Source organism: Streptomyces sp. NPDC055025 (assembly GCF_053608565.1).
In genome coordinates this window covers 1-57,671 of sequence record NZ_JBSGVS010000022.1, presented here as the reverse complement: position 1 = coordinate 57,671, position 57,671 = coordinate 1, and the positions used below count along the sequence as shown (strand labels likewise).

The 57,671-nt window shown below is 70.8% G+C and carries 42 protein-coding genes and 1 pseudogene (1 of these 43 running past the window's edge); 23 read left to right on the top strand and 20 right to left on the bottom strand.

Translation table 11 applies throughout. From position 1 onward, the window contains the following. Both lepB and ACWGDX_RS15870 read left to right on the top strand, forming a co-directional pair. On the top strand, window positions 1–492 hold the 3' portion of the coding sequence (gene lepB, locus ACWGDX_RS15875) for a signal peptidase I (protein ID WP_453625952.1). It extends 192 nt beyond the left edge of the window; only the last 492 of its 684 coding nucleotides appear in the window; its start codon lies beyond the left edge, outside the window; it ends in the stop codon at window positions 490–492. A gap of 160 nt (window positions 493–652) precedes the next feature. Then, window positions 653–3,655 (top strand): bifunctional [glutamine synthetase] adenylyltransferase/[glutamine synthetase]-adenylyl-L-tyrosine phosphorylase, encoded by a 3,003-nt coding sequence (locus tag ACWGDX_RS15870; protein WP_453625950.1) that lies wholly within the window; start codon window positions 653–655, stop codon window positions 3,653–3,655. 21 nt (window positions 3,656–3,676) lie between these two features. Here the strand turns inward: ACWGDX_RS15870 and ACWGDX_RS15865 are convergent, their stop codons facing one another. Next, window positions 3,677–4,681, bottom strand: a complete 1,005-nt coding sequence (locus ACWGDX_RS15865; protein WP_453625948.1) for a phosphatase PAP2 family protein — start codon at window positions 4,679–4,681, stop codon at window positions 3,677–3,679. A 132-nt stretch (window positions 4,682–4,813) separates the two neighbouring features. Further along, the gene (locus tag ACWGDX_RS15860; RefSeq protein WP_453625946.1) at window positions 4,814–5,869 is read right to left on the bottom strand and encodes a LacI family DNA-binding transcriptional regulator; all 1,056 of its coding nucleotides are present in this window, start codon (window positions 5,867–5,869) and stop codon (window positions 4,814–4,816) included. A gap of 327 nt (window positions 5,870–6,196) precedes the next feature. On the opposite strand from ACWGDX_RS15860, the gene ACWGDX_RS15855 reads away from it, so the two are divergent. The 8 genes from ACWGDX_RS15855 (at window position 6,197) to ACWGDX_RS15820 (ending at window position 21,998) form a co-directional block, all read left to right on the top strand. Beyond that, window positions 6,197–7,474, top strand: coding sequence for an extracellular solute-binding protein (locus ACWGDX_RS15855; protein ID WP_453625944.1), 1,278 nt, complete (start codon window positions 6,197–6,199; stop codon window positions 7,472–7,474). Between the two features lie 141 nt (window positions 7,475–7,615). Further along, on the top strand, window positions 7,616–8,632 hold the full coding sequence (locus ACWGDX_RS15850; RefSeq protein WP_453625942.1) for a carbohydrate ABC transporter permease: 1,017 nt from the start codon (window positions 7,616–7,618) through the stop codon (window positions 8,630–8,632). Beyond that, a complete protein-coding gene (locus ACWGDX_RS15845; RefSeq protein ID WP_453625940.1) occupies window positions 8,629–9,528 on the top strand; it encodes a sugar ABC transporter permease in 900 nt (299 codons plus the stop codon). The genes ACWGDX_RS15850 and ACWGDX_RS15845 overlap by 4 nt, the downstream gene beginning before the upstream one ends. A gap of 96 nt (window positions 9,529–9,624) precedes the next feature. Further along, window positions 9,625–11,307, top strand: coding sequence for a glycoside hydrolase family 13 protein (locus ACWGDX_RS15840; protein WP_453625938.1), 1,683 nt, complete (start codon window positions 9,625–9,627; stop codon window positions 11,305–11,307). A 215-nt stretch (window positions 11,308–11,522) separates the two neighbouring features. Continuing rightward, window positions 11,523–13,226 (top strand): carbohydrate-binding module family 20 domain-containing protein, encoded by a 1,704-nt coding sequence (locus ACWGDX_RS15835; RefSeq protein WP_453625936.1) that lies wholly within the window; start codon window positions 11,523–11,525, stop codon window positions 13,224–13,226. A gap of 161 nt (window positions 13,227–13,387) precedes the next feature. Then, window positions 13,388–18,835: a pullulanase-type alpha-1,6-glucosidase gene (gene pulA / locus ACWGDX_RS15830; RefSeq protein WP_453625934.1), complete on the top strand. Its 5,448-nt coding sequence runs from the start codon at window positions 13,388–13,390 to the stop codon at window positions 18,833–18,835. A gap of 130 nt (window positions 18,836–18,965) precedes the next feature. Then, window positions 18,966–21,263: an ATP-binding protein gene (locus ACWGDX_RS15825; protein ID WP_453626044.1), complete on the top strand. Its 2,298-nt coding sequence runs from the start codon at window positions 18,966–18,968 to the stop codon at window positions 21,261–21,263. A gap of 63 nt (window positions 21,264–21,326) precedes the next feature. Beyond that, window positions 21,327–21,998, top strand: coding sequence for a DUF4230 domain-containing protein (locus tag ACWGDX_RS15820; RefSeq protein ID WP_405986304.1), 672 nt, complete (start codon window positions 21,327–21,329; stop codon window positions 21,996–21,998). On the opposite strand, the gene ACWGDX_RS15815 is transcribed toward ACWGDX_RS15820, so the two are convergent. Then, the gene (locus ACWGDX_RS15815; RefSeq protein WP_453625932.1) at window positions 21,989–22,786 is read right to left on the bottom strand and encodes a TetR/AcrR family transcriptional regulator; all 798 of its coding nucleotides are present in this window, start codon (window positions 22,784–22,786) and stop codon (window positions 21,989–21,991) included. The genes ACWGDX_RS15820 and ACWGDX_RS15815 overlap by 10 nt on opposite strands. Window positions 22,787–22,838: 52 nt before the next feature. Between ACWGDX_RS15815 and ACWGDX_RS15810 the strand changes: the two genes are divergently transcribed. Further along, on the top strand, window positions 22,839–23,150 hold the full coding sequence (locus tag ACWGDX_RS15810) for a hypothetical protein (RefSeq protein ID WP_453625930.1): 312 nt from the start codon (window positions 22,839–22,841) through the stop codon (window positions 23,148–23,150). Between the two features lie 372 nt (window positions 23,151–23,522). Then, on the top strand, window positions 23,523–24,728 hold the full coding sequence (fabV, locus tag ACWGDX_RS15805; RefSeq protein ID WP_453625928.1) for an enoyl-[acyl-carrier-protein] reductase FabV: 1,206 nt from the start codon (window positions 23,523–23,525) through the stop codon (window positions 24,726–24,728). 83 nt (window positions 24,729–24,811) lie between these two features. Here the strand turns inward: fabV and ACWGDX_RS15800 are convergent, their stop codons facing one another. Further along, window positions 24,812–26,812, bottom strand: coding sequence for a hypothetical protein (locus tag ACWGDX_RS15800; RefSeq protein ID WP_453625926.1), 2,001 nt, complete (start codon window positions 26,810–26,812; stop codon window positions 24,812–24,814). Window positions 26,813–26,987: 175 nt separating this feature from the next. Here ACWGDX_RS15800 and ACWGDX_RS15795 point away from each other — a divergent pair, with 175 nt between their 5' ends. Next, entirely contained in the window at window positions 26,988–27,515 is a 528-nt protein-coding gene (locus ACWGDX_RS15795; RefSeq protein ID WP_453625924.1) for a hypothetical protein, read from the top strand. Window positions 27,516–27,572: 57 nt separating this feature from the next. Here the strand turns inward: ACWGDX_RS15795 and ACWGDX_RS15790 are convergent, their stop codons facing one another. The 3 genes from ACWGDX_RS15790 to ACWGDX_RS15780 all read right to left on the bottom strand — a co-directional run bounded on the left by ACWGDX_RS15790 (window position 27,573) and on the right by ACWGDX_RS15780 (window position 31,191). Then, window positions 27,573–29,123, bottom strand: coding sequence for a DUF1996 domain-containing protein (locus ACWGDX_RS15790; protein WP_453625922.1), 1,551 nt, complete (start codon window positions 29,121–29,123; stop codon window positions 27,573–27,575). A gap of 170 nt (window positions 29,124–29,293) precedes the next feature. After that, the gene (locus ACWGDX_RS15785; RefSeq protein WP_453625920.1) at window positions 29,294–29,944 is read right to left on the bottom strand and encodes a LuxR C-terminal-related transcriptional regulator; all 651 of its coding nucleotides are present in this window, start codon (window positions 29,942–29,944) and stop codon (window positions 29,294–29,296) included. After that, window positions 29,929–31,191 carry a sensor histidine kinase gene (locus ACWGDX_RS15780; RefSeq protein ID WP_453625918.1) on the bottom strand — a complete coding sequence of 421 codons (1,263 nt, stop codon included), beginning with the start codon at window positions 31,189–31,191 and terminating at the stop codon, window positions 29,929–29,931. The genes ACWGDX_RS15785 and ACWGDX_RS15780 overlap by 16 nt, the downstream gene beginning before the upstream one ends. A 266-nt stretch (window positions 31,192–31,457) precedes the next feature. On the opposite strand from ACWGDX_RS15780, the gene ACWGDX_RS15775 reads away from it, so the two are divergent. Then, entirely contained in the window at window positions 31,458–33,725 is a 2,268-nt protein-coding gene (locus ACWGDX_RS15775) for an MMPL family transporter (RefSeq protein WP_453625916.1), read from the top strand. 178 nt (window positions 33,726–33,903) lie between these two features. After that, on the top strand, window positions 33,904–34,326 hold the full coding sequence (locus tag ACWGDX_RS15770) for a DUF4259 domain-containing protein (protein ID WP_453625914.1): 423 nt from the start codon (window positions 33,904–33,906) through the stop codon (window positions 34,324–34,326). 88 nt (window positions 34,327–34,414) lie between these two features. On the opposite strand, the gene ACWGDX_RS15765 is transcribed toward ACWGDX_RS15770, so the two are convergent. Then, entirely contained in the window at window positions 34,415–35,404 is a 990-nt protein-coding gene (locus tag ACWGDX_RS15765) for an NAD-dependent epimerase/dehydratase family protein (protein WP_453625912.1), read from the bottom strand. A gap of 115 nt (window positions 35,405–35,519) precedes the next feature. Here ACWGDX_RS15765 and ACWGDX_RS15760 point away from each other — a divergent pair, with 115 nt between their 5' ends. Continuing rightward, window positions 35,520–36,317 carry a hypothetical protein gene (locus ACWGDX_RS15760; protein WP_453625910.1) on the top strand — a complete coding sequence of 266 codons (798 nt, stop codon included), beginning with the start codon at window positions 35,520–35,522 and terminating at the stop codon, window positions 36,315–36,317. Between the two features lie 57 nt (window positions 36,318–36,374). Then, window positions 36,375–37,886 (top strand): PepSY-associated TM helix domain-containing protein, encoded by a 1,512-nt coding sequence (locus ACWGDX_RS15755; RefSeq protein WP_453625908.1) that lies wholly within the window; start codon window positions 36,375–36,377, stop codon window positions 37,884–37,886. A 77-nt stretch (window positions 37,887–37,963) separates the two neighbouring features. On the opposite strand, the gene ACWGDX_RS15750 is transcribed toward ACWGDX_RS15755, so the two are convergent. The 4 genes from ACWGDX_RS15750 to ACWGDX_RS15735 all read right to left on the bottom strand — a co-directional run bounded on the left by ACWGDX_RS15750 (window position 37,964) and on the right by ACWGDX_RS15735 (window position 43,165). Continuing rightward, window positions 37,964–38,617 (bottom strand): winged helix-turn-helix domain-containing protein, encoded by a 654-nt coding sequence (locus ACWGDX_RS15750; RefSeq protein WP_453625906.1) that lies wholly within the window; start codon window positions 38,615–38,617, stop codon window positions 37,964–37,966. A gap of 519 nt (window positions 38,618–39,136) precedes the next feature. Further along, window positions 39,137–40,156: a glutamine synthetase gene (glnII, locus tag ACWGDX_RS15745; protein ID WP_453625904.1), complete on the bottom strand. Its 1,020-nt coding sequence runs from the start codon at window positions 40,154–40,156 to the stop codon at window positions 39,137–39,139. A gap of 142 nt (window positions 40,157–40,298) precedes the next feature. After that, window positions 40,299–41,537 (bottom strand): ARPP-2 domain-containing protein, encoded by a 1,239-nt coding sequence (locus ACWGDX_RS15740; RefSeq protein ID WP_453625902.1) that lies wholly within the window; start codon window positions 41,535–41,537, stop codon window positions 40,299–40,301. Then, window positions 41,534–43,165: a hypothetical protein gene (locus ACWGDX_RS15735; protein WP_453625900.1), complete on the bottom strand. Its 1,632-nt coding sequence runs from the start codon at window positions 43,163–43,165 to the stop codon at window positions 41,534–41,536. Before ACWGDX_RS15735 ends, ACWGDX_RS15740 begins: the two co-directional genes overlap by 4 nt. A gap of 313 nt (window positions 43,166–43,478) precedes the next feature. Between ACWGDX_RS15735 and ACWGDX_RS15730 the strand changes: the two genes are divergently transcribed. Then, window positions 43,479–44,387, top strand: a complete 909-nt coding sequence (locus tag ACWGDX_RS15730) for a Gfo/Idh/MocA family protein (RefSeq protein ID WP_453625898.1) — start codon at window positions 43,479–43,481, stop codon at window positions 44,385–44,387. Window positions 44,388–44,522: 135 nt separating this feature from the next. Here the strand turns inward: ACWGDX_RS15730 and ACWGDX_RS15725 are convergent, their stop codons facing one another. Further along, window positions 44,523–45,257: a hypothetical protein gene (locus ACWGDX_RS15725; RefSeq protein ID WP_453625896.1), complete on the bottom strand. Its 735-nt coding sequence runs from the start codon at window positions 45,255–45,257 to the stop codon at window positions 44,523–44,525. A gap of 187 nt (window positions 45,258–45,444) precedes the next feature. Then, the gene (locus ACWGDX_RS15720; RefSeq protein ID WP_453625894.1) at window positions 45,445–46,929 is read right to left on the bottom strand and encodes a hypothetical protein; all 1,485 of its coding nucleotides are present in this window, start codon (window positions 46,927–46,929) and stop codon (window positions 45,445–45,447) included. A gap of 239 nt (window positions 46,930–47,168) precedes the next feature. On the opposite strand from ACWGDX_RS15720, the gene ACWGDX_RS15715 reads away from it, so the two are divergent. After that, window positions 47,169–47,444 (top strand): hypothetical protein, encoded by a 276-nt coding sequence (locus ACWGDX_RS15715; protein ID WP_363081079.1) that lies wholly within the window; start codon window positions 47,169–47,171, stop codon window positions 47,442–47,444. 187 nt (window positions 47,445–47,631) lie between these two features. Here ACWGDX_RS15715 and ACWGDX_RS15710 read toward each other — a convergent pair whose 3' ends face one another. The 3 genes and pseudogenes from ACWGDX_RS15710 to ACWGDX_RS15700 all read right to left on the bottom strand — a co-directional run. Further along, the gene (locus tag ACWGDX_RS15710) at window positions 47,632–49,335 is read right to left on the bottom strand and encodes an SMI1/KNR4 family protein (protein ID WP_453625892.1); all 1,704 of its coding nucleotides are present in this window, start codon (window positions 49,333–49,335) and stop codon (window positions 47,632–47,634) included. Between the two features lie 198 nt (window positions 49,336–49,533). Beyond that, window positions 49,534–50,418, bottom strand: coding sequence for a prohibitin family protein (locus ACWGDX_RS15705; RefSeq protein ID WP_453625890.1), 885 nt, complete (start codon window positions 50,416–50,418; stop codon window positions 49,534–49,536). 342 nt (window positions 50,419–50,760) lie between these two features. Further along, window positions 50,761–51,114: pseudogene (locus ACWGDX_RS15700) on the bottom strand (MerR family transcriptional regulator); the annotation flags it as partial. A gap of 121 nt (window positions 51,115–51,235) precedes the next feature. Here ACWGDX_RS15700 and ACWGDX_RS15695 point away from each other — a divergent pair. Beyond that, the gene (locus ACWGDX_RS15695; RefSeq protein ID WP_453625888.1) at window positions 51,236–52,159 is read left to right on the top strand and encodes a polysaccharide deacetylase family protein; all 924 of its coding nucleotides are present in this window, start codon (window positions 51,236–51,238) and stop codon (window positions 52,157–52,159) included. A gap of 289 nt (window positions 52,160–52,448) precedes the next feature. Next, window positions 52,449–53,243: a hypothetical protein gene (locus ACWGDX_RS15690; protein ID WP_453625886.1), complete on the top strand. Its 795-nt coding sequence runs from the start codon at window positions 52,449–52,451 to the stop codon at window positions 53,241–53,243. Here the strand turns inward: ACWGDX_RS15690 and ACWGDX_RS15685 are convergent. After that, window positions 53,203–54,288, bottom strand: coding sequence for an effector-associated domain EAD1-containing protein (locus ACWGDX_RS15685; RefSeq protein WP_453626042.1), 1,086 nt, complete (start codon window positions 54,286–54,288; stop codon window positions 53,203–53,205). The two genes, ACWGDX_RS15690 and ACWGDX_RS15685, sit on opposite strands and share 41 nt — an antisense overlap. A 107-nt stretch (window positions 54,289–54,395) precedes the next feature. On the opposite strand from ACWGDX_RS15685, the gene ACWGDX_RS15680 reads away from it, so the two are divergent. Further along, complete coding sequence (locus ACWGDX_RS15680) at window positions 54,396–54,848, top strand: toll/interleukin-1 receptor domain-containing protein (protein ID WP_453625884.1); 453 nt, start codon at window positions 54,396–54,398, stop codon at window positions 54,846–54,848. Here ACWGDX_RS15680 and ACWGDX_RS15675 read toward each other — a convergent pair. Further along, a complete protein-coding gene (locus ACWGDX_RS15675; protein WP_453625882.1) occupies window positions 54,730–56,457 on the bottom strand; it encodes a macro domain-containing protein in 1,728 nt (575 codons plus the stop codon). The two genes, ACWGDX_RS15680 and ACWGDX_RS15675, sit on opposite strands and share 119 nt — an antisense overlap. 160 nt (window positions 56,458–56,617) lie before the next feature. Then, the gene (locus tag ACWGDX_RS15670; RefSeq protein WP_453625880.1) at window positions 56,618–57,436 is read right to left on the bottom strand and encodes a class I SAM-dependent methyltransferase; all 819 of its coding nucleotides are present in this window, start codon (window positions 57,434–57,436) and stop codon (window positions 56,618–56,620) included. A 50-nt stretch (window positions 57,437–57,486) separates the two neighbouring features. Between ACWGDX_RS15670 and ACWGDX_RS15665 the strand changes: the two genes are divergently transcribed. After that, window positions 57,487–57,671, top strand: a 185-nt coding sequence (locus ACWGDX_RS15665; RefSeq protein WP_453625878.1) for a hypothetical protein, incomplete at its 3' end; no start/stop codon positions are given.

Sequence of the window (57,671 nt, the reverse complement as noted above, 5' to 3'; positions counted from 1 at the left end):
GACGGCGGGGACGTGCGGCGCGGGGACGTGGTGGCCTTCCGGATGCCGGACGCCGAGGGTGGCGAGACGGTGGGCGGAAGCGGAAGTTGGGCGGGCAGCGGGCTTCAGCGCGTGGTCGGTGTGGGCGGGGACCGTGTGGCCTTCGACGGGACGAAGCTGACGGTCAATGGAAGAGCGGTGCGGGAGTCCTATGTGAAGGGCGGCGATCCCGGCCGGGGAGGCGAGCGGTACGACGTGAAGGTGCCCCGGGGACGGGTCTTTCTGCTCGGGGACAACCGCGCGAACTCACTGGACTCCCGGTACTTCACATCCGAGCACTCCGGCACGGTGTCCCTGGGCGCGGTGAGCGCCCGTGTGCTCGACAGCGCCGCCGCCCCGGTGGCGCTCGGTGTGGGGGGCCTGACCGGGGTGGCGCTCGGCCTGGGCGGTGCCGGCTGTCTGGTGGCGGGGTACATGCTGCGCGGGCGCCGGACGGAGTCCGCCTGGCGGTGAGCCCACCTGGAGCCCGCCAGGAGCGGACCGGGAGCCTGCCGGGAGCGGACCGGGACCCCGCCGCGACCTGTCGGCAGCTACGCCGCCGTCCGGGACAACCCTTAGGCTCGAATCCTCGGGTTGGTCGCACAGAGTCGGTCGGGCGGACAGGAGACGGCGTATGACAGTGCCGGGTCGCAGAAGCAGTACGTTCATCCGCCTACTGCGGCACGGCTTCACCGATCCCTCCGCCGCCGAGCGGTTGCTCGACGAGCCCGAGATGGCGGTCGTACGGTCCGATCCGCTGCTGCTCGACGCGTTCGGCGCGACCGCCGATCCCGATCTCGCGCTGCGCGGGTTCGTCCGGCTGGCCGAGGCGCAGAAGCCGGACGAGCGGGCGATGCTGCTGGACACGCTCGTGACGGCCAAGCCGCTGCGGGACCGGCTGCTCGGGGTGCTCGGCGCGTCCGAGGCGCTCGGCGACCATCTCGCCAGACATCCCGGGGACTGGCATGCTCTGGTCACCTACGAACTGGCCGATCTGCACCCCGGCGTCGAGGAGTTCGAGCACGGTCTCGCCGGTGCCGACGACCCGGTGTCGCTGCGGATCGCCTACCGCCGCTGTCTGCTGGCCATCGCCGCCAGGGACGTCTGCGGTACGACCGATGTCGCCGAGACCGCCGCCGAACTGGCCGATCTGGCCACCGCGACCCTGCGCGCGGCCCTCGCGATCGCCAGGGCCGCCGCGCCCGAGGACGCCGCCGCGTGCCGGCTCGCGGTCATCGCGATGGGCAAGTGCGGCGGCCATGAGCTGAACTATGTCTCCGATGTGGACGTGATCTTCGTCGGGGCCCTGCCGGAAGGGGCCGACGGCCCCGCCGACGAGGGCGCCGCGGTCCGGGCCGCGACCCGGCTGGCCTCCCATCTCATGCGGATCTGCTCCGAGTCGACCATCGAGGGGACCATCTGGCCCGTCGACGCCAACCTGCGGCCCGAGGGCCGCAACGGACCGCTCGTACGGACGCTGAGCAGCCATCTCGCGTACTACCAGCGCTGGGCCAAGACCTGGGAGTTCCAGGCGCTGCTCAAGGCCCGGGTGGTGGCCGGCGACCCGCTGCTCGGCGCGGAGTACATCGACGGTGTCTCACCACTGGTCTGGCAGGCCGCCGAGCGCGAGCACTTCGTGTCCGACGTGCAGAAGATGCGCCGCCGGGTCATCGACAACCTGCCCGCGGGACAGGCCGAGCGTGAGCTGAAGCTCGGCCCCGGCGGGCTGCGGGACGTGGAGTTCGCCGTACAGCTCCTCCAGTTGGTCCACGGCCGCAGCGACGCCTCCCTGCGCAGCAGCTCCACCCTCGAAGCCCTCGGCGCGCTGGCGGCGGGCGGCTATGTGGGCCGTACGGACGCGCGACAGTTCGACGAGGCGTACCGCTTCCTGCGTGCCATGGAGCACCACATCCAGCTCTACCGGCTGCGCCGTACGCATCTCGTACCGGAGTCCGAGGCCGATCTGCGCCGCCTCGGGCGCTCGCTCGGGATGCGCGGCGATCCGGTCGCCGAGCTGAACAAGGCGTGGAAACGCCATGCCTCGGTGGTGCGGCGGCTGCACGAGAAGCTCTTCTACCGGCCGCTGCTCGACGCGGTCGCACAGCTCACCCCCGGCGAGACCCGGCTCAGTCCGAAGGCGGCGCGCCAGCGGCTCGAAGCGCTTGGATACGCCGATCCGGTGGCCGCGCTGCGCCATCTGGAGGCGCTCTCGTCCGGGGTGAGCCGCAAGGCGGCGATCCAGCGGACGCTGCTGCCGGTGCTGCTCGGCTGGTTCGCGGACTCGGCCGATCCCGACGCAGGGCTGCTCGGCTTCCGCAGGGTGTCCGACGCGCTCGGCAAGACACCGTGGTATCTGCGGCTGCTGCGGGACGAGGGGGCCGCGGCGGAGAATCTGGCGCGGGTGCTGTCGGCCGGCCGGCTCGCCCCCGACCTGCTGCTGCGCGCGCCCGAGGCCGTCGCGATCCTCGGCGACCCGGAGGGTCTGGCACCGCGCGGCCGCGACCATCTCGAACAGGAGATCCTGGCGGCGGTCGGGCGCGCGGACACCGCCGAGGGAGCCGTCGCCGCCGCGCGCGGGGTGCGCAGACGGGAGCTGTTCCGTACGGCCGCGGCGGATCTGATCGGCTCGTACGGCACGGAGGAGAGCCCGGCCGAGGAGGACCCGGGGGCGCTGGTCGACCGCGTCGGGAACGCGGTCACCGACCTCAACGCGGCGACGCTCGCGGGCGCCCTGCGTGCCGCCGTACGCGCGGAGTGGGGCGAGACCCTGCCGACCAGATTCGCGGTCATCGGCATGGGCAGATTCGGCGGCCATGAGCTGAGCTACGGCTCCGACGCCGATGTGCTCTTCGTGCACGAGCCGCGCGAGGGAGTCGACGAGCACGAGGCGGGCCGCGCCGCGAACGCGGTGGTCGCCGAGATGCGCAAGCTGCTCCAGATCCCCACCGCCGACCCGCCGTTGCTGATCGACGCGGATCTGCGCCCGGAGGGCAAGAGCGGCCCGATGGTCCGTACGCTCGCCTCCTACGCGGCGTACTACCGGCGCTGGTCGCTGGTCTGGGAGAGCCAGGCGCTGCTGCGGGCGGAGCCGATGGCGGGCGACGCCGGTCTGGCCGGCCGCTTCATCGAGCTGATCGACACCCTGCGGTATCCGGCGGAGGGGCTCGGCGAGGACGCGGTACGGGAGATCCGCCGCCTCAAGGCGCGCATGGAGCGGGAACGGCTGCCCCGGGGCGCGGATCCGACGCTCCACACCAAGCTGGGCCGGGGCGGTCTCTCGGACGTCGAGTGGACGGTCCAGTTGCTCCAGCTACGGCACGGCTGGGCGGAACCGGGGCTGCGTACGACCCGTACCCGCGAGGCACTCGCGGCGGCGCGGGCGGCCGGGCTGCTCTCGACGGAGGACGCGCAGACCCTGGACGACGCCTGGGTGCTGGCCTCCCGGGTGCGCAACGGCGTGATGCTGGTGCGGGGCAGGCCCGGTGACACCTTCCCGTCGGACGGCCGTGAACTGGCGGCGATGGGCCGCTACCTGGGGTACGGGCCGGGCCATGTGGGGGACATGCTGGACGACTACCGCCGGACCACCCGGAGGGCGCGCGCGGTGGTCGAGCGGCTCCTGTACGACGCGGTGTGAGCCGCGACGACCGGGCGTGAGCTACGACGACGTGGTGTGAGCGCGGCGCGAGGACGCGGCCGGGGAAGCGGCCGGGCCGTCCGCGTCCACGTCGCGCGGGAGCCGGGCGGGAAGCGAGCCGTACCAGACGTACGAGACCGCGAAGCCGAACGCCAGGCAGATCATGCCGCCCACCGCGTCCAGCCAGAAGTGGTTCGCGGTGGCGACGATGACCACCAGCGTCAGCGTGGGGTAGAGCAGACCGAGGATCTTCGTCCAGGGCGCCTTGGCCAGTGCGAAGATCGTCAGACCGCACCAGAGCGACCAGCCGATGTGCATCGAGGGCATGGCCGCGTACTGGTTCGACATGTTCTTGAGATTGCCCGAGGCCATCGAGCCCCAGGTCTCGTGGTGCACGACCGTGTCGATGAAGCGGTTCCCCGCCATCAGCCGCGGCGGTGCCAGTGGGTACAGGTAGTAGCCGAGGAGGGCCACGGCCGTGGTCGCGAAGAGCACCAGCCGGCCGGCCGCGTAACGGCCTGGATGGCGGCGGAAGAGCCAGACCAGTACACCGATCGTGACGATGAAGTGGAGAGTCGCGTAGTAGTAGTTCATTCCCACGATCAGCCACGTCACAGAATTCACCGCGTGGTTGACCGAGCGCTCCACGGCGATGCCAAGATGCTGTTCCGCGTGCCAGATCCAGTTCGCGTTCTCCAGAGCCTTCGCCCGCCGCTCCGGTACCGCGTTGCGGATCAGTGAGTACGTCCAGTAACTCACCGCGATCAGGAGGATTTCGAACCGGAGACGAGGACGGCGGGGTGATCTCGCGCGCCGCAGCCACATGTGGTCGCGCCGCGGTGGCGTGTGCTCGTCCAACGGCTTCGACGGCGTGCGGCCGGTCGCCGGCTCCGTGGTGTCCACCGGTGCCGTGGCCGTGTCGCGTCTCGCGCCGGTCGCCACGTGCTTCGCGTCCGCCTCCTCGTGAGTGATGGGTGACGGGGTGACCCCTCGGCCTTCCTCTGTCTTCACTGTTGGTTCACCCATAGCGAGAGAGTCTGCCAGATTCTCGTCCTCCGACCGATCATCCCCCGGTCGGGTTCCCCGCGCATGTGCTACTACCGGAGGACGACTCCTCCCGCGGGCATCTCCTCATCGCGAACGTGTTTGCCGACCGGATCACGGACGGGTCCGTGACCCCGGTATCCCCTGGGGCCCGGGGACCGGTCCGGAAGCGGTTGAACCGCGAACCACCAGCTCGGGCATGAAGACGAACTCGCTGTGCGGCGCGGGGGTGCCGCCGATCTCCTCCAGGAGCGTACGGACCGCGGCCTGGCCCATGGACGGCACCGGCTTGCGGATCGTCGTCAGCGGCGGATCGGTGAAGGCTATGAGGGGCGAATCGTCGAAACCGACCACCGAGAGATCGCGCGGCACCTCCAGACCGAGCCGTCGCGCCGCCCGGATCGCGCCCAGCGCCATCATGTCGCTCGCGCACACCACCGCCGTACAGCCGCGGTCGATCAGCGCGGAAGCCGCGGCCTGACCGCCCTCCAGGGTGAACAGCGACTGCTGGATCAGCTCGTCCGCCTCGTCGGAGGACAGCTCCAGCAACTCCTGGACCGTGGCACGGAACCCCTCGATCTTGCGGAGTACGGGCACGAAGCGGCGGGGGCCGACGGCCAGCCCGATCCGCTGATGGCCCAGCGAGACGAGATGGGTCACCGCCAGCCGCATCGCCGCCCGGTCGTCGGGGGAGATGAACGGTGCCTGGACCTTCGGCGAGAAACCGTCGACGAGGACGAAGGGCACACCCTGCGCGCGCAACTTCTCGTAGCGCCGCATGTCCGCGGAGGTGTCGGCGTGCAGTCCGGAGACGAAGATGATGCCGGAGACGTCCCGTTCGACGAGCATCTCCGTCAGCTCGTCCTCGGTGGAGCCGCCCGGGGTCTGGGTCGCGAGCACCGGTGTGTAGCCCTGCCGGGTCAGCGCCTGGCCGATGACCTGCGCCAGGGCCGGGAAGATCGGGTTCTCCAGCTCGGGGGTGATCAGGCCGACGAGTCCCGCGCTGCGGCGGCGCAGCCGCACCGGACGTTCGTAGCCGAGGACGTCGAGCGCGGCGAGTACGGATTCACGGGTGGCCGCGGCAACCCCGGGTTTGCCGTTCAGTACGCGGCTGACCGTCGCTTCGCTGACCCCCGCCTGAGTTGCGATATCGGCAAGCCGTGCGGTCATGTGAGTGGACTGTACCGGGCGTCTGTCGGATTGCCCACCGCACACGGAAACCGGCCATCCGGGCCCGCTCTTGCAAGGTCTTGCGAAACCTTCCTGCGGTACGGGTGTCACCTCGGGCCTACGCCGTGGACCTGCGCGATCCGTTCCTGGCAGGCTTCCGGGGCCCGCGTCAAGGGGGCCGACGGCAATCGGCGGGACACGCCATGGTGGTGCTCGACGCTCCTTGCGGAAATCTTCCGCAAGGTCTTTCGGCCTTCTTGCATCGCTGTTACCTTCACGTCCGACCCGGCGCCGCGACGGAGCGGTACGGCAGTTGAAGGAGTTCGGATGCGACGTGGCATAACGGCCACCGCCCTGGCCGCGACCCTGGCCCTCGGGGCGACCGCCTGCGGGAGCGACGACGAGTCGTCGGCGAGCGGCAGGAGCGCGGGCGGCGAGCTTTCGGGAACGGTCACCTGGTGGGACACGTCCACCGTCGGCAGCGAGGACAAGGTCTTCCAGCGGCTTGCCGAGGACTTCGAGAAGAAGCACCCGAAGGTCGACGTCAAATATGTGAACGTGCCCTTCGGCGACGCCCAGAACAAGTTCAAGAACGCGGCGCAGTCCGGCTCCGGTGCCCCTGATGTGATCCGCTCCGAGGTCGCGTGGACCCCCGAGTTCGCCGATCTCGGCTATCTCGCGCCGCTGGACGGCACCCCGGCGCTCAAGGACGACACGGACTTCCTGCCGCAGGCCGCCGCGTCCACCGAGTACAACGGCAAGACGTACGCCGTACCGCAGGTCATCGACTCCATGGGCATCTTCTACAACAAGAAGATCTTCAAGGACGCGGGCGTCGAAGTCCCCACGACCATCGCCGAGTTGAAGACCGTGTCCAAGACCGTCAAGGACAGGACCGGGAAGACCGGGCTGTATCTGCGCGGTGACGACGCCTACTGGTTCCTGTCGTTCCTGTACGGCGAGGGCGGCGATCTGGTCGACGCCGAGTCGAAGACGGTCACCGTCGACAACGCGGCCGGTGCCAAGGCCATGACCGTCGTCAAGGACCTCGTCGACTCCGGGGCGGCCAAGACCGACGCCACCGACGGCTGGGAGAACATGCAGTCGTCCTTCAAGGACGGCGAGGTCGCGATGATGATCAACGGTCCCTGGGCCGTCACCGACACCTATGGCGGCGCGGAGTTCAAGGACAAGGCCAACCTGGGCATCGCGCCCGTACCGGCGGGCTCCGCCGCGCAGGGCTCCCCGCAGGGCGGCCACAACCTCGCGGTCTACGCGGGCTCCAAGAACCTCGACGCCTCCTACGCCTTCACCGAGTACATGACCTCCGCGGAGAGCCAGGCCAAGGTCGCCGAGGAGCTGAGTCTGCTTCCCACCCGTACCTCCGCGTACGCGCTGCCGGGCGTCGCGGACAACGAGATCGTCGGGTTCTTCAAGCCCGTCGTGGACAAGGCCGTCGAGCGCCCCTGGATCCCGGAGACCGGCAGCCTGTTCGCGCCGCTGGTGACCGAGTACACCAAGGTCCTCACCGGACAGACCACACCGGAGAAGGGCGTCGGCGCCACCGGCGACGCCTACCGCGAGCTGCTCAAGGGCTGGAAGTAGACCGGCCGGCCGGTCCCGGCGGGCCGTGACCGGGCCACGCCGGTTCCGACGGGCCGCGACCTGACGGGACCTGGCGGCCGGTCCGCGCCGCTCACGGCCGAAGGAAAGACGCAGACCGAAGGAAAAGGAAAGGCGGGCCGGATGGCTCTCCACACCAGCCGGCCGGTGCCGAAGGCCGCGGGCGGCACACCACCCGGCGGACTCCGGCGGCGGCCCGGAAGGGCCCCGGCCCCGGGAAGGCTCGGACGGGGCCTCGCGACGCACTGGTACGCCTGGACGATGGTCGCCCCGGTGGTGGCCGTGATCGGCGTGATCATCGGCTATCCGCTGGTCCGCGGCGTCTATCTGTCGCTGACCGACGCCAACGAGCGCAATGTCGAGCGCAGCATCGGCGTCAACCATCTGCCGGCCACCTACGAGTTCGTCGGACTCGACAACTACGCCGACGCGCTGACGGGCGATCAGTTCCTGTCCACCCTCGGCTGGACGCTGGTGTGGACGGTCTCCTGCGTCGCCCTCACCTTCGGTCTCGGGCTGGCCCTCGCGAACATCCTCAACCGCCGGATCGCGGGCCGCTCCTTCTACCGGATGCTGCTGATCCTGCCCTGGGCCGTCCCCGGCTTCGTCTCCGTCTTCGCCTGGCGCTTCCTCTACAACGAGGACCGGGGCTTCCTCAACAAGCTGCTGGCGGGCGGCGGTATCGACGCGGTGCCCTGGCTCAACGACCCGACCTGGGCCAAGTTCTCGGTCATCGCCGTGAACATCTGGCTCGGGGTGCCCTTCATGATGGTCGCGCTGCTCGGCGGACTCCAGTCCATCCCCGGGGAGATGTACGAGGCGGCCGAGATGGACGGGGCGAACGCCTGGCAGCGCTTTTGCCACATCACCATGCCGGGGCTGCGCTCGGTCAGTACGACCGTGATCCTGCTCTCCACCATCTGGACGTTCAACATGTTCCCGGTGATCTTCCTGCTGACCCGCGGCGGCCCCGGCGAGGCGACGCAGATCCTGGTCACGCAGGCGTACAAGTTCTCCTTCGAGATCAGCCCGCGCGACTTCGCGCAGTCCTCCACCTGGGGCGTGCTGATCCTCGTCCTCCTGATGGCCTTCGCCGCGGTCTACCGGCGAGTCCTCCGTACCCAGGGAGATACGTGGTGACCACCGCGGCCGCCCCCCGGACCGCTCCGGCCGACACACCGGCCGGCCCGGCCCGTGCCAACCCCCCGCGCCGGGGCAGGCGTTCACCGCTCGCCTCCGTCGCCCTGCACGTCACCCTGACCGTAGCGTCCGTGATCGCGGTCTTCCCGGTGCTGTGGGTCCTGCTGACCTCGCTCAAGCCCGCGAGCTACGCGACCACCACGGACTTCTTCAAAGAGACGACCTTCGAGAACTACACCGGTCTGCTGCGCGACACCCCGTTCCTCACCTGGTTCGGCAACTCGCTGCTCGTCGCCGGATTCACCACCGTGCTCGGTGTCTTCACCGCCGCGACCACCGGCTACGCCGTCAGCCGCTTCCGCTTCCCCGGCAAGCGCGGGCTGATGTGGACGCTGCTGATCACCCAGATGTTCCCGGTCGCCGTGCTCATCGTGCCGATCTACAACATCATGTCGGGACTGGGGCTCCTCAACCGCTCGGCAGGTCTGGTGATCACCTATCTCACCATCGCCGTGCCGTTCTGCGCCTGGATGATGAAGGGCTTCTTCGACACCATCCCCCGGGAGATCGACGAATCCGGCCAGGTCGACGGACTGACCCCGTTCGGAACGTTCTTCCGGCTGGTCCTGCCGCTCGCCAAGCCCGGACTCGCGGTGACCGCGTTCTACTCCTTCATCACCGCCTGGGGCGAAGTGGCCTACGCCTCGGCCTTCATGGTCGGCGACGAGAATCTCACGCTCGCCGGCGGCCTCCAGAAGTTCGTCAACCAGTACGGCGCCCAGTGGGGCCCGATGACCGCCGCCTCCGTGCTCATCGCCATCCCCGCCGCGCTCGTCTTCCTCTTCGCCCAGCGCCATCTCGTCACCGGCATGTCCGCCGGTGCCGTCAAGGGCTGACCCCCCTTGGCCGTACCACCGTGTTCGTACGACGACGGCGCGTGGCCGACCAGGCCCGGTGTGCCGCTCCCTTCCCCCAGACACCCCAGGGATGACATGACCCAGCACCTCGCTGCCCCTTCGACCGGCACGTCCGACGACGCCCCGGCCCACCGCCACGGCTGGTGGCAGGACGCGGTGATCTACCAGGTCTACCCACGCAGCTTCGCCGACGGCAACGGCGACGGCATGGGCGATCTCGACGGGGTACGCCGTCGGCTGCCCTATCTCAGGGAGCTGGGCGTCGACGCCGTCTGGCTCAGCCCCTTCTACGCGTCCCCCCAGGCCGACGCGGGCTACGACGTCGCCGACTACCGGTCCATCGACCCGATGTTCGGCACCCTGCTGGACGCGGACGCGCTGATCCGTGACGCCCACGAACTCCAGCTGCGGGTCGTCGTCGACCTCGTACCCAACCACTCCTCGCACGAGCACGACTGGTTCAGGCGGGCGCTGCGGGAGGGGCCGGGCTCCCCGCTGCGCGAGCGCTACCACTTCCGTCCCGGCAAGGGCGCCGACGGCGAACTCCCGCCCAACGACTGGGAGTCCATCTTCGGCGGCCCCGCCTGGACCAGGACGACCGACCCGGACGGCACGCCCGGCGACTGGTATCTGCATCTCTTCGCCCCGGAGCAGCCCGACTTCAACTGGGACCATCCGGCGGTCGCCGACGAGTTCCGCTCCATCCTGCGGTTCTGGCTGGACATGGGCGTCGACGGCTTCCGTGTCGATGTCGCCCACGGACTGGTGAAGGCGGCGGGACTGCCGGACATCGGCGGCTCGGGACAGCTCAGACTGCTCGGCAACGACATCATGCCGTTCTTCGACCAGGACGGGGTGCACGAGATCTACCGGCAGTGGCGCAGGATCCTCGACGAGTACCCCGGGGACCGGATCGCCGTCGCGGAGGCCTGGACGCCCACGGTCGAACGCACCGCGAACTACGTACGCCCCGACGAACTGCACCAGGCGTTCAACTTCCAGTATCTGAGCACCTCGTGGGACGGACCCGCGCTGCGCGAGGTCATCGATGTGTCGCTGGCGGCGATGCGGCCGGTCGGCGCGCCCGCCACCTGGGTGCTCTCCAACCACGATGTGACCCGGCACGCCACCAGGTTCGCCGGCCCGCCCGGCGGCGGTACGCAGACCCGGGAGGCGGGCGACCGTACGCTCGGACTGCGGCGGGCGCGCGCGGCGACGCTGCTGATGCTGGCGCTGCCCGGCTCCGCCTACATCTACCAGGGCGAGGAGCTCGGGCTGCCCGATGTCACCGATCTGCCCGACGAGGCACGACAGGATCCCTCGTACTTCCGCGCGGACGGACAGGACGGCTTCCGCGACGGGTGCCGGGTGCCCATCCCCTGGGCCAGGGACGGGAGTTCGTACGGCTTCGGCACCGGCGGGAGCTGGCTGCCGCAGCCGGAGGACTGGGGTCCGCTGAGCGTCGAGGCCCAGACCGGCGACCCGGACTCCACGCTGGAGCTGTACCGGTCGGCGCTGGCGGTGCGCAAGGAACACCCGGGCCTGGGCGCGGGCGCGTCGGTGGAGTGGCTGGACGCGCCCGAGGGCGTCCTGGTCTTCGCCCGCCCCGGCTTCCTCTGCACGGTCAACACGACGGACAGGGCGGTACGGATCCCGGTCCGCGGCGCCCTGCTGCTGTCCAGCCACCCGATGACAGCGGACGGTTCCGGCACCGAGACCGAACTGCCCGCGAACACGACGGGGTGGTGGGCCGTGTGAGCCATCCGCCGCCGCGGGGGACGGACGGGCGGGCGGACGCGCGGCAGGTCACTGCCGGCGCGCGGCGCTCCCCGTCCCCCGTGCCGGTCGGCAGGGGTACCACCCGCACTGCCCGCACAGGGCCTTGAGGGGCACAGAGCGTGTTGCCGCACGGGGCCGTACGCACCACCGTCACCGCCACCCGCACCTCCCCCCCCACCAGTGCAGGAGGAACCATGGCTCGCAGATCCCTGGCCGCCGCGCTCGCCCTCGTGGCCGGCGCCGCAGCCGCTCTCGCGGTCCCGGCCGGGACCGCCCAGGCGGCACCGCCGGGCACCAAGGACGTCACCGCCGTCCTGTTCGAGTGGAAATTCGACTCCATAGCCAGGGCGTGCACGGACACCCTCGGTCCGGCCGGCTACGGATATGTGCAGGTCTCACCGCCCCAGGAGCACATCCAGGGCGGCCAGTGGTGGACCTCGTACCAGCCCGTCAGTTACAAGATCGCCGGTCGTCTCGGTGACCGCGCCGCCTTCTCGAACATGGTGAACACCTGTCACACGGCGGGCGTCAAGGTCGTCGCCGACACCGTCATCAACCACATGGCGGCCGGCGACGGCACCGGCACCGGCGGCTCCCCGTACACCAAGTACACCTACCCGGGCATCTACTCGGGCGCCGACATGGACGACTGCCGGTCGCAGATCAACAACTACGGCGACCGGGGCAACGTACAGAACTGCGAACTCGTCGGCCTGGCCGATCTGGACACCGGCGAGGAGTATGTGCGCGGCCGGATCGCGGCGTACATGAACGATCTGCTCTCGCTCGGCGTCGACGGCTTCCGGATCGACGCGGCCAAGCACATGCCCGCCGCCGATCTCGCCAACATCAGGAGCAGGCTGAGCAATCCGGGCGTGTACTGGAAGCAGGAGGTCATCTACGGCGCGGGCGAGGCCGTCTCGCCGGGCGAGTACCTCGGCAACGGCGACGTCCAGGAGTTCCGGTACGCGCGCGGTCTCAAGCAGGTCTTCAACAACGAGAACCTCGCCTATCTGAGGAACTACGGCGAGGGCTGGGGATATCTGGAGTCCGGCAGGGCGGCGGTCTTCGTGGACAACCACGACACCGAGCGCGGCGGCGACACCCTCAGCTACAAGGACGGCGCGAACTACACCCTGGCCAATGTGTTCATGCTGGCCTGGCCGTACGGCTCGCCCGATGTGCACTCCGGGTACGAGTTCGGCGGCAATGACGCGGGGCCGCCCAACGGCGGTACGGTCAACGCCTGTTACAGCGACGGATGGAAGTGCCAGCACGCCTGGCGCGAGATCTCGTCCATGGTCGGCTTCCGCAACGCCACGCGCGGCCAGGCCGTCACCGGCTGGTGGGACAACGGGGGCGACCAGATCGCCTTCGGCCGGGGCTCCTCGGGCTATGTCGCCATCAACCACGAGGGCTTTTCGCTGACCCGGACGTTCCAGACCTCGCTGCCGGGCGGTACCTACTGCGATGTGCAGAGCGGCCGGGCGGTCACGGTCGGCGGCTCGGGGCAGTTCACGGCGACGCTCGGCCCGAACACGGCGCTCGCCCTGCACAGCGGCGCCCGTACCTGCTCCGGCGGGGGCACGGACCCGGGGCCCGGCACCTCGGGCGCGTCCTTCGGTGTCAGCGCGACGACCCAGCCCGGCCAGAACATCTATGTCACCGGCAACCAGACGGCGCTGGGCAACTGGAACACCGGCAGCGCGCTGAAGCTCGACCCGGCGGCCTATCCGGTGTGGAAGCTCGATGTGGCGCTGCCGGCCGGTACGTCCTTCGAGTACAAGTACATCCGCAAGGACGCGGCAGGCGCGGTCACCTGGGAGAGCGGCGCCAATCGCACGGCGACGGTGCCCGCGTCCGGCAAGGTCACGCTGAACGACACCTGGCGCAACTAGGCCCTGCCAGCCCTGCCGGCCCGGCCTGTCCGCCTGCTGGCCCGGCCGCCGCGCCGTCCTCGATCGCCGGACGGGCCGGATTCCGGCCCGTCCGGCCGTCCCGGCGCCCGTGTCCACCGCGCCCGCGTCCCCCCGTACCCGTGCATCCGAGGAGATCCCGAGTGACACGCCCGCCCCTGCGAAGAACGGTCCCCGCCGTTCTCGCCGCCGCCCTCTGCGCGGCGCTGGTGCCCACGCTGCCAGCCACCGCCGCCGCCAACACCGCCACCGCCGCCGCCAACACCGCCACCGCCAACGCCACCGCCGCGCGTGCCAGACCGCCCGCCCCGCCGTCGGACGCCAAGCTCGCCGCCGAACCCGCGCGCCACGATCTGACCCGTGAGCAGTTCTACTTCGTCCTGCCCGACCGCTTCGCCAACGGCGACCCGGCCAACGACCGCGGCGGGCTGACCGGTTCACGGCTGGAGACCGGTTACGACCCCACCGACAAGGGCTTCTACCAGGGCGGTGATCTCAAGGGCCTGACCGGGAAGCTCGACTACATCAAGGGGCTCGGCACCACCGCGATCTGGCTCGCGCCGGTCTTCAGGAACAAGCCGGTGCAGGGCGAGGGCGAGGACGCCTCGGCCGGCTACCACGGCTACTGGATCACCGACTTCACCCAGGTCGACCCGCACTTCGGCACCAACGCCGAGCTGGCGAAGCTGATCGACAAGGCCCATGACAAGAGCATGAAGGTCTTCTTCGACGTCATCACCAATCACACCGCCGACACCGTCGACTACGCGGAGAAGGCCTACGGCTACCGGCCCAAGGGCGCCTATCCGTATCTCGACAAGGACGGCCGCCCCTTCGACGACCGGGCCGCCGACGGGAGGACGGTGAGGACCGACGCCGACTCCTTCCCGTACACCCCCGTCGTACGCCCGGGGGAGAAGAAGGTCCCCGGCTGGCTCAACGACCCCGCCATGTACCACAACCGCGGTGACTCCACCTTCGCGGGCGAGAGCGGCGAGTACGGCGACTTCTCCGGCCTGGACGATCTGTGGACCGAGCGGCCCGAGGTCGTCGACGGGATGGAGAGGATCTACGAGAAGTGGGTCCGCGACTTCGGCATCGACGGCTTCCGCGTCGACACCGTCAAACATGTCGACCTGGACTTCTGGACCCAGTGGGCGACGGCGCTCGACGCGTACGCGGCGAAGCGCGGCCGGGACGACTTCTTCATGTTCGGCGAGGTCTACTCGGCGGACACGGCGATCACCTCGCCCTATGTGACCCGGGGGCGGCTCGACGCGACACTCGACTTCCCGTTCCAGGACGCGGCGCGCGCCTTCGCCTCGCAGGGCGCGTCCGCCGGCCGGCTCGCCCGGGTCTTCGCCGACGACTACCGGTACACCACCGACAAGGCCAACGCCTATGAGCAGGTGACCTTCCTCGGCAACCACGACATGGGCCGGATCGGCACCTTCCTGCGGCAGGACAACCCCGGGGCGGACGAGAGCGAGCTGCTGGGACGGGCCCGGCTCGCCAACGAGCTGATGTTCCTGTCCCGGGGCAATCCGGTGATCTACTACGGCGACGAGCAGGGCTTCACCGGCGCGGGCGGCGACAAGGACGCACGTCAGACGCTCTTCGCCTCCAGGACCGCCGCCTATCTGGACGACGACCAGCTGGGCACGGACCGTACGCACGCCTCCGACGCGTACGACCCCGCGCATCCGCTCTACCGCTCGATCGCGGCCCTCTCGAAGCTCACCAAGGAGCATCCGGCGCTGCGGGACGGCGCGCAGACGGAGCGGTACGCGCGCGACTCCGTGTACGCCTTCTCCCGTACCGGCCCCGACTCCGGCACCGGCACCCGCCCCGGCTCCCGCGCGGACGCCGGGGCCCGGACCGAGTATCTCGTCGCCGTGAACAACGCCACCGCCGACCGGACCGTCGAGATCCCCACCGGCTCGGCGGCGGGCACCGACTTCCGTACGCTGTACGGCGGTTCGGGTACGGTACGCGCCGGATCCGGCGGCACCCTCACCGTGACCGTGCCCGCGCTGTCCTCCCTGGTGCTGAGGGCGGCCGAGCCCCCGGCCGCGCCCGCCGAGGGGCCCGCGATCACCCTGGAGGCCCCGGCGCCCGGCGCCACCGGCACCGTCGAACTGTCCGCGCGGGTCACCGGCGGCCGACCCGACCGCGTGGTCTTCGCCGCCCGGAGCGGCGACGGCGAGTGGCGGACGCTCGGCACCGCCGACCACGCCCCGTACCGGGTCACCCAGTACATCGGCGCGGACACCGAGGCCGGAACACCCCTGCGCTACAAGGCCGTCGCCGTCGACGGCGCGGGCCGTACCGCGAGCGCGACCGCCGCGTCGACCGCGGGGCACACGCCCCCGCCCGCCGGACCGTCGGCCGTCGACCGCGACTACGCGGTCGTCCACTACAAGCGCCCCGCCGGCGACTACGACGGCTGGCGGCTCGTCTCCGGGGACACATCGGCCGCGTTCACCGGCCGGGACGCGTACGGCGCCTTCGCCTGGGTCAAGGTCCCCGAGGGCGCGTCGAGCGTCCCGTACACCGTGGAGAAGCCGGGCGTCCCGGCCGAAGGCCCGCCGCGCACCGTCGAACTGGCCCGCACCGGTGAGGTGTGGATCGCCCAGGGTGAGGACGGCCAGGCCGACACACCGCCCGACGGCGCCCGTCCACCGCAGGACAGGACCAAGGCGATCCTGCACTACCGGCGCGCGGACGGCGCCTACGACGGCTGGGGGCTGCACACCTGGACCGGCGCCGCGGCGCCCACCGACTGGTCGAAGCCGCTCCAGCCGGTGCGGAGCGACACGTACGGCGTGACCTTCGAGGTCCCGCTCGCCGAGGGAGCCACCTCGCTCAGCTACATCCTCCACAAGGGCGACGAGAAGGACCTCCCGTCCGACCAGTCGCTCGATCTCGCGACCTACGGCAACGAGGTGTGGCTGCTGGCCGGGCAGCCCGCGTATCTCCTGCCGCAGACCGGCTCCGGTCCGAGCCTGGACCTCACCAGGGCCGAGGCGCGGTGGATCGACGCCGACACCGTCGTCTGGAACGTGAAGGCGACCGCCGCCAGCAGCCGGCAGCTCGTGTACGCGCGTGACGGCGGGATCACGGTCGAGGACAGCGCGCTCTCCGACGAGGGACAGTGGCTCCGGCTGACCCCGTCCGCCCTGACCGACGCGCAGAAGGCCGCCTTCCCGCATCTCAAGGACCTGCCGGCCTTCACGGTGGACCGCCGCGACCGGGACAGGGTCCGTGAGTCGCTGTCCGGGCAGCTCATCGCCACCCAGCGGGCCGCGAACGGCGCGCTGCTCGCGGCGACGGGCGTACAGATCCAGGGCGTCCTCGACGATCTGTACAGTGCCCGCGCGGCCGGGGCCGCCCTCGGTCCGGTGTTCACGGACGGGCGGCCCACCCTCTCCGTCTGGGCCCCGACCGCCCAGCGGGTCGATCTCGAACTCGACGGCCGTACCGTCCCCATGAGGCGCGACCCCGCCTCCGGGGTCTGGTCGGCCACCGGCGGCAAGAGCTGGGCGGGCAAGCCGTACCGCTATGCCGTACGGGTCTGGGCGCCGAGCGTCCAGAAGGTCGTCACCAACAGGGTCACCGACCCCTACTCCACCGCGCTCACCACCGACTCGGCCCGCAGTTTGGTCGTGGACCTGGCCGATCCGGAGCTCGCGCCCCCGGGATGGTCCACACTCCGCAAGCCCGCCGCCGTTCCGCCGCGCGACGCGCGGATCCAGGAGCTGCACATCCGTGACTTCTCGGTCGCGGACCGTACCTCGAAGCACCCGGGCCGCTATCTGGCCTTCACGGACAGCGGCTCCGACGGGATGAGACATCTGCGCGCGCTGGCCGCGTCCGGCACGTCGTACGTCCATCTCCTGCCGGCCTTCGACATCGGCACCATCCCGGAGCGCGCCTCCGGACAGACCACGCCCGCCTGCGACCTGAAGGTGTACGCCCCCGACTCGGCCGAGCAGCAGGCCTGTGTCACGGCGAGCGCCGCGAAGGACGCGTACAACTGGGGGTACGACCCGCTGCACTACACCGTGCCCGAGGGCTCGTACGCCTCCGACCCGGAGGGGACGCGCCGTACGGTCGAGTTCCGGCGGATGGTCCAGTCGCTGAACGGCGCCGGACTGCGCACGGTCATGGACGTCGTCTACAACCACACCGTGGCGAGCGGCCAGTCCGACAAGTCCGTCCTCGACAGGATCGTGCCCGGCTACTACCAGCGGCTGCTGGACGACGGCACCGTCGCCACCTCCACCTGCTGTGCCAACACGGCGCCGGAGAACGCCATGATGGGCAAGCTCGTGGTCGACTCGGTCGTCACCTGGGCGAAGGAGTACAAGGTCGACGGCTTCCGCTTCGATCTGATGGGCCATCACCCGAAGGCCAATATCGTCGCCGTACGCGAGGCGCTGGACGCGCTGACCGTGGCCAAGGACGGTGTCGACGGCAGGAGGATCGTCCTCTACGGCGAGGGCTGGAACTTCGGTGAGATCGCCGACGACGCGCGCTTCGTCCAGGCCACCCAGAAGCACATGGCGGGGACCGGTGTCGCGACCTTCTCCGACCGGGCGCGGGACGCGGTGCGCGGCGGCGGCCCCTTCGACGAGGACCCGGGGGTCCAGGGCTTCGCCTCCGGTCTCTACACCGACCCCAACTCCTCGGCGGCCAACGGCACTCCGGCCGAGCAGAAGGCCCGGCTGCTGCACTACCAGGACCTGATCAAGGTGGGGCTGACCGGCAATCTCGCCGGATACTCCTTCACCGACACCTCGGGACGTACGGTCACGGGCGCGCAGGTCGACTACAACGGCGCGCCCGCCGGTTACGCGGAGGCCCCCGGCGACGCGCTCGCCTATGTGGACGCGCACGACAACGAGTCGCTCCACGACGCCCTGGCCTTCAAGCTGCCCCCGGCGACCTCGGCGGCGGACCGCGCCCGTATGCAGGTACTGGCCCTGGCCACCGCCGCGCTCTCGCAGGGCCCGGCCCTCTCCCAGGCGGGTACGGATCTGCTGCGTTCCAAGTCCCTCGACCGCAACTCCTACGACAGCGGGGACTGGTTCAACGCGATCCACTGGAACTGCCGGGACGGCAACGGCTTCGGGCGCGGGCTGCCGCCGGCGGCCGACAACGAGAGCAAGTGGCCCTACGCCAGGCCCCTGCTGGTGAATCCGGCGCTCACACCGGGCTGTCCGGAGATCGACGGCGCCTCCGCCGCCTACCGGGATCTGCTGCGTGTCCGCACCACGGAGCCGGTCTTCAGCCTCACCTCCACGGACGCGGTCCGGTCCGCGCTGTCCTTCCCGCTCTCCGGGCCCGACGAGACACCGGGCGTCATCACCATGCGTCTCGGTGATCTCGTGGTGGTCTTCAACGCCACACCGGGGACCGGCGTCCAGCGGGTGGCGGCCCTCGCCGGACGGCCGTACACCCTGCACCCGGTGCAGGCCGCGGGAGCGGACCGTACGGTCAGGGAAGCCGCCTACGAGGCGGGCTCGGGCACCTTCACCGTGCCCGCGCGGACGGTCGCGGTGTTCACGGCGGCGGGGCGGCCGGGGTAGCCGGGGCGGACGCCGGTGAACGGGTTGGTGCGCTGAATCGACCGAACAAGACTCACTCTCGGTCGTTTCTGACTGTTTCCCACCATGGGTGTCTGCCCCGCTGTCCAACTGGGCCAGACTGTCCCCCGTGGTGGGGAACATTCCCGAGGAGAAGACCAGCTTCGTGGGCCGTCGGGCCGAACTGGTCCTGCTGGAACGGGCACTCGAAGAAGACCGGCTGATCACACTGACCGGTACGGGCGGTGTGGGCAAGAGCCGGCTGGCGCTGCGGGCCGCCGAACGGGCGGGCGGGCGCGGTGGACGCGACGGGCACGGCGGGGGACCGGCGGCCGGAGGAGGGCGTTTCCCGAGCGGTGAGGGTCGCTTTCCGGACGAACCCGGTCGCTTCTTTGACGGCCGGGACCGCTTCCGGGACGGTCCGGGCCGCTTTCCGGACGATCGGGACCGCTTCCGGGACGAGCAGAGCCCCTTCCCGGACGATCAGGACCCCTTCCCGGACGGGGTGTGGTGGGCCGATCTCTCGCCACTCCCCGACGGCCGGCTGCTGCTCACCACCGTCTCCGACGCCGTCGGGCTCGCCGACCACTCCCCGCGGATGCCCGTCGAGGCGCTCTGCGAATGGCTCGCGGACCGCCGGCTGCTGCTCGTCCTCGACTCCTGCGAGCGGATGGCGTCCGCCTGCGGCCATCTCGTCGGCGAACTGCTCACGGCCGCCCCCGGGCTCACCGTCCTCACCACCAGCAGACAGCCCCTCGGCGCCAAGGGCGAACATCTCATCGAGGTGCCGCCCCTGGCTGTGGGCAACGCTGTGGGCAACACCGCGGACTCCGTGGACGATGCCACGGACGACGGGGACGCGGAGGCCCTCCAGCTCTTCCGGGACCGCGCCGCCGTCGCCGCGCCCCGGGTGCGGCTGGACACCCCGGGTGCCGTCGCGGCCGCCGTCCGGATCTGCCGCGGACTCGAAGGCGTCCCGCTCGCCGTCGAACTCGCCTGTGCCCGGCTCGCCGACCACTCCGTCGAGCGGCTCGCCGAACTGCTGGACGCCCGGCTCGGCGCCCGGCTCGACACACTCACCGACCAGCGTGTCTGGCCCCAGCGCCATCGTGCCCTGCGCACCGCCATCGGCTGGAGCCATGAGCTGTGCGCGCCCCTCGAACGCCTCCTCTGGGCGCGGCTCTCCGTCTTCCGCGGGGACATGGAGGAGTCCGACGTACGGGAGATCTGCGCGGGCGGCCCGCTCACCCCCGTCGGTGTCGGCCGGGCCCTGGACGGTCTGGTCGCCCAGTCCGTCCTGCGGCGGGACGGCACCCGCTACCGGATGCTCGGCACCCTGCGGGAGTACGGCGCGATGTGGCTGGCCGAACTCGGCGAGGAGCGGCGGCTCGCCGACCGGCACGCCGCCCACTTCGCCGGTCTCGTACGGCGGGCCCACGCGGGATGGGCCGGCCCCGGCCAGACCGGCTGGTACCGGCGGATCTCCGACGCCCACGCCGATCTGTGCGCCGCGCTCGACCATCTGCTCGTCCACGACCCGGCGGCGGCCGTCGAGACGGCGGGCCGCGTCGGTTTCTTCTGGAGCCGCTGCCGGCATCTCCACGAGGCCCGGAGCTATCTGGAGCGCGCGCTCGACGCGTATCCCGTCCCCGGTCCGCACCGCACCCGCGCGCTCACGGCCCTCGGGATCGCGATCGTGTTCCAGGGCGACCACGAGGGCGCCTACCGCCTCGGTGAACGCTCCACGCTGGCGGCCTGGCACGACAAGGACCCCGAGTCCGCGCTCTTCGCCGCCTATCTCCTCGGTCTGAGCTGTCTGATGACGGGCCGCGCGCAGGCCGCCCACACGGTCGCCGACCGCGCCCTGCGCGCCCACCCCGGAGACCCCTTCGACTCGCTCCCGCGGCTGCTGTGCCGACTGGTCCTGGTCTTCTCGCTCACCGCGCTCGGCCGGCTCGACGAGGCGCGTGAGGAGGCGACCGGGCTGCGGCGGCTCTGTCTGGAGCACGGCGAACGCTGGACCCGTGCCTACGCGGACTACCAGCTCGCGCTGGTGCATCTGTTCCAGGGCCGCGCGGACGAGGCGGAGGCCCACGCCCGCGCGATGGTCGAGGACATGGAACAGCTCGGCGACGGCTTCGGGATCGCCGTCGGCCTCGATCTGCTGGCCGCCGCCGTCGCCGCGCAGGGCGACGGCGAACGGGCCGCGTACGCCTACGGCACGGGCCAGGCCTTCTGGCGCACGGTGGGTCATCCGCAGCGCGGCACCCCCGAACTCGGACCGGTCCGCGCCGAGTGCGAACGGCTGGCGCGCGCGGCGGCCGGGAACCTCGCGTACGAGGAGGCCTTCCACCGCGGTCTGGCGGCCGACGGCGAGAGCGGTCTCGCCCGCGCGCTCCGGAGCTGTCCGCCGAGGGAACCCGGGGCGTGAGCGCCGGGTGAAGCTGGTGCCTGAACGTTGTGTGAACCGGCCCGTGCGGGAAATCCGTTACGTATGACGTCCACCGACGTGAAAGACGCGAAGCCGCGCGCTCCCCGGCCGCCGCGCTGGAGCAAAATCCCCCTTGCCCTGGTCGTCGTGGCCGCGCTGCTCTTCCTCGGCAGCCGGCTCGATCTGCTGCCTGGATTCGGCAATCTGTTCGGCGAGGAGACCCACGACCGTACGGGACCGACCCTGCTCGAATCCATTCAGGACCTTGACCGCTACGAGGCCGCTTCCGGCAATTTCCAGGTCGTGGTGGATCTGGAGAAGGACGCCAAGTATCTGCCGGACGCGATCCGCGGCACCCGGACCCTCTATGTGGGCGCGGGCAGCGTCAGTTCGTATGTCGACTTCGGCGGTCTCGGCGAGGGCAGCGTCACCACCGACGAGGCGCGCACCTCCGCGACGATCCGGCTGCCGCACGCGCGCCTAGGCGAACCGGCCCTGGACCCGGACCGTTCGTACGCCGTGTCCAAACAGCGTGGACTGCTCGACCGGCTCGGGGACCTCTTCTCCGACAATCCGGCCGACGAGCGGGCCGTGAACCAGCTGGCCGCCCGGCATATCGCGGACGCGGCCAAGGAGAGCGAACTGACCGGGCGCGCCGAGAAGAACACCACGAGCATGCTCCAGGGCCTGCTGCGCTCGCTCGGCTTCACGAAGGTGACGGTGGTCTACGCGTGACGGCGTTCTGCGGGTGAGGGCGGTCTGCGGGTGACGGCCGGCAACGCCTGACGGTGGTGTCCGTCTGACGGCGGTGTACGCCTGAAGGTGGACTGCGGCTGGACGCCCAGCCGGGTGAGCCGGCCGACGAGATCGCCGAAGGCGCCGTCGGCCGGCTCGTCCGCGACGATACGGAGCAGGATCGCGGCCATCTCCTCGTCGTACGCCGCGCCGACCGCGGCCAGCGCGGCGAAGTCGTGCACGAGCTGCAACTCCAGCTCGTCGCGGGGGATACGCCGTCCGTCCAGCCAGATCAGCGCGGTCGTCTCGGCCAGCGACACCCAGGACCGTACGACCAGCTCCAGCCGCGCGGGCGGGCGGCCGACCCCGAGATGGGCCACGATCTGCTCGTACGCGGCCTGCCGCACCTCGCCGACCATCGCGGTCGCGGTGGACGAGCCCGCGGCGGGACCGCCGCGCATCAGGGCGGAGAAGCCGGGGCCGTGCTGCTCGACGAAGTCGAAGAAACGCCCCATGACCCGGAGCAGCCGCGCCCCGAGCGGCCCTTCGCGCGGCTCGGCGAACAGGTCCGCCAGATCGTCGGCGGCACGGCGCAGGGCGGCCTCGTACAGGCTCTGCTTGCCGGGGAAGTAGTGGTAGACGAGCGGCCGGGAGATACCGGCGGCCGCCGCGATCTCGTCGATCGACACGTCGTCGGGGGAGCGGCGGCTGAACAGCTCCAGCGCCACGCCGATGAGCTGTTGCTTCCGCTCTTCGACGCCCATCCTCCGACGCGCTACGGTCGTCATATGAACAGCCTAACGGGCGGACCTCCTGGGATGTCCGTTACGCTCGCCGTCCATGAGCGCATCTGACCAGGACGAGGCCGTGTACACGCCGACGCCGGAGCCCGAGCGCGACGGCCTGACACCCCGTCAGGCAAGGCGCACCGGCATCGCCCTGGCCTCGTTCCTGCTCGCGGTACTGGCGGTGCTGCTGCTCGTACGACTCGCCCAGCGGACGTCCGTACTGGTGGTCGGGGTCTACGGCCTGGCGATGATCCTGTGCGGCATAGTGATCGAACTCAACCGCCACGGCCGCACCCGCCTGGGCATCTGGCTGCTGGGCACGGGCCTGATAGCAGCCCTGGGCGCGGACTGGCTCCTGCCGTAATTTTTTGAGGCTCGGTTCGCCTCCGGGGCGCTTTTTGTCGATGCCGACGGTCGACCGTGCTCGGTCCGCTCGTACCTCACGGACCTGCGCGCGCTCTCCCTTTCGGCACCGACGCGCCCCTTCGGCTCACTCGCCATCGGCCGGCCGCGACCAGAACATGTCCGCACCCCGGGGCGGCCGAGGCGAGCCGGCACTCGGACGGGGCCTCACGAGCAGGAGGCCGACGGGAGTGGAAACCCTCCAAGAACGCCTGGGTATTACTGTCCCGGACGAGGTGACCGCCCGTATCCGTACGGTCGCAGACTTGCGGGATGCGGCGGACCACCCGGTCACCGCGCCATCGCCGTCTATGACCTCCGAGGACACCGGCTCATGAGCGAACGCGTCATCGTCCCCCGCAACCGCGGCTTCCTGTTCATCGACTCCCATCCGGCGGGCTGCGCGCGGCTGGTAGACGACATGTGGCAGGCCGTCCCCTCTCCCACCGCCGTGCCGGATCGTGCTCCGGTGGCACTGGTGATCGGATCGTCCGCCGGATACGGGCTGGCCGCGACCATCGCGGGCCTGGCACGCGCCGGGATCCGGGGCATCGGCGTCTGCTTCGAGAAAGCACCCGAGCGGCGCACCGGGACGGCCGGCTGGTACCGCACGGCCGCCACCGCCGATCTCGCGCGCCGCCACGGCCGGGACATGGTCTTCCTCAACGGTGACGCCTTCTCGGACGCCATGAAGGAGCAGGTCGCCGACCTCATCGAGCGCAGGTTCGGCGGACGGCTGGACCACCTCGTGTACTCGGTCGCCGCGCCCCGTCGTACCGACCCCGACACAGGTGTCACCTACGCGTCCGTACTCAAGCCCGTAGGCCAGGCGTACCGCACGAAGACCCTCGTCTTCGACGACGGCGCACCCGAAGTGCGCGACGTGGAGTCCTCGGCGGCCGAGGGCGACGACATCGCCCGGACGATCGCTGTCATGGGCGGCGCGGACTGGGAACGCTGGATCGACCACCTCGCCGGTCGCGGGCTGCTCGCGGACGGGTTCACCACGGCCGCCCTCTCCTACATCGGCTCCTCGCTGACCGGCGCGATCTACCGGCAGGGCACCATCGGCGCCGCCAAGGCCCACCTCGAAGAGACGGCGCGCACGCTGGACGAGCGGCTGGGCAAGCTCGTCGGCGGCCGGGCGGTGACCTCCGTCAACGGAGCGGCCGTCACCCAGTCCTCGACCGCCATCCCCGGTATCGCCCTGTACGTCGGACTGCTGCGCGGAGTCCTCGGCGACGCGATGGTGCCGCCCATCGGCCAGCTCACCGAGCTGTGGGACCAGCTCACCGGTGTCCGTCCGCTCGACCTGGACGACAAGGGCCGCGTACGCCTGGACACCTGGGAACTCGCCCCCGGCGTCCAGGCCGCCGTCACCGACCGGTGGAACGCGGCGACCACCGCCACCGTGGCCGGCCTCGCCGACCTCGACTGGTTCCACTCCGAAGTCCTGCGCCTGTACGGCTTCGCCGTGCCCGGCGTCGACTACACGAAGCCGGTCGAGACCGACGTCCCCTGGCCCGACGCCGCTACCTGACCTCCTGCTCCACGACGACATCGTGGCCGGCGGCCCCGCCGGGAGGCGCACCGGGAGGCGCACTGCCGGGAGGCGGGTCCGGGTCAGCGGAGGGCGTTCACTCTCGTGCCCTCCCGGTCCTTGCCGTACAGCGCCGCCTCCGTGCCCTCCTTCGACCTGACCGCCAGCAGGCGGCCCTTCGCGCGGGCCTCGATGCCGCCCGAGACCTCCAGCGAGGCGAGCTGTTCGCTGCCCGCCGCCAGTACGTACCACCGGCCGTCCCGTGACTTCCACAGCACGCCCGCCAGCACCCGGGGCTCGCGGGCGCCGCAGGCCGGGGTGTCCTCCGCTCGGGCCGCGACCGCGGCCGGGGCGGCCGGGCGTTCCGAGGGGGCCTGGAACTGGGCCAGGACGCGGGTGTCCGTCCCCCGCCAGGTCTCCGCGCGGGTGCACAGCCACCGCGCCGTACCGTTGGACTCGGGCAGGGGCTGGCGGGCGTACTCCCAGGAGTTCACGGAGCGCACCCCGTGCGACCGCACCGCCGGCAGCAGACAGGCCGTACGCGCCCAGGCCGCCCGGTCCGCCGCGTCGGACACGTCCTCCGGTGACGACGGCGGTCCGGACGTCAGCCGCGCGGGGATCAGCTCGCCGAGATCGGTGAGCAGCCGCTCCGTACCGTCGGCGCGTACCTCCAGCGTGTCCCAGGACGCGCAGTCCCGCGCCGTCGCCGGGCTGTCCAGCGGCTCCGTCACCCCGTGCGTGTCACGGCGCAGCGGACGCGCGGACCCCTCCGGGTCGAGCAGATCGCGTACGGACGTCTCCCGCACCCACGGCGCCGTCAGATAGCGCACATTGCCGTCGGAGCGGCCGAGGACCAGCGCCCCCGAGACCGTCGCGTCCGCGCCGTCGACCCGCGCGAAGTCGAGCGCCACGGCCGCGTCGTCGTCCGCGCCGCCCGCCCGGCCGCCGCCTCCGTGCCCGCCCGCCACGGGCTCCGCGTACCGCACCACCCGCAGACCGTCGTGGAAGAGCACCACCCGCGCCGCGTCGACCCGTCCCGCGTACAGGAGTTGGGGCGGTCCCATGGGCGGACCCGGCGGGGTCGAGGGGGTCGCCGTGACCCGTACCGCCGCCCCCGGCCGCGTCCAGACCGCCAGCGCCCGGCGCAGCAGGTCCCGGTCCCCGGCCAGTGGTCCGCGCGCGGGCCAGACGGAGAAGTCCGTACGGGCGGAGGTCTCCCACGCGGCGGGCGCGACCCGCCGTACCCGCGCCGGATCCAGAGCCGCCTCGCTCGCGGGGTTGCGCGCGTACGCGGGCGCCGCCGCCCCGTCCGGACCCCACCCCTTGCCCGGCAGCCCGAACAGCGCGCCGCAGACGACCACGGCCGCCATGGCGGCGAGCGCGGCCCGCGCGTGCTGGCGGCGGCGCATCAGGTCCGTGGGCCGTGCCTGGAGCGAACAGGGGTCGAACTCCGGCGAGTCCAGCAGCTCGCCGGCGTCCACCGTGCCGACCGTCCTCAGCCCGCCGGCCTGCGCGAGCGCCGTGTCGGCGTCCCGGACCCCCGCCGCGCCCAGCACCCGCCGTACCTCCGGGTCCGCCAGCCCCTCCAGACCGCGCAGCACGAACGCCGCGCGTGCCGCCGAGGAGAGCCCGGACAGCCGCTGGTCCAGGGCGAGTTCGTCCGCCCCGCCCGAGTGCGGGAACAGCCTCAGCCCCCACACGTGCGGCAGCAGCGGCGGCAGTTGGGCGCGTCTGGGCCGGGCGAGGCGGCGCAGCGGACGTCCGGCCTCCAGCGCCTGGCGCAGTACCCGCCCGCGTACGTACGCGTACCCGAGGTCCCGCGCGCTCCCGTCCGTGCGGCGCGGCGCGGGGATCCCGGAACCGTCCGCCGCCGTACGGCCGCGCGGGAGCGAGCGCTGCACCAGGGCGTGCGCGGTCAGCACTCGCCGGTTGCGGCCGAGCGACGGCGGCAGTACGAGATAGGCGATCCGGACGAGCCGGGGGTAGTGCTCGACGAGGGCCGCCTCGGCCTGTTCGACGCCGATGGCGGCGGCCGGAGGTTCGGAAGGGGTCACGGCGGCGGTGACGGCTTTGTCCTGGGGCACGTTCAGCAGAACGAGCGATACGTCGGATGGTCACCACATCCCATCCCGGGGGTCCGTCCCGCGGGTCCGTCCCGGGGGTCTGTCCCGGGGGCCGGTCCTGCGGGTCCGTGCCGCGGGTCCATCCCATCCCGCCGTTCCCTCCCGCACCGGTGGGCTCACAGGGCACGATGGCCCCATGCGCAAGGAACGATCCCGAGTGGTACTGGCAGCCCTGGCCCTGGTTCTGGCGGCCGGCTGTGGCGCGAACGACGGCGCGGACCACGACTCGAACGACAACAAGGCTCCCGACGCGCCGAAGACGGCGACCGGGAGCCTCGAACAGCTCGCCTCGCAGGCGGAGTGCGAGCCGAACATCCAGACCGACGCGACCGAGCTGCGGCAGGCCAACTGCGCCACGGGCGACGGAAAGTATGTGCTGGCCACCTTCGCCACCGACCGCGGCCAGCGCGAGTGGATCAACGAGGCCAAGGACTACGGCGGTTCGTATCTCGTCGGCAGGAAGTGGGTCGCGGTCGGTGACGCGAAGGTGGTCGCGGCGCTGCGCGGCCGGCTCGGCGGGACCCTGGAGACCGGCTCGTCACACCACTCCGGGAGCACCGGCAGCACCGGGAGTACCGGAGCCACCGGGAGCGGTGGTGGGGAGCACGAGGGGCACTCGGGTCACGACATGAGCCGGCCGCGCGGCGCGGGTGCGGGGGGTTGACGCGGTAACGCCGTCCGCGGTGCGTCCAGCGGTGCCCGCGCCCGCCCTGCCCGTGCGTCAGCGGCACTTACGCCCGGTGTTGATGCAGCTCACCACCCGGTTCATCAGGTTCTCGTCGAAGACGTTGATGAAGTCGCCGTGGTCGGTGACGGGCTTGTGGAGCTGCTCGGGGAAGGAGTCCAGGGCGAATCCCGGCCCCGGCGGCACGGCGTACACGATCCGCTGCTGGAGCTGCGGAATCGCCTTGAAGCCGTTCTGGCAGCGGCCGTTCTGGTCGGCGAACGCCACATGCGTGCGGTGGTTGGCGCTGTCGGTGTTCTGGCCGTCCCAGCAGCTCTGGAACTTGAACGTACGGACCACCTGGCTGCCCTCGGGGCAGATCGGGTATTTGTCCTTGAGCTGGCGGTTCTCGAATCCGGTGCAGCTCCACGAGGCATTGGCGTTGGCGTTGCCATTGACGAACGCCTTGGCGTCACCGGTGATGATCCGCAGGAACCGCGGCATCGCCGTGACCTTGGACACCGGGCTGCCCGCGAATTTCAGGGTCACCTGGGCCGGAGTCTGGATCTCCCCGACATTGCCCTCCTTGCCACCGCCGTCGGCATTGGCGTCGGCCTCCGCCTGTCCGTTCTGGAGACGCAGGACCGGCCAGTAGTACGTCGACTTGTCACCCTGATTACGGCAACTGGTCGCCGCGGCGGCGAGAATGTCGTCGGTCGCGAAGGCGTCATTGGACTGATTGCCGACGTAATCGTGCATATGGTGAGCACCATTGCTCACACCTGGTGCGACGATGACATTGTCCGAATTGAACTTTCCGGCCTCGTTGCGACCGCATTCGGTGGTGAAAGCGCCCTTTGACGAGCCGCGGCGCTGACGGGGCTGGCTGACATTCGGCTGGACGGTCGTGATGTCGACGAAGTCGGAGGCCTCGGGACCGTTGCCGGCCTGTCCGCCGCCACCGGCCTCGCCGCCGCCGTTCTGTCCGTCGCCCTGGCCGCCGTCCTGGCCCTGGCCCGGATCCTGGCCCTGGCCGGCGTCCTGGCCGCCGTCCTGACCTTGACCGCCGTCCTGGCCCTGGCCGCCGTCCTGGCCGCCGGTCTGACCGTCGCCGTTCTGTCCGCCGCCACCGGCGTTGCCGTCGGCCCGCAGGGTGCAGGGCGCCAGCGCCTCCAGACCCTGCGGACGCCTGCCGACGCGGTCGATCGCGTTCGTGATCCGCTCCAGCGAGGCCAGCCGCTTCTGCTTCAGCGGATTGAGAATGGTGTTCTCGGCGAGGGCCGGATCCTGCTCGATCTGCTCCTTCTGATCGGCGAACCGCTGGTAGGCCTGGGTGATCTGGCTGTCGATCTTGGCCAGCTCACGGTCGACCTGCCAGCGTGCTCCTCGCGGTACGTCCGTGAGTTCGTTCGCCACATCAGGACAGTCGATGGTCGACATCGCCTGTCCGGCATTCTCACTCTGCGGCGGACGCTGGTGGGACCTGCCCTCACCCGCGGATGCGTAGACATTCATCGCTACCAGCCCACCCCCGCCCAGGAGCAAGGCAGCCGAGGCGGCGATCGCCCGGTTTGCCAGTGTGGAGCGTTTTCTCGATGTGCGTCCCATGGAACTCCTCAAGCTTCGTTTGCCGGTTACAGGGAAATCTCGGCAGGGGGAGAAGCGAAGCGCTCCGTTCCATACGGACCTGATTCGCGGGGTGTTCAGCCGCCGCGCGAATTCATAGAAAACTCCATCAACAAACCGGGCGGATACCCCTCATTGCGGCCGATCCGGTGTCACGCGTCCCGGTCCAGATACGCGAGCACCGCGAGCACCCGGCGGTTGTCGTCGTCCGACACCGGCAGGTCCAGCTTCCCGAAGATGTTCGAGGTGTGCTTGGCCACCGACCGCTCCGTGATGACGAGTTGGCCGGCGATGGCGGCATTGGAGCGGCCCTGTGCCATCAGCTCCATCACCTCGCGCTCACGCGGTGTCAGACCGCCGATCGGTCTGTCCTGCGCACGCCGGGACAGCAACTGCGAGATGACCTGGGGGTCCATCGCCGTACCGCCCGTCGCGACCCTCCGTACCGCGTCGATGAACTGGTCCGCGTCGAAGACCCGGTCCTTCAGCAGATAGCCGACCCCGCCGTTGCCGTCCGCCAGCAGCTCGCGCGCGTACAACTGCTCGACGTGCTGGGACAGTACGAGGACGGGCAGCCCGGGACGCGCGCGCCGCGCGGCGAGCGCGCACTGGAGGCCCTCGTCCGTGTGGGACGGCGGGAGCCGGACATCCACGACCGCGATGTCCGGCGTCAGCTCCGCGAGGGCCTTGGTCAGTTCGGGCCCGCTCTCCACCGCCGCCAGGATCTCGAAGCCGAACGCCTCCAGCATCCGGACCAGACCGTCACGCAACAGGAAGAGATCTTCGGCTAGGACAACTCGCAAGGAATCTCCATGGTCACCATGGTGGGACCGCCCGCGGGGCTGCTGACGGCCAGGACACCGTCGAATGTACCGAGCCTGCGTTCCAGACCGCTCAGCCCCGACCCCTTCCCGATCATCGCCCCCCCGACCCCGTCGTCGGTGACCGCGATACGCAGCATTCCCTCCCCGTACGACAGATCGACCCAGATCCGGTCGGCGTTCGCGTGCTTGACCGCGTTGGTCAGGGCCTCGCTCACCGCGAAGTACGCGGCCGACTCGACCGGCGCCTCCGCACGGCCCGGCAGCTCCACACCGACCTCGGTCGGCATGGGCAGCCGCAGCGCCAGCGCCTTCACGGCGTCACCGAGCCCCCGCTCCGCCAGCACCGGCGGATGGATCCCCCGGACGAGGTCGCGCAGCTCGGTGAGCGCCTCCGCCGAGGACTGACGGGCCTTGCCGATCAGCTCCTTGGCCCGTGCCGGGTCCCGCTCGATCAGTGCCTCGACGGTGCCCAGATCCATGCCCATCGCGACCAGCCTGGCCTGCGCGCCGTCATGCAGATCGCGCTCGATCCTGCGCAGCTCGGCCGCCGAGGTGTCCACCGCGTCGTGCCGGGACTCGGTCAGCCGCTCGATCCGCAGGGCCAGCGCCTGGTCATGGGTGGGCGCGAGCAGCGGCCTGGCCAGCAGGAAGTGGAGCCGCAGCAGATCGGCGGCGTAGCGCATACCGAGGACGAGCAGCACCAGACCGAGCGCGGCGGCGGCCAGTCCCGTCAGCTGGCTGTCGACGGGGACGAACCCGTACCAGTACGGGTCGTTCCTGAACACCCGCCACAGGCCCGCGGCCAGGACGAATCCCTCCAGCGCGTAGAGGTTCACGGCGAAGGTCAGCAGGGCGATGACACTGCCGATGGTCATGTCGATCAGCAGCCACTGGAGATCACGCCAGGTCGCCGGGTCCTTGAGCAGCAGGGTGCAGCGCTCGACCTGACCGGTGATCCCGCCGCGTATGTCCGGCGGGAACGGGCGGTACGGCACCGGAATCCGTACGTCCGACCAGGTGGCGGCCAGCAGCCGGCGGTAATTGGCGTGTTTTCTGACCGCTGCCACCAGCGCCGGGGTGGTGACGACTCCCACGCCCAGCGGGATGAGGGCGATCGAGACCACCGTCAGCACGAAGAGTGTGATCGACCCGGCGAGCGTGACGAACGACAGCGCCAGCCCCCGGCATGCCGCCGTCAGCGACTCCCGGATCTTCCGTCCGTCCATGGCGATCTCTCTCCTTCATGGTTCTTCACGGTCCCTCGCGGCGGGCGGCCTTCGCGGCGCCCGCCGACGGCCCTGGTTCCGGGCGTGGCACCCAGTCTGGACGGCCCCGACGGGACCCGGCAGCCGGTCACCCCCCTACCAGGGGTGTTGCCAGCACCACCCCCGATCAGGGGGCCTGGCGGCTGGGGCGGACGGTCCCGGATTCCTAACGTCGTGAACGTCTGGTCCCGGCTTACCCCGCTCTTACCTCTGGAGGCGAAACCGCCATGAGCACGAGACAGAATCTCGCGGCACGTATCGGTGTGTGGAGCGCACACCATCGCAAGACGGCGATCATGGGCTGGCTGCTCTTCGTCGTTCTGGCCGCGGCTCTCGGCGGCGCCTCGGGCATGGTCGAGATGACGGCGTCCGAGAACGGCGCGGGCGATTCCGCCAAGGCCGAGCGCATCCTCGACGAGGCCGGGATCGACCATCCGGCCGGGGAGCTGGTCATGGTCAGCAGCCGGACCGACGGCGGCTGGCGGACGGCCGCCGGCGAGCTGACCGAGGCCGTACGCGGGACGGGCGAGGTGGGCAGGATCGAACCGCCCCTTCCCTCGAAGGACGGCAGGGACGCCCTGATCAGCTTTGAGATCAAGGGCGACTCGACGACGGCGGCCGACCGGGTGCAGCCCGTGCTGGACGCCGTACGGGAGACCGGGGAGACCCACCGGGACGTACGGATATACCAGTTCGGCGAGGCGAGCTCGGGCAAATGGCTCGGTGATCTGCTCGCCGACGACTTCCGGCGGGCCGAGTTCACCGCCGTACCGCTGGCGCTGGGCATCCTGCTGGTCGCCTTCGGGGCCGTCGTCGCCGCGCTGCTGCCCGTCGGGCTCGCGCTCACCGCGTGCATGGCCGCGTTCGGACTGCTCTCGCTCGCCAGCCACCAGCTCCATCTCTTCCAGACGACCTACTCCGTGATGTTCCTGATGGGACTCGCCGTCGGTGTCGACTACTGCCTGTTCTATCTGCGGCGCGAGCGTGACGAGCGCGCCGCCGGACGCGACGCCGAGACCGCGCTGCGGATCGCGGCGGCCACCAGCGGCCGGGCCGTCCTGGTCTCCGGGGTGACGGTGATGGTCGCGATGGCCGGGATGTTCCTGTCCGGGCTGATGCTCTTCAAGGGCTTCGCCCTCGCCACCATCCTGGTCGTCTTCATCGCGATGCTCGGCTCCGTGACCGTGCTGCCCGCGCTGCTGGCCTGGCTCGGCGACCGTATCGACGCCGGACGCGTGCCGTTCCTCAACCGCCGCGGGAAGAAGACCGCGCACGAGAGCGGCGGGAGCGGCGGCCGGGCGCACGAGAGCGGCAGACTGGCGGGCGCGCTCCTCAGGCCCGTACTGGCCAGGCCGAAGCTCTTCGCGGTGGTGTCGGCGGCGGTGCTGGTGGCCCTGGCGGTGCCGGCGCTCGGTATGAAGACCGAATCGCTGGGGATGGAGAAGCAGTTCGGCTCGGAGGCCTCGCTGACGGTCGCGTACCGGCATATCACCGAGACGTTCCCGGGCGGTCCCGCACCGGCGCTGGTGGTCGTGAAGGCCGACGACATCGGGTCGGCCGGGGTACGGAAGGCGCTCGGGCGGATCGCCGGGGAGTCCGCGACGTCCGCGACGTCCGGGGAGTCCCGGGCCAGGGTGACCGTGCACGAGGAGCGGAACGTCGCGGAGATCGAGGTCCCGCTGGCGGGCAACGGCAGCGACGGACGCTCGAAGGCGGCCCTGGCCGAACTGCGCGAGGAACGGCTGCCCGCCGCCTTCGCGGGCACGGGCGCGCAGGTCCATGTGACCGGTGATCTCGCCGGGTCGGTGGACTTCACCGCGCAGCTCAAGCGAGGCATCGTCCCGGTCTTCGTCTTCATCACCGCCGTGACCTTCCTGCTGATGCTGGTCTGCTTCCGGTCGTATGTCATCGCCGTCACCGCGATCGTGCTCAATCTGCTCTCCGTGGTGGCCGCGTACGGGGTGATGGTCGCTGTCTTCCAGCACGGCTGGGGGGCGGAGCTGCTCGGTACGGAGAAGGTGGGGGCGATCGAGAGCTGGATGCCGCTGTTCGTACTGGTGGTGCTCTTCGGGCTGTCGATGGACTACCACGTGTTCGTGGTCTCCCGGATCAGGGAGGCCCGCGACCGGGGGCTGGACACCTCGTCGGCGATCCGCGAGGGCATCCGGCGCACGGCGGGCGCGGTGACCGGTGCCGCGGCCATCATGGTCGCTGTCTTCGGGGTCTTCGGGACGCTGTCCATGCAGGACATGCAGCAGATGGGCGTGGGGCTGGCGGTGGCGGTGCTGCTGGACGCGACGCTGGTGCGGATGGTGCTGCTGCCTTCGGTGATGGCGCTGCTGGGGGAGCGGAACTGGCGTACGCCGAGGGGGCTGCGGTGGCTGCCGGAGCTGGAGCACGGAGACGGGGACGGCAACGGTGACGGCAACGGTGACGGGGACGCGGGTGCGGGAGCTCCGGGGCCCCGGCACGCGGCGCCGGTGACGACCCGCTGACGGCTCGGCGGTTTCCCGCCGGCTCATGGTCCGGACACTCCACGGGGGGCGTCCGGGCCATGTCCGTGCGCGGGGTGGAGCGGCGGGGTGGAGCGGCGAGGTGGAGCGGCGAGGTGGATTGTCAGTGGTGCCTGGCACGATCTCTGTGACGGGATGAGGAACGACCAGGGGGCAGACCATGGGCACATGGGACACCGGCCACTTCGACAACGACACGGCGGCGGACTTCGCCGGGGATCTGGACGACGCGACAGAGGCGAGGCGTACGGAACTGGTGCGTGAGGCGCTCCTCCGCGCGACCGCCACCGAGGACTATCTGGACAGCGACGAGGCGGTGGTGGCGGTGGCCGCCGCCGCGCTGGTCGCCGAGCAGTGCCCCGGCGGACCGCCCGTGGAGACGGTGTACGGCCCGGACGAGCCCCTGCCCCGCTTCCCCGAGGAGCTGAGAGCCCTCGCGCTCCGGGCCCTGGACCGGGTGACGGCGGACAAATCCGAGCTGCGTGATCTCTGGGTCGACGCGGACGGGGAGGACGGCGAGTGGCACCGGGGGATAGCGAGGCTCAGGAGCACCTTGACGGCCGCGATATCCACGCGGCTCTAGGCCCGGTCCTGTTCCGCCCGGCCCGGCCCGGTCCTGTTCCGTCCGGTCCGGTCCTGTCCGGTCCCGTTCTGCTCGGTCCGGTTCGGGGTCAGTCCGTGGTGAGCAGCTTGGCCTCCAGCTCGGGGGCCAGGCCCACCGTGGGGCGGTCCGGGCGCTGTGGTGCCCGGCCGCCGATCGACTCCAGCCAGGCCCAGGTGTCCGCGACGGTCTCCGCCACCGGACGGCAGTGCAGACCCGTGGCCAGGGCCTTGGAGACATCGCCCTGGTGCAGGGTGTCGTGGAGTTCCCCCCGCGGCAGCCAGACCGGCAGGTCCGTCCAGGGCTCGACACCCGCCGCGAGGATTTGCTCCGGCGCCGTCCAGCGCAGTTCGGCGTCGGAGCCGGTCACCCGGACGCAGGTGTCGAGGAGTTCCCCCATGGTGGTGTGCCCGGCTGGGCTCACCAGGTTGTAAGGACCGCCCAGCTCCTGGCGTATCGCGTCGAGGGTCCACTCGGCGAGATCGCGCGCGTCGATGTACTGGAGCGGGTTGTCGCGGGGGCCCGGGGCCAGTACGGGACCGCCCTGGGCGATCCTGCCCAGCCACCACGGAAGCCGGCCGATGTTCTCCCAGGGGCCGAGGATCAGTCCGGCGCGCACCAGCAGCGCCCGGTTGCCGAAGACCGCCTCGGCGGCCAGTTCGCCGCCCCGCTTGTCCTGGGCGTAGGCGGTCTGGCCGGCCTCCGGCGAAGCGCCCGTCACCAGCGGGCCGTCCTCGTTCAGACCGGGCGGGGCCGGGTGGCTGTACACCGAGCGGCTGGAGATGTACGCGTACCGGTCGACGGCGCCGGCCAGCAGCCGGGCCGCCGAGAGCACCGCGGAGGGGGCCGCCGACCAGGTGTCGACGACCGCGTCCCACTCGCCCTTGGCGAGCGCGGCCAGACCGTCGGGGGCGGTGCGGTCGCCGAGCAGGGTGACCACGCCCGCCGGTGCCTCATGACGGCCGCGATGGAAGACGGTCACCTCCCAACCACGCCCGAGCGCCGCCTCCGTGACAGCGCGGCCGACGAATTCCGTACCACCGAGGATCAGGAGTCTCATGGCACCGACTCTGCCCGTGAGCGGGCGTCGAGGACAGTGGTATTCGCCGTCAGGGGAATCGGGGGGTCCGGGGATCTCCCGCTCGGTCCCACGGAGATGGCAGCATGTGCGGACCATGACAGATGCCCGGTCGCCGCTGCGCGCCCTGCGGGCCGCGGCCTTCGCGGCGGTGTGCGTGACTCTGGCGGCGGTGGGGCATTCGTACACATCCGGGCATGAGATCCCGCCCGGGGCGCTGTGGACGGCGTTCGGCGTGACCGGATGTCTGGCCTGGCTCGCGGGCAGCCGGCGCCGTGGGGCCGGCTCGATCGGGGCCGCCCTGGTCACGGTGCAGGGCGTGCTGCATCTCCTCTTCGCCGGGGCGCTGCCCTACGGACTGTCCGCGTCCGCCCGGCTGTCCGCGTCCGCGCATGGACCGCGTACGCATCCCGACGCGGGTACGGGGCTGGGCGCGGGCCCCGGTATGAGCATCGGCCCTGGCTCCGGCGTGGACGTCGGCATGGATGTCGGCATGGGCCCCGACATGGGGACGGCCATGCGGATGGGCGGCGCGGGCACCGGGCCCGAGGGGCAGCCGGGCGTGCTGGACGCCCTCACCGACGGTTCCGTCGGCATGCTCGCCGCCCATCTCCTCGCCGCCGCCGTCTGCGCGCTCTGGCTGGCCCGGGGCGAGGCGGCCCTCTTCCGGCTCGTGCACGCCGTCGGCGCCCTGGCCTTCTCGCCGCTCCGGCTGCTGCTCACCGCCGTACGGCTGCCCGCGGCGCCACGGCTGATACGGCCCCGCCCGGAGACCACCGCGACGGACCGTGTCCAGGGCGTCATACCGGCGCACACGCTCTCGCGGCGCGGTCCGCCCGCGTTCCGTACCGCTCGTACCACGGCCCCTGGAGCCGCTGCCATCACCACTGTCTGACGTCGGGCGGCGGCCGGGGCCGGATTCCCCATGCCCACGCCAACACCGAGGACAGTCATGGCCATCGACGACCCCGTACAGGGCGCCGCCGCGCACGGCACGACCACTTCCGAGCCGGCCCCCGAGCCGGCACCCGAATCCGCGTCCGAGTCGGCGCCCGAATCCGCGGCGGGCACTCCGTCCGGCTGGAGTGCCCTGCGGCCCCTTGTGCTGCGTCTGCACTTCTACGCGGGCCTGCTCATCGCCCCGCTTCTGCTGGTGGCCGCCACCAGCGGCTTCCTCTACGCCCTCTCCTTCCAGGCGGAGAAGGTGATCTACCGGCACGAGCTGCGGGCGCCGGTCGGCGACCGTACCGTTCCGCTCTCCCAGCAGCTCGACGCCGCCCGCGCCGCACGCCCCGACGGCACGGTCACCTCCGTACGCCTCCCGGCGGGAGACGGCGCCACCACCCAGGTCCTGATGACCGCGCCCGGCGTCGAGGAGGGCAAGTCGCTCGCCGTCTTCGTCGATCCGTACACCGCGGAGATACGCGGAGAGCTGACCAGTTACGGCAGTTCCGGCGCCCTGCCGCTCCGTACCTGGATCTCCGAACTCCACCGCCATCTCCATCTGGGCGAGCCCGGCCGTATCTACAGCGAACTCGCCGCGAGCTGGCTCTGGGTGGTCGCCCTCGGCGGGGTTCTGCTCTGGACCGGGCGCAGACGCGCCTCGAAGCGCGCGCTGCTGATACCCGAGCGGGGGGCCACCGGGCGGCGCCGGACGCTCTCGCTGCACGGCTCGGTCGGGCTGTGGGCCGTGACCGGGCTGGTGCTGCTCTCCGCCACGGGGCTGACCTGGTCGCGGTACGCGGGCGAGAACATCGGCGCGGTCCAGGACCAGCTCGGCGGCGCCACTCCGGCCGTCTCGGCCACCCTCGAAGGGGGTACCGGCGGAGCCGGCGGCGGCCATGAGGGCCACGAGGGCATGGAGGACATGCCGGGGATGGAAGGGACGGACGGCGCGGGCGCCATGGATGTCGGAGTCGATCTGGCGGTCGTCGCCGCACGTCAGGCCGGTCTCGACGGACCGCTCTCGGTGACCCTGCCGAAGGAGGGGAGCGGTTATGTCATCGCCCAGACGGACACCCAGGTCCCGGTCAGGCTCGACTCGGTCGCCGTCGATCCCGCCAACGGCATGATCATCGACGAGCTGCGCTTCGCCGACTATCCCCTGCTCGCCCAGCTCACCCGCTTCGGGATCGACGCCCATATGGGCGTCTTCCTCGGACTGGTCAATCAGCTCGCGCTCGCGGCTCTCGCTCTCGCGCTGATCCTGCTCATCGTGTGGGGCTACCGGATGTGGTGGCAGCGCAGACCCACCAAGGAGCGCGGGCTGACCGTGGGCAGGCCGATACCGCGCGGTGCCTGGCGCCGGGTGCCGCTCACCGTTCTGCTGCCGGTCGCGGCGGTGGTGGCCCTGGTCGGCTGGTTCGTGCCGCTGCTGGGCATCAGCCTGCTGGTGTTCCTGGTCCTGGACGGTGCGCTGGGTCTGTCGGCCCGCGTCCGCGCACGCTCCCGAGCCCGGACGTAACTCCTCCGCGCCGGGCGCACAGAGCCTGACCGGTCCGGAAGCGGACCGGTCAGGCCTGGAGGCTCAGAGCGTGCGGCTCAGGGCGTGTACTTGTACCCGACCCGGCGTACGGTCTGGATGGTGCGGCGGTACTCGGCCCCCAGTTTGCGGCGCAGCCGTGCCACATGGACATCGACGGTCCGCCCGTCGCCCACATGCCCGTAGCCCCACACCGTGGTCACCAACTGGTCGCGGGTGTGCACCCGGTGGGGGTGCGCCACGAGATGGGCCAGCAGCTCGAATTCGAGATACGTCAGGTCCAGCGGCTTCCCGTCCACGACGGCGATCCGCTGGGCGTTGTCGATCCGGACAGGACCGTCGCCCGTGGCCCGCGCGCCGGAGGTGTCCCCCGGCCCGGCGGACCCGGCGGGGTCCGTCCCCGCGGGGCGGTACGGCGCGGAGGCGGCCAGCACGGCGGCCTGCTGGTCGGCCGGTACGAGGACGAGATAGCCGATCATCGGCGGCTGTCCCGGCAGCGAGGGCAGCGTGTGCTGGGGCGCGGGCAGCCAGGTCGCGCCGGGCGGCAGGAAGTCCACGACCTGTCCGGTGGGAGCGGCGGCGGGACGGGGGGCCGCCGGGGCGGTCTCGTCACGGTCGACGGCACGGAGCCGGTGACGGCCGGGCGTCGCCGGTTTCTGGTTGTGTGCGGCGGCCGCGGCCGCCGTGGCGGAGAAGGAGCGGGGGTTCGCCATGAGGGGTCAGCTCTTTCGCGCGAGGGAGTCGTCGAGGCGACAGGACGGACGGGACGTACGTCGTGCGCGGCGGCCGAAGGCCTCGAAGGAGGTTTTAGAGGGCCGACGCGTTCCTCGCGGCGCAACACACACGGTCGAAGTCGTGGTGCTGCCGGGACGGCCAGAACGGCTCCAGGTCGCTGGGACCTGTCGCGGGGTGCTGGTGGCTGGCCATGCCCCCATTGAAGCAGATACCGGCGTGTCGCAGCAGGTCGCTTTCCGCTGTCCACGCGCTTCCGCGACGTGACGGTCAGCACAGCGCCACCGAAGCGGTGGCGCGGTGGCGCGGCGGCCGGCCGGACCTCGCGACCGGACGGTGCGGGTACGGCGGATCGGTGCCGGACGGCGGAGGGGGGCGGTACGGCGGAGGGGGGCGGACGCCGTTGTCGGCGACCGCCCCCCTCCGGGAGCTGTGAGCGGGGTGGACGGCCCGTCGGGACGGCCCATGGGGTCCGCGCCCGTCGGGACCGGCCCGTCGGCTCAGATCTGGCCGGCCTTCTCCAGGGCCGTGCAGCAGGTGTCGACGATCAGCCGCGTCACCACGTACGGGTCGACGTTGGCGTTCGGACGGCGGTCCTCGATGTAGCCCTTGCCGTCCTGCTCGACCTGCCACGGGATACGCACCGACGCGCCGCGGTTGGAGACGCCGTAGCTGTACTCGTTCCACGGGGCGGTCTCGTGCAGACCGGTCAGCCGGTCGTCGATGCCCGCGCCGTAGTTCTTGACGTGGTCGAGCGGCTTGGAGCCCTCGCCCAGCGACTCGCACGCGGTGATGATCGCGTCGTACCCCTCGCGCATCGCCCGCGTCGAGAAGTTGGTGTGCGCGCCCGCGCCGTTCCAGTCGCCCTTCACCGGCTTCGGGTCGAGCGTCGCGGAGACGTCGAAGTCCTCCGCGGTGCGGTAGAGCAGCCAGCGGGCGATCCAGAGCTGGTCCGCCACCTCCAGCGGCGCCAGCGGGCCGACCTGGAACTCCCACTGGCCCGGCATGACCTCGGCGTTGATACCGGAGATGCCCAGACCCGCCTTGAGGCAGTTGTCCAGGTGCGCCTCGACGATGTCGCGGCCGAAGATCTCGTCCGAGCCGACACCGCAGTAGTAGCCGCCCTGCGCGGCCGGGAAGCCGCCCACGGGGAAGCCCAGCGGACGGGAGCCCTCGAAGAAGGTGTACTCCTGCTCGATCCCGAAGATCGGTTCCTGGCCCGCGAACTTCTCCGCGACCTCGGTGAGCCGCGCACGGGTGTTGGACTCGTGCGGCGTCATGTCGATGTTCAGGACCTCGCACATGACGAGGACGTCGTCCCCGCCGCGGATCGGGTCGGGGCACGAGAAGACCGGCTTCAGCACCCGGTCGGAGGCGTGTCCCTCGGCCTGATTGGTGCTCGACCCGTCGAAGCCCCAGATGGGCAGCTCGGCGCCGTCCGCCAGGATCTTGGTCTTCGAGCGCAGCTTCGCGGTCGGCTCGGTGCCGTCGATCCAGATGTACTCAGCCTTGAAGGTCACGGGGCCTCATCCTTGTCGGTGCAGCAGTTTTGACCCGAAGCTTCGCAATCTGTGATTTCCCGCCTGTTGCCCGTCCGTGAACCACGTGTTACTCAGGTTTCTTTTGTTTCGGCGGTGTCGCCTGGGGAAGTGCCCCGGTGGCTCATTTCGACACGCCCGGCGCGCCCGGCACGCCGGACAGGCCCGGTCCGCCGGACACGCCCGCCGCCGACCGGCGGGCGACCACGTGCGTGTTGAGCAGCGACTCGAATCCCGCGGCGCGGATCCGGCGCACCAGCTCCTCGTATGTCGCCCCCAACGCCTCGGCCGTACGCCCGAGATGCCAGTCGTGGGCGGCGAGCCGGGTCAGCAGATGGCCGCGTCTGATCTGGGCGTCGGAGAGCCGGAACGTCTTGAGATACGCCGTCCGCCCCTTGTGGTCGTTGATGAGTTCCCCGATGTGCTGCTCCTGCCCGCTCCGGTCGAACGGCGGGAGGAAACGGTGCAACTCGTACGAACCCATTCTGTACACGCGCTCGAAAGAGTATGACGTGGAGAGAAGTTGACGGGCGAGCACCGCTTCGTGCATCTCGCTCCACGCGCGTTCCTGCGCCCGCGCCGCGGCCCGCAGATCGGCGAGCGTCTCCAGATGGCGGCCGTCGCGGATCCTCGCCTCGAACTCGGCCACCGGGGCGCCGAAGAACGCGTACTGATGGACCAGTTCCCCGTACAGGTCCTCCACCAGGCTCGGGTGCAGGGCGCGGTAGTCGTCGGGGTGCGGTACGACAAAGGCGGCGGCGAGCGAGTCCGCCGTGTAGACCATCACCCCGCACTGTCCGGGATGGATCTCGAAGATCCGGAGAGCGTCGGCGAGCCCCCGGACACCGAGGCCGAGATAGGCGGCCTCGGCGCGCGGCGAGAGCCCCTGCCGTATCGCCCGCTGGGACCACTCGTCCCACGCGATGGACGGTCCGCCGAAGTGCAGCGACAGAAAACCCTCCAGGGCGAGATGCAGCGGCAGGAAGCGGCAGCGCGTGGCGGCGGCCGTACGGGACAGGCCCTTGCCGCCCTTTCCCGCCTTCGCGCGCTTCACCATCCGGTGATGGCGGCGTACGGGCACGGCGTCGGGACGGTCGTCGGCGGGCCCGTTCCCGTCGCCGAGCTGAGTGCCGTACGCGGCCTCCTGGCCGCCGTCGCCCGACCAGTCGGCGACGAAACCGTGCGGGATGTACGAGACATAGCGGGTGTCCGGGCCCACCTGGACCTCGCCGTGACCCTCGTAGATCCGGCGGTGCAGCCGCAGACCGGGCAGCGGCTCCGCGCGCACCAGCGGTACGAGACGGATACCGCCCCAGACCTGGGCGGGGCGCGTGATCAGACCGCTGAGATCGAGCCGGGTCATCGCCCCTCCGAGGGGATCTCGTCGTGAGTGCTCCCACCGCTACCGCTGCTGCCGCTTGTGCTCCCGCCCGCGCTCGGAACGATGTCTCCGCCGGGGAAACGGCAGAACGGGTCGTCGTCCACGAAGCGCCGCACCCGACGGTCCAGATACGCCCGTAGCTCGGCCAGGCTCGTACGGCCCTCCGCGAACTGCGCGATCTCCACCAGCGCCGGCAGATCCTCGGCGTCCCGTATCCCCGCCGTCGGTACGCTCGGTGCCAGCCTGCGTACGTCGAAGCCGTCCGCGTCGTATACGGGGTTGAGATGAACCACGCTCGTCCTTCCCTCCCGGTCGAGCCGGGTACGCCACACCCGCAGCACCTCGCCCGCCAGTCCGGGCGGCGCGTTGTCCCAGCCGTCCGAGACGATGACGAGCCGGTCGGGCGCGTGGTCGAGCGCGTCGATGATCCGGGTGCCGAGCGGTGTCGGTCCGTACGGGCGCACCAGCAGCGGGTCCACGCACCCCGAGGTCCACAGCGGGGTGTACGAGCCGGGGGCCGCCAGCGCGTCCAGCAGGAAGTGGCAGGACAGGGCGGTGGCGAGCGGGCGGCGGCGCTTCTCGCCCGATCCGGACGAGGAGTAGCTGTCGTCGAGCACGGCGGCGACCCGTCCCCAGGTCCCGGTGTACGGACCGGCCGCACGGCGCGCGGCCGTACGGAGGGCACGGGTCAGCTCCGCCCGGCGCCGCATCCGCTCGTCCATGGCCAGGGACAGGACGTACAGCGCGAGCCGGGTCAGCGGCATGACGGTCAGATCGGTCCGGGCCTCGGGGGCGCTGCCGGCGTTGGTGCCGACGTCGCTCCCCGCCAGGACCGAGCGCTGCGTACGGAGCCGCTCCAGCCGGGTCATCCGGGGCTCCATCCGCTCCAGGAACGCGCCGCGCGGGATGCCGTGCTTGACGGCGAATCCCTCGGCGACGGTGAACGGCAGCTCGTAGAGCGCGCCCTGCTCGAAATGGGCGCGGCGGTAGGCGTCCAGCAGTCCGTGCTCGTACCGCTTGCGGCGGCCGGGCTCGAAGAGGAAGTCCCCGAGCTCGGCCGTCCCCGAGGCGGCCGTCCGGGAGCCGGTGGTCCGGGAGGCGGTCGTCGCGGAGGCGGCCGTTCCGGAGGAGAGGGGGAGATGGAAGTGGCGCGCGGCGGACTTGAGACCGTTGCGGTACTTCACCGCGTCGTGCCCCAGATCCGGCCGGGTGGCCAGCCATTCGCGCAGGATGGCGCGGGTCCGGCGGTTGCCGACCCCGGCGGCCCGCAGCCCGCGGAAGAGCCGGTAGACACGCTGTGGCGGCAGCATGGCCAGCCGCCTGGCGATCAGCCGCCCCTCCACGCGCTTCTCCTCGGGACTCGCCTCGCGCGGTGTGCGCAGCAGCGCCTCGATGATCAGGACCGCGTTGTGGTCGTTGATGTCGAGCGCGAGCGAAGCGGCGTACACCGGGCGGTAGTTGACCCGTACGTACTCATGCAGAAAGGCGAGCGAGAGCCGCTGCGCGTGCGCGCCCGAGTGGAACTCGCGCTGCCCGGTCGCCGTGACGGCCGCGTTGACGAAGAGCAGTACGTCCTCGGCCGCGATCAGATCGGAGAATGTCTCCGCCATGGTGTGTCCCCCGTGTCCCCTGCGTCCGCCGCGTCCCCCATGCGTGCCGGAGCCCCGGTGCCCGCGCGATCGGCGGTGTGCCCGCGGAAGCGGCGGTGTGCCTGGGGAATCGGCGGTGCCGGCCGGGGCATGGAGGCGCGATCAGCGAAATCACTGCTTTACGAGGCAAGTCCCGGAAGTCGCACCGGAGGCCCGCGGCCGGCCCGTGCAACGTAACACCGGTCGTGGGGCGGGGGCCCACCGATTTACCGTCCACCGATTTACCGTCCCCCGCGCCTCCTGCGCCGCATGGGCAAAGGGCACACTGAGCGGCATGAGCAAGCCACGTATCGGACTCCTCGGCGCCGGCCCCTGGGCGGAGCGTACGCACGCCCCTGCCCTCGCCGCCCATCCCGGAATCGAATTCAGCGGTGTCTGGGGGCGGCGCCCCGAGGCCGCCGCAGCCCTCGCCGCCGCCCATGACACCACCGCGCACTCCGGCGAGGAGGGTCTCGACGCCCTCTTCGCCGAGAGCGACGCCATCGCCTTCGCCCTGCCGCCGGACATCCAGGCTCCGCTGGCGGCGCGGGCAGCCGCCGCCGGACTCCATCTGCTGATGGACAAGCCGGTCGCGACGACCGTGGCCGGGGCGCGCGAGGTCGCGGACGCGGCGGCGGCCGCGGGCGTCTCGTCCGTCGTCTTCTGCACCCTGCGCTTCGCCCCCGGGACCGCGGGCTGGATCGACGAGCAGGCCGCGAAGGGCGGCTGGTTCACCGCCCACGCGTACTGGCTCGGTGCCCTGTACGGCACGGGCGCGGACAGTCCGTTCGCCGCGTCCCCCTGGCGCCGTGAGAAGGGCGGACTCTGGGACGTCGGCCCGCACGCGCTGTCGGCCCTGATCCCGCTGCTCGGCGATGTCACCGGGGTGACGGCCGTACGGAGCGAGCCCGACCTCACCCATCTGGTGCTCCGGCACGCGTCCGGTGCGGCCAGCACGGTGGCGCTGACCCTGAGCGCGCCGGAGGCGGGATCGGGCTCGGGCGTCGAGGCACGCGGCGAGCACGGTACGGCGGTGCTGCCCACGGAGTGGGGCGACCCGGTCGACTCGTTCCGCGCGGCGACCGACGCACTGCTGGAGTCGGTCCGTACGGGGCAGCCGCACGCCTGCGACGTACGGTTCGGGCTGCGGCTGACCGAGATCCTGACGGAGGCGGAGGCCCAGCTGGCGCGCGCGAAGGCCTGATCCCGGACCGCCGGGTCCGGCCGTCCGCCGGGTCCGGCGGGCGTCCGGTCCGGCGTCGGTCCGGTCCGGCGTCCGTCCGGTCCGGTGGACGTACGCCGGTCCGGGCGGGGCGGGAGAGGGCCGGGTCCAGTCGGCCTAGCCGGTCTGGCCGGCGCTTCGGACGCGTTCGATCAGGGCGTTGCGGATCAGGAACTTGCCCGGTTCGCGGACCTGCTCGAACGCGGCGTCGTTCAGCAGGGCGCAGCTCCCGGAGGGTGAGGCGACCCGTACCGTCGTGGACTTGTCGTTGTCGAGATTGGTCACGCGGAGCGTCGTGCCGACGGGGAACTGATTGCTGGACGCGGCCGGGGCGCCCGCCTCGCCGGAGAGGGTGACGGTGGAGCCCGCGCAGACGACTTCGCCGTCGCCCTCGCCCTCGCCCTCGCCGACAACGTCACCATCACCGGGGCCGGTAGGGGGTTCAGCGGCAGGCGGTTCCTCCGCCGGGGGCTGTTCCGCGGCCGGCGGCCGCGCACCGCCTTCCGCCTGACCGCCTCCCGCCGGGGCACCTTTGGCCGGAGCACCTCCGGCCTGGGCGTCCCCACCACCGCTTCCCTCGCCGGCCTCGCATCCGGAAGCCGTCTGCTGGACCTTGATCTGCTCGATGACGGCGACGCGGTTGGCGATCCGTGCCTCCGACTGGGCGTCCGGCTCGGCCCGCTGCCCGGCGATGAAGTTCTCGTTGTTGCCCAGGGCCGTCGCCAGCCCGTCGCAGACCACCGACGCCTGGCCGGTGCCGGTCATCACCACCGCCGTACCGCCCACCAGCGCCACCGAGGCGGCGAGCAGGGCCAGTTTCTTCCTGGGGCTGAAGGTCTTCTTACGGGACACGTGTGGGGGCTCCTGTCCCCGGCCGCGTGGGGGCGGGCCGGCTGGTTCCGTGTGCCGTTACGTACGGACGGCCCGGCCGTTCCGCTCAACCGCCCCATCGGTAACTTCCGCCACAGCGAACGGTGTTCACCCAGGCGGCGGTGCCCGGCACAGTGTGTCGAGTGCCGCCACGCGGAGACGCCCGTGGCTACGCGGTGGTGGCTCGCGCGCCGGCTGCCGCTGCCGCCGCCGGGATCCCCGCCTCGTCCAGCAGTCGGTGCATATGGCCGACGGGCAGTGCCGGATTGGCGGCGGCGTACGCGACCAGGAGCACGTCCGCCAGCAGGTCCCGGATCCGCTCCGGAGGGAGTCGCGGATGCCCCGCGGCGGCCCGTGCCACCTCCCGGTCGGGGTCCCGGGTCAATCGGTCGACCAGCGCGGACGGCGCGTCCGGATCGCGCAGGGCCAGATACCGCAGAGCCGGATCCGGGTCCTCCGCGAAGCGCGCGGCCAGCCCCTTCCTCGGGAAACGCGGATGGTCGAGCAGGTCCGCGCGCGTGAGGCCGTCCCACTCGGCGTAGACACGGAGCAGAAGCTCCGGGGGCGGCTCGGGGTGGAATTCGCACAGGAGGAGCCGTACGGCGAAGTCCTCGTCGTGCGCCAGTTGTTCCACCGTGTCGAGGGGCAGCAGCGAACTCGTGGCGGCGCTGCGGCGCAGCCATGGATGCGCGGACGCGGCGCAGCGGCGCAGGATGTCGACATCCGCGTTCTCGTGCGCCCGCAGGACCCACTCCAGGACGGGAAGACGGGCGGAGGCATCGACCGTGTAGTCGATCGCCGCACGCTCCGTCTCGGTCAACTCGGGCCGCGCCGAGACGTACAGCCGTACGCCCGGGTCCGGATCGGTGGCCAGCCGGGCCACGAGATCGGCGGGCAGCGACGGATTCTCGGCCGCCCACCGCCGTACGGTCACGTCCCTGTGGAGGGCGATGAGCTGGGCCGTCCCACGATCGAGCAGCCCTCGTCGGGCCGCTCGGTCGCGGTCCCCGTCATCGTTCGTCTCGTCGTCGTCCGGATCGGTCGAGCCGGTCGAAGCCGCCGGATCGGTCAAGCCGGTCAGCAGCCGGGCGGTGAGCGCGGCGTCCCGTACACACTCGTTGAGCGCGGCCTCCTGCCGTATGTCCGGATCGGGGTCTCGCAGCAGAGCCGCCCGCACCGGTTCCTTCAGCCGCTCCCAGACCAGGCAGGCCGCGATCCGTGCCGCCGGATCGGGGTCGCTCGCGAGCCGCGCCCGTAGTGGCGCGGGCAGTGGGGACCCGATGAGCGCGGTACGTACGGCGGGCTCGGGATCGGCGAGCAGGCGCTCGTACGTGCTGTCGGGCAGCGGCACGGCCTCCTCGCGGAAACGCTGCCGCCCTTTCGCCAAGGCGAGCCGTACCTCGGCCGACGGGTCGTCGACGAGCCGTGCGAGTCGGGCGGGAGCGGCGTGGCCGGCGCGCGCGAAGTCGGCGCGGAGCCCTGCGTCGGGATGGCACACGATGGCGTCGGCCACCGGCGGGGGAAGCTCCCGTCGCTCCGTGAGCCAGTACCAGAAGACCTCCGCCTCGGGCGCGAGCAGACGCAGCAGCACGCCGCTCGGCGCGGCGGGATTGGAGGCGATGCCCTTGAGCACCCCGCCGTACGGTCCGGCCATACCGTTCCCTTCCTCCCTGCCGCTGTCCCTGCCACTGTCCCTGCCTCCGGCCCCCGCGCCGGCTGCCCGGTGCCTGTGTTCCCTGCCTGTGCTCCGTGTCCCAGGCGTACCGACGGGCACACGCGAGACACCCGTTCCAGATACCGTCAAATGCCCTCTGGCCAGGGGCGATTGTCAGTGGGGGGCAGTAAAATGGGGGTAGTTCGTGAGGGTCCAACCACCGCGCCGGGAGGTCGCCGATGGCCGTTGCCACAATCACGACGAAACTCTTCGAGACTCAGCCCACCGCGCCCACCATCGTCCGTAAACCACTGCCCGCGGGCCAGCCGCGCGAGTGGTACGAGACCCATAACCGCCGGCTCAAGGCCATGCGCCTCGCCATCGCCCTGCTCGACTCGGGCGTGTACCACCCGGCGAACGCGACCAACCGCAGGATCCGCGGCACGGCTGCCCGGATCGGGATCCACCCGCCGTCCGACACCACCTGCCGCATGGTGCGAGCCCTGATTCGCTAGTCGGCTAGTCGGCTAGTCCGCTGAAGCACAGCGCGGGGCGGGGTGGGGCGTACGGGCTCTCCGGTCCGCAAGGATGGGACCGGAGAGCCCGATGCGCGGCCGGTGTCCCGCGGTCACGAGCCGGAATCAAGCCCCGCATCACGCCCCGCATCACGCCCCGCGTCAAGCTCCGGATCAAGCGGCGGAATCACGCCCCGGAGATCCAGGGCCTGGTCTCCACAGTGTGCAACCGCCCCTGCGTCAGCGCGAACTGCGGCAGGGACACCTCGTACTCCTCCGCGATGGCGTCCAGTGCCTCGTACTCGTCATCGGGATCCAGCGCGAGATCCTCGGAGCCGGGGAAGAGATCCTCCGGGTCGAGGGTGTCGGGAAGGGTTCCCCACTCGTCGATGTCCCCGCCGTGCACCGTGAATCCGTACAGGCGCTCTCCGTCCTCGGCGTACGAGAAGTGGAATGTGCCCGGCATCTCCTGCGGCCCGCTGCCCCTCTCGACCCACACCATGACGGACGCCGTGCCCAGGGAGGCGATCTCACCCAGCTCAAGCGCGGTGTCGGACAGCCCGGCCCGGAAGGGCTCCGCGTCCTCCCAACTCCCCGGGCCCTCCCAACTCCCCGGACTCCCGGGGTGTTCCGCGCCCTCCGGCCCCTCCGGACCGATGCCGTCGCTCACGAAGGCGAAGCTCCACCCGCTGTCGCCTCCGCACCATCCGACACGGGCCGCTCCCCCCGCCTCCCGCTCGTCGGCGGGCGCCGACAGCGTCACCGGCCGGCCCGGCTCCCGTGCGATCCGTACGGCCAGATCCTCCGGCGAGACGTCCTCCACGAGAAGGAACCGGTAGGAGCCCCGCTCCTGCCCGTCGTCGGCGAGCCAGGCCAGTCCGTCGAGGGCCGGCTCATCCGGTTCCCCGCTCTCCACCAGGCCCTCCTCCCGCCCCTCACCCCGGGGCGTTTCAAGGATGTACCGGCCGCGCTCAGGTGTGATCACCGGTCCGAGAAAGGGATCGGCGAGCAGTCCGACGGGCGCTATGTGCTCGCCACCGCGAGGCTCCCAGTCGGCCACGGCGTCCGCGATCGTGTCCCACGCGGCGTCCGTGTCGCCCCACCGCGCGTACTCCCGCGCCGTCGCGACCGCCTTGCCGAAGGCCCCGGAGGGCTCGTAACGGAACGTACGCTCCGCGACCTCCCCGGAATCCATCTCCTCCAGCCCGGCCAGCGGCGCCAACTCCTCCACGTACAGCGGCCCGCCGCCCAGCATCGCCTCGATCTGGACGCGCAGCCCACGGGCCCGGCCGCGGCCGCACCTGTCCGCCTCGACGAGCCTTTCGAGCCGGCCGTCGATGTCGTCCCCGCGCAGACTGCCGGCGCGTGCCTCCTCGACGTCGGCGTCGAGTTCGCGCGTCGTGGCGTTCACGAAGTCGGGGGAGTGGGCGTGGTTGCGGTGGAACTCCCGGAACAGCGCCTGCATCAGCTCCAGGAACGACTCGTACCGCTCCGGCCTCTCGTCGGACCGGTCCCGATACAGATACGCCGCCCACTCCTCGTCGGCGTTCACCTCACGGGGGTCGAGCAGGACCTCGGCGTCCGACGTGACGGCCAGTTCGAGCCGCGCCCCCGCCTCCCCGTCGGAATCCGCGTCCCGCTCCCCGTACCAGCGAAGCCCCTCCGCCGACCCCAGCGCCCCGATGTCCGTACCGGCCGCCCGCCAGCCGTCGGTGACCGCCAGGAACGACCGGTAGGTCAATGGCAGCGCCACCCCCAGCCGCTCCTCCAACTCCTCGATCCGCTCCTCCGCCACAGCCGCGGAACCCAGCCATCGCGCCCCCGTCCCGGCCGAGTCCTCCCAGTCCGCACTCCACCGCTCAAGGAAGGGCCGCCAGTTGTAGATCTTCATGTCCTCCATCGTGCCAGCGCCCACTGACAACCGACACCCAACGGTCCGCAAACCCGCGGGGCTCAATAGGCACCGACCCGCGGGCGCCGGCTCGCGGGCGCCGACGCGCGAACGCCACCCCGCGGAGCGCGAGATGGCGTTCGCCGTACGATCCTTCGCTTGTCTGTCTGTCTGTCTGCCTGTCTGTCGCCGTGGGCGTCAGTTCCCGGTGCCGTCCACGATCACCGGCGTACCGTTCGAGCCCGAACCGCACGGCACCGCGTACACCGGATTCGCCTTCGCGGCTTCCCTGAAGGCCTCGATGCACTGGTTCCGCAGAACCCGGTCGGTGAGCGACCGTTCCAGGATCGCGTTGGCCTTGGCCACGCCCTCGGCCTCGATACGCCGGCGCTCCGCCTCGGCCTTCGCCGTACGCGCCGCCTCGACCGCGCGCTCGGTGGCCTGCTCCTGCTGGAGCTTCTTGTCTATCTGGGTCTGGAGCTGCTCGGACGGCCGCACATTGCGCAGATTGACATTGGTGACGTTGATACCACGCGGCTTCAGCCGCTCCTTGATCGTTGTCTCGATCTCCGAGGCGATGGCCTGCCGGCCGGAGACATAACCTTCCTCGCTCTTGTGCTTGGCGAAGACATCGCGGATGATCTCGCGGCTGTCCGGCAGCACCAGCCGCTCCTGGATCGCGTCCTGGCTGCCCGCGAGCTGGTAGAGCTCCACGGCGTTCTCGGGCGTGACCGCCCACTTGACCGTGACGTCCGCGTACAGCACGCCGCCCTGCGAGGAACGGACCTCGACCACGTCCTTGTCGTTGAGGTTGAGATCCACCGGACGGGTGGAGAACGTCGTCACGTCGGTGAAGGGCGTCTTCAGATGCATCCCGGACTTGAGCGGGGTGCCGGTCTTCCCGAAGAGGACCGGGACGCCGACCTCGTAGGCGCTCACGACATACACGCAGCTGATGACCGCGAAGGCCAGCCCCGCCACTCCCGCGAGCACGGCGCCGAGCTTCCAGCCGCCCGAGCGGCTGCGGGCGAGTACGGCCAGCACGATGGCCGTGATGATGAGCAATATGGACAGCACGAACATAGAGAGATCCCCCCGATGATGCGACCTGCGCGGTCCCGCGGCGACTGTGCGGAAAATGCCCCCTGCCGCGGGTTGGCGCATCCTAGCCGGACAGACGGACGGATTGTGCGACGAGATGCTGTACGAGCTTCAACAACCGCGTCACAAACCGTCTGAGCCGTCCGTCCGCGGGCGGGTGGCATCACGGTGCGCCGGGCGCCGGGCCGTCGTCGCCTCCACTCCTGATCCCGCCCCAGGTACCGCTTCCGCCTCGGATCCCCCCTCGCTGCCGCTCGCGATACCGCCGCCCTCGGTACCGCCGCCCCCGGTACCGCCATGGACGTCTGCCTCGGTGCGGTTGTAGTCGAGCACCGCGTCGAGATATCCGTCGATGGCGTCGCGGTTACGTGTCAGACACCGGATGCGGTCGGTCATCCGGTCGCGCTCGTGCCTCAGCGTGGCGATCATCTCGGGTGTCGCGTCGGGGAAGTAGATGGTCCGGGGCTTGTCGAGGCAGGGCAGGATCTGCTTGATGATCCGCGTGGGCAGTCCGGCGTCGAGCAACCCTCTGATCTGTGTGACCCGGTCCACGAAGCGGTCGTCGTACTCGCGGTAGCCGTTCGGGGAGCGGCGGGCGGCGATCAGCCCCTGCTCCTCGTAGTAACGGAGTAACCGGCGCGGGGTGCCGGTGCGTTCCGACAGCTCTCCGATGCGCATGTGTCCGCCCCCTCACGTAGTTTCGTGTTGACCTTCTCATCAATGTGAGGGTTTGAGGATACGCATCGAGTGAATCCGCGCAGCACGCACACAGCGGGCATGAGGCATGAGGTGAGTTCCGATGGACAACCGGCTCTTCGACAACCAGCTCTTCGACGACCAGCCTTTCGACTACCGGCTCTTCGACTACCAGCCGATCGTCGAACGGGAGCCGATCCGCTGGCCGGGCGGGGCCCGTATCGCCTTCTACCTGGCGTTGAACGTCGAGCACTACCGCATCGACCGCCCCTCGACGAGCATCTTCCCCGGCACAGCGGGGCTGGCGCCGGACCCGCTGAACTACGGCTGGCGCGACTACGGCCCCCGAGTGGGCATCTGGCGGCTGATCGAGAGCCTCGACCGGCACCGGATCCGCGCGAGTGTGATGCTCAACTCCGATGTCGCCGAGCGCTACCCGCAGATCATCACGGCGGGCCGGGACCGGGACTGGGTATGGGCCGCCCACGGCAAGAACAACTCCGTCTTCCAGGCCGACATGGCCCCGGACGAGGAACGCGCGTATCTGACCGAGGTGATCGGCACCATCGAGAGCGCCACGGGCCGCCGCCCCCGCGGCTGGCTGGGACCGGCCCTCACCGAGACCTTCCGGACCCCGGAACTGCTCGCCGAACTGGGCCTGACCTACGTACTGGACTGGGCCAACGACGACCAGCCGTACCGCCTGAACGTCCCCGGCATGCTGAGCGTGCCGTACTCCATCGAGGTCAACGACATCACCCTCTTCGTCGGCAAGAGTCTCAGCGGTCCCGACTTCGTCCAGATCGTCAAGGACCAACTGGACCAACTCCACGCCGACGCGGCCACCAGCGGCCGTGTGATGTCCCTGGTCCTGCACCCGTTCGTCATCAACCAGCCCTTCCGCCACAAATACCTGGACCAGGCACTGGAATACATCGCCGGCCACCCCGGCGTATGGCTCACCACCACCGACGAGATCGCCGACCACTACACCCGCACCACCACCTCCACCCCACCGCCCTCATAACCATCGGGCCCGACCCCGGCCTGCCGCCTTCCTCATACGCCCACCTGGCGGTTCGAGGCAGGACATGATGGGGTCTGTGCCCGGTAACGGCGTTGGAAACGTACGACGGAGCCGTACCTCCCGTCGTCCTGGACGGGAGGGCGCGATGAACCAGCTTGTCCACTCCGCGGAGTGGATTCCTGTGTCAAACACCCAACTGGCCGTGTGGCGTGGGCGGGCGCTTGGTTCGACGCTGCGGATTTCCGGCCCCTGCCCGGCATGCCGGCATTCATCGGCGTCGGTGGTGCAGTTGGCGAACACTTCTTTGGAGAACGTCGGCGCGCTGAGCGACGCCGGCCTTACGGTCGCGTTGTCGTGCGCCTGCGGCAAGGACCACCAGGGACAGGCCTCGGAACCGCCCTACGGATGCGGACGCACCTGGACCGCGACCACGGAGACGGATCAGAGCGGCGCCGTCGTCCTGAGGCCCGCTGATGACCCTTATCTGGCCGAGGCCGCCGAGGCATGGCGCGTCACGCAAGTGGATCAGTTGGTGACGCTTCGTGCGGCAGCCGAGAAGTGGACAGCCGGACTGTGTGTACTGCTGGGGTTGCTCGGCCTGCTGGGGCTGGGGCTCGCACCGGACCGGATCGGCCAGCTCACAGACAGCGGGAAGCTGGCGGTCGCTTCCCTGGTGGCTCTGGCCGTAGCCGCGGGCGGCTTCGCCGTGGTGCAGGCTCATCGGGCGGCATATGGATGGCCACGCGGCCGCAAGGTCACATCGGACGTGGAACTGCTCACCTGGTACGTGACCTTTCGGGCGCTTCCCGCGCTGACGGCGAGACGGCTGCGTGCCGCTGTTGTCGCCGCCGCTGCCGCCCTCGCCGCTCTGGCGGCCGGAGCGTTGCTCACCTGGCTGCTGCCCGAGGCGCGGCAGCCGGGCCCCTTGGTGAAGGTGACGTCGACGGATGAGTCGACGCTGTGCGGGACCGTGCTTCGTTCCCGGGCCGATGGCGCCTTGTCCATCCGACGGTCGGACAGCGGTGAGGTGGAAGCGCTGCCGCTCAAGAGGGTGGTGCGGGTGTCCCCCGTGAAAAAGTGCTGAAGACGGGCCCGGCCGGCACCGCCCGGTTGTAGGCAGGGATGTGCCAGGTGTCGCGATGGGGGTCGCCTGCTTGGTGGATGGCCACGAGCTCGAGTGCCAGTGTGAAGCAGGGGGATCCGGAAGACCCTATGTCGGTGTCGGCTGTGTGCCGGATCCTTGTGCCGTTGGCGTTGGTCTCCAGCACCTTTCCGAAGGTCAGTCGCATCGGTCCACCCATGAGGTGCTGCATGACCAGGATGTCGTCACCGTCTGCCAGGGATGTCCGGCCCGGACCCTTCACCCAGCCTCTGCCGGCGGCGCCCGGTTCGGCTCGTTCCCCCATGGGCCGGTCTCCCGGTGACTCGGCCAACCGCATTACGGCAAAGTCCAGTTCGTCCGCGGCCGGCAGTCGATGGGGGGACTCTGCCTGCTGATCGAAGGCGCTGTATGGCGCGGATGCCACGGACCACTCTTCGGCAAGCCGGAAAACGGTGCCGGGAAAGGGGGCTTCACCCGCTGCGGGGTCCCTCACTCCGTGCGGATGGCCGAGCTTGAAATCGAACCGCACCTGAATATCCGTTGGCCGCATCGCGCCGGTGAACAAGCCCTCCACCACGTGGTAGCTGGTCATGCAGAGGTCGGGACCTATGAGGAAGCCGGTGCCCAGAGGCTGTGGACTGCCTGTCGTACCGGACTCAACCCGGCACACTTGCCCCTCGATCACACCGAGGGCCCCACGGAATTGAGCGGGATGGACCTCGGGGGCCCTCGTGTTGAGGATGCTTTCCAGGCCGCCCGTGTCTACGGCGAGTCGCTGGTCCTGGGCAAACCGGAAGAGACCGACGTGTCCTGGACGCGACTGGCGAGCAGCGACAACCAGCCGGTCGAACCAGCCTTCGGAGTCGGCCGTTCGGATCAGATCGAACACGACAGCGTCATAGCTGGTCTTCATCGTTATCCGGTGGCGCTGCTTGTCCAGGCGGTAGTAGAGCAGCTGGTCGAGTTGCTCGGGCAGGTACGCGTCGAGCAGCGCTTCGCTGAACTGGTGGGCAATCCGGCCGTTCATAGCCACGCCGTCGTCCTTTTGTCGTCCGAAGCCGTATGACCGTATACGACGGGACTCGGCAGCGAGGCCCGTGGCGGTAGTATCGGGGGTGTGACCCAAGTTTTGGGATGGTGATGAGCGTGGTACTCGGCGCCGCGGCGCCCCCTGGGCTCATCTTCATCAGTCACAGTCGTCGTGACCGCGCTTCCGCGATGGCTCTGGTGTCCCGTCTGAGGGAGATCGAGCTGGACACGTGGATCTCCGGGCCGGAGCTGCACTGCCCGGCGTGGCAGGACATGATTTTCCCTCACATCGAGAGGTGCGCGGCCGTCGTCGTCCTGGCGAGTGGCCACGCTGCCGGTGCCCGTGGAGTGATCCAGGAGGTCGCCTACGCGGAGCTTCTGGGCAAACCGGTGCTCTCGGTGTCTCCGAAGGACGTGCTCATCTCACCGAAGTCGGCGCTCACTCCATTCCCAGCAGTGCGAACGGTGCGGTATCCGAGGGGTGCAGGACGATTCGCAGCTCCCGGCAGATGGGGCGACTCCGCGCGTGCTCTCTGTATGACGCCAGGGTCATCCTGACGAGTTCCTCGCGGCTCAACTCCAGCCTCGACAATCCGGAACCGATCACGGGCATGGCCACCGTTCTCTCACTGCCCCTGCGGCTGATCTCCTGCCAGAGGTTGCTCAGGCTGTGCTTCAGGGATTCCGCTGTCGAGCCGGCCGTCAGGTTGTTGTCCATACGGCTGAAGGCCACGGCGAATATCCGTCGCCCGTCGCGTTCCAGCACGGCCACGGTGCCGATCGGATATCGGTGCAGCTTACCCCGAGGCTTGGCGTCCCGCTTTTCCACAGCCGTGACAGCCACCGAGGCCAGCGCATTGTCGAGATCCGCGTCCAGAACGGCGACGTCTCCTCTGTAGATACGCTGGATAAGCTGCCCTTGGAGACTGGAGCTGCTGATGACGAGACTGTCGGTCGTCGCGGTGTCGAAGGTGTCACTGAACCCGACGACGATGTCCGCTTCTTCCTCGAACAAATCACCTCGGACGAAAATGACGTCCCCCTCGCCGAGGCGGTGAATGTCGGTGCCGGGCACCCTGGCCAGTACACGGGATCCGGCCCGGGCGGGAGTCGAGTCCCGTTTCAGAGTTTCGAGCTGGTCGCGCAGTGCCGCGGCAATCAGCCTGCCCTGCGCGGCGGCCTCACACAGCTGCCGCAGTCTTGTCTCCATGAGGTCCGCGATGACGCTGTCGGGCTCGCCGCCGCCGGGAGGCACGTCGCCGAGCATGAACAGCAGCGTTTCGCACAGACTGACCACGTCCTCGTGCGGCGTGGTGGAGACGGCATCGGGCCGGGCGAACATCGGCAGTTGGGGGAAGGCGAGCATCGGCTCGTCTTCCCCGGCCAGCAGCAGGTGAGAGGGATTGATACGCCCATATGTCGCGCCACGGTTGTGTGCGACGGTGAGGACGTCCGCGAGCTTCGCACCGATGCCGATCACGCTGGCCACCGGGAGCGGAAGCTTCGGCCGGGTGCTGGCGGGCCCGACGGACTGCACGAGGTAGGCCTGGCCGACCGCGGTGAGCCCTGAGGTCAGCAGCTCGGCCACGCGGGCATGAGCCGTGGCCGTACGGGCCCGTTCCACCTCCTTGGCGAACTGCTCCCTTTCCTCCCCCGACAGCAGTTTGCTTTGGACGCGCATCAAGATGTTTTGGGGGGCTCCTTGCCCACCGGCGAAGAGCACCGCGGCGTCGGTATAGATGTCCACCGACCCGAATGCCATGTTCACGGGACTGTCCACGGCCTCGCTGACGATCCCGCACAGCTCACCCAGGTCGAATGTCATGGCCGGGCTGGTGAGGTTCCCCAGCGGTCCTTCGGCAGCGGCGAGGTTCGTCTCCGCCCATCTCGTCAATTCCTGCCGCTCCGGGCGGTCCTCAACCGCGGCGGTAATCAACTGGGCGAGCCAGCCCTGCTGTTCGGCCGCCTTCAGCACCGCGAACACGGTGTGCTGATGGTTCTCGATCTCCGCCGCTATCGAATTGAGGTTGCGATTGAGCTTGAGCCACAGCAGGCGGTCGAGTGCATCCCTGGAACCGTAGGCGTCCAGCAGAATGCGATAGAGATCCTCGCGCTGCTCCCGGGTGATCGACCAGGTTTCGACCGTGCACCCCCGGCTCTCGGACACACTCACTCCACGGTAGCGCCGACAGCATGCACGGGCACCGCAATCGCCGCACCGACTACGACAACGTCCGCGACGGCTCCGGGGGCGGCCACTGGGCATGGAGCAGCAACAGGGGTATGGGGGGCCGGTCCACGCCGACGTCGACAGCGGCTGCGCCTCCTCAGTGACGGCAGATCAGGATGCCGCCCTTGCTGGTGATCTCGAACGTCCCGTGCCGGGCGATGTGGTCGTCGAGGAGGGCGTGGGCCCGGTCGATGGTCGCGTCGAAGGGCACGTCGTGCTGGTCCGCCCATGCCCGGTAGGAGGCCATGTGCGCGATGACCGGCTCGGGGTCGCGGACCGCGACGGTGCCGGGCAGTTCGATCGTCTCCACGCGGCCGAACTCCTCCCCGAGGAGGGAGGGGGCCTTCTCCAAGGTGAAGCGGGCGCCGAGCGCGATGCGTGCGGGTCCGCGTTCGATACCGAGGACATCGCCTGCGGCCCGTTGCCACAGATCGTTGAGTTCGGCCTTGTCACCGTCTCTGTTGGTGGACGCGATCACCAGCCCGTCACGGGCCACCACCCGGGACAGTTCCTTGACCGCCCGGGGGATGTCGGGGACGTGGTAGAGCATGTGCAGCGCCAGGGCGGCGTCGACGCTCCCCGTGGCCAGCGGCAGTCGGGTGGCGTCCGCCACGGCGACCGGACCGGGGACACCGGCGAGGATGCCAGATGCGATGTCCAGGCCCAGCAGGGTCAGATCGGGCCGGTCCTGGCGGATCCGCCGGATGAACGTGCCATTGCCGCAGCCGACATCGACCACACGCCCGCGCACACCGCTCAGCTGCCCGGCGACGATGCCGGGCAGGTCGTGGCGCGGTGTCTGCCACTGGTAGAGCCGCTGGCGCGCGGCCAGGTCCCGGTCGCTGCCGTAGGCGCTCCCGGCGAGGCGGCGCCGGTCGGTGACGGCGGCGTCGTGCGCGGCGGAGAGGTCGGTCACGTCGGCGGCTCCGGGGGACGGGCGGCGGGTGACGCCGCGAGGACGGCCGTGTGCTGGAGTCGTTCGCGCAGGTGTGCCGCCTGCACGGCTCCACCGTACTGCGGCTCGGTCAGCTCTTCTGTCCCAGAGCGTCGAGGAGGACGCCGGGCACCGCCACGGGTGGCGCGGACGAAGAAGTGGGCGTGGGGCGGTTGACCCGTTATGGGGGGACGGCGCGCGGCCCCCTTGGTAGGGA

Bases quoted from the DNA above. Each gene is read 5' to 3' on its own strand.
- fabV (WP_453625928.1), top strand. From the start codon at position 23,523: ATGAGCGAACGCGTCATCGTCCCCCGCAACCGCGGCTTCCTGTTCATC.
- ACWGDX_RS15695 (WP_453625888.1), top strand. From the start codon at position 51,236: ATGGACAACCGGCTCTTCGACAACCAGCTCTTCGACGACCAGCCTTTC.
- ACWGDX_RS15840 (WP_453625938.1), top strand. From the start codon at position 9,625: ATGACCCAGCACCTCGCTGCCCCTTCGACCGGCACGTCCGACGACGCC.
- ACWGDX_RS15850 (WP_453625942.1), top strand. From the start codon at position 7,616: ATGGCTCTCCACACCAGCCGGCCGGTGCCGAAGGCCGCGGGCGGCACA.
- ACWGDX_RS15710 (WP_453625892.1), bottom strand. From the start codon at position 49,335: ATGAAGATCTACAACTGGCGGCCCTTCCTTGAGCGGTGGAGTGCGGAC.
- ACWGDX_RS15770 (WP_453625914.1), top strand. From the start codon at position 33,904: ATGGGCACATGGGACACCGGCCACTTCGACAACGACACGGCGGCGGAC.
- ACWGDX_RS15790 (WP_453625922.1), bottom strand. From the start codon at position 29,123: ATGGGACGCACATCGAGAAAACGCTCCACACTGGCAAACCGGGCGATC.
- ACWGDX_RS15780 (WP_453625918.1), bottom strand. From the start codon at position 31,191: ATGGACGGACGGAAGATCCGGGAGTCGCTGACGGCGGCATGCCGGGGG.
- ACWGDX_RS15755 (WP_453625908.1), top strand. From the start codon at position 36,375: ATGGCCATCGACGACCCCGTACAGGGCGCCGCCGCGCACGGCACGACC.
- ACWGDX_RS15810 (WP_453625930.1), top strand. From the start codon at position 22,839: ATGAGCGCATCTGACCAGGACGAGGCCGTGTACACGCCGACGCCGGAG.
- ACWGDX_RS15740 (WP_453625902.1), bottom strand. From the start codon at position 41,537: ATGACCCGGCTCGATCTCAGCGGTCTGATCACGCGCCCCGCCCAGGTC.
- ACWGDX_RS15870 (WP_453625950.1), top strand. From the start codon at position 653: ATGACAGTGCCGGGTCGCAGAAGCAGTACGTTCATCCGCCTACTGCGG.
- ACWGDX_RS15705 (WP_453625890.1), bottom strand. From the start codon at position 50,418: ATGTTCGTGCTGTCCATATTGCTCATCATCACGGCCATCGTGCTGGCC.
- ACWGDX_RS15855 (WP_453625944.1), top strand. From the start codon at position 6,197: ATGCGACGTGGCATAACGGCCACCGCCCTGGCCGCGACCCTGGCCCTC.
- ACWGDX_RS15680 (WP_453625884.1), top strand. From the start codon at position 54,396: ATGGTGATGAGCGTGGTACTCGGCGCCGCGGCGCCCCCTGGGCTCATC.
- ACWGDX_RS15815 (WP_453625932.1), bottom strand. From the start codon at position 22,786: ATGACGACCGTAGCGCGTCGGAGGATGGGCGTCGAAGAGCGGAAGCAA.
- ACWGDX_RS15765 (WP_453625912.1), bottom strand. From the start codon at position 35,404: ATGAGACTCCTGATCCTCGGTGGTACGGAATTCGTCGGCCGCGCTGTC.
- ACWGDX_RS15735 (WP_453625900.1), bottom strand. From the start codon at position 43,165: ATGGCGGAGACATTCTCCGATCTGATCGCGGCCGAGGACGTACTGCTC.
- ACWGDX_RS15820 (WP_405986304.1), top strand. From the start codon at position 21,327: ATGACGTCCACCGACGTGAAAGACGCGAAGCCGCGCGCTCCCCGGCCG.
- ACWGDX_RS15685 (WP_453626042.1), bottom strand. From the start codon at position 54,288: ATGAACGGCCGGATTGCCCACCAGTTCAGCGAAGCGCTGCTCGACGCG.
- ACWGDX_RS15730 (WP_453625898.1), top strand. From the start codon at position 43,479: ATGAGCAAGCCACGTATCGGACTCCTCGGCGCCGGCCCCTGGGCGGAG.
- ACWGDX_RS15775 (WP_453625916.1), top strand. From the start codon at position 31,458: ATGAGCACGAGACAGAATCTCGCGGCACGTATCGGTGTGTGGAGCGCA.
- ACWGDX_RS15865 (WP_453625948.1), bottom strand. From the start codon at position 4,681: ATGGGTGAACCAACAGTGAAGACAGAGGAAGGCCGAGGGGTCACCCCG.
- ACWGDX_RS15860 (WP_453625946.1), bottom strand. From the start codon at position 5,869: ATGACCGCACGGCTTGCCGATATCGCAACTCAGGCGGGGGTCAGCGAA.
- ACWGDX_RS15795 (WP_453625924.1), top strand. From the start codon at position 26,988: ATGCGCAAGGAACGATCCCGAGTGGTACTGGCAGCCCTGGCCCTGGTT.
- ACWGDX_RS15835 (WP_453625936.1), top strand. From the start codon at position 11,523: ATGGCTCGCAGATCCCTGGCCGCCGCGCTCGCCCTCGTGGCCGGCGCC.
- ACWGDX_RS15720 (WP_453625894.1), bottom strand. From the start codon at position 46,929: ATGGCCGGACCGTACGGCGGGGTGCTCAAGGGCATCGCCTCCAATCCC.
- ACWGDX_RS15760 (WP_453625910.1), top strand. From the start codon at position 35,520: ATGACAGATGCCCGGTCGCCGCTGCGCGCCCTGCGGGCCGCGGCCTTC.
- ACWGDX_RS15750 (WP_453625906.1), bottom strand. From the start codon at position 38,617: ATGGCGAACCCCCGCTCCTTCTCCGCCACGGCGGCCGCGGCCGCCGCA.
- ACWGDX_RS15715 (WP_363081079.1), top strand. From the start codon at position 47,169: ATGGCCGTTGCCACAATCACGACGAAACTCTTCGAGACTCAGCCCACC.